Source organism: Ferrimonas sp. SCSIO 43195 (genome assembly GCF_023716685.1).
Classification (GTDB): Bacteria; Pseudomonadota; Gammaproteobacteria; order Enterobacterales; family Shewanellaceae; genus Ferrimonas; species Ferrimonas kyonanensis.
In genome coordinates, this window is sequence record NZ_CP072679.1 from 1,597,637 (window position 1) to 1,653,339 (window position 55,703).

The following is a 55,703-nucleotide window of genomic DNA, read 5'->3' on the forward strand; positions in this document are numbered from 1 at the left end:
AGCAGTTCGCTCTGCAACTGCTTGGCGTAGCGACGCAATTCCGCATCGGAAAATCCCTGGCCAGTGATCAGGTAATAGAGGCCGTAGACGTCGCCAAAGTCATCCACCACTACAGATTCGTAGGTGCCAGGGGGCAGGTCGGTTTGGGCATCGCGCACCTTGTTGCGCAGCTTGGTCCACACCAGACTCAGGGCGTCTTTGCTCTTGGAGAATTCATATTTGATGTTGACCTTGATCTCCGATACCCCGTCCGATGAGGTGGACTCCAGGTAGTCCACTTCCTGCATCTCCTGAATCGCCTGCTCCAGAGGATCGGTGACCTCTTCGGCCACCTCCTCGGGGCTGGCGCCGGGGTAAAGTGTGATCACCGGTGCTTCTCGAATGGTGAAGTCGGGGTCCTCCAGCCGGGGCATCTCCTGGTAGGCGTTCCAGCCTCCCATGCACACCAGGATAATCAGGATAACGCTGAAGACCTTGTTGCGAATGCTGAACTCTGCCAGGTTCAATCCTGCCATGGTTTCACCTCCATCCCCTCCGCCAGATAGGCGCCGCCGGCAGCAACTATGGTATCGCCGATGGCCAGTCCCGCACTGACTGGCACCAGGTCACCCACACCATCGGAGACCTGGATATCCCGGCGGATGACGGAGCCGCTCTGCTGCTGGTAGAGCCACACATAGGTTTGGGTTCCCTGCTGCTGAACCGCCTCCAGCGGGATGGCCAGAGTAGTGCTGCCAGCTCCGGGGGGCGAGGCTTCGACCGTGGCCAGCATGCCAGGCAGTATCAGTTTGCCCTTCGGTGGGGTGAACAGCCAGGTAACCGGATAGGTCTGGGAACTGGGGTCGGCAATCAGGCCAATTTCCTTGAATCGGGCGGTGTAGCGTCGCTCCGGGTCGGCATTGATGATCACCTCAACTTTGGGCGGCTGACCGGACTTAATCAGCCTGGAGGGAACATTGAAATTTACCTCAAGTTCCTGGGTGTCGATCAATTTAGCCACCAGCTCTCCGGCAGTGATGTTCTGTAGGTTGATCACCGGCACCTGGGCGATGGTGCCAGAGAAGGGCGCGTGCAGTACGCTGTCATCCAGGGCCTTCTGTGCGATCCCCAGGTTGGCTTTGGCTATGTCGCGGGCGGAGAGCTGCTTGGTGAGATCACTTTGGGAGATCAGTCCCTTGGAGGCCACTTGCTCCAGTCGTCGGTATTCCCGCTCGGCGTTGTCATACTCCGCCTGGGCCGACGCCAGCTTATTGAGGAAATCCCGCTGGTCCAGCTTGGCCAGCAGTTCACCTTCCTGAACCTGTTGAGCCTCGATGATGTTGAGCTCCTTGAGCAGGCCACTGACCTGAAAACTCAGAGCGGCGTCCCGGGAAGCGTCCACCACGGCAGGAAATTCATAGACTTGGTTGCGCTGGGCGTCGGTGATGGTGAACAGCTTTACCGGCCTGACGGCGGCGGCGCGTTGTGGTTGCGGTTCCGGGGAGCAGGCGAGCAGTAGCGGCAGGCTAAACAGCAGAGGCTTCAGGGAGTTCATCTGGGGCTCCGATGAAAAAAAGCGTTCTGTTTAGCCTAGACGAAGTTTTTAATGGAATGAGGAAAGAAAAACGCCACCTTAGTGGTGGCGTTGACGGCAGTGTGGCAGGTTAAAACTGCTCAATGAAGGCGTGCGCGCGGCCAATGTAGTTGGCCGGCGTCAACTGCTTCAGCTCCGCCTTGACGCCGTCCGGCAGTTGCAGGCCATCGATGAACTCGGCCATGATCTGCTGGTTGACCCGCTTACCCCGGGTCAGCTCCTTGAGCTTCTCGTACGGCTTTTCGATGCCGTAACGACGCATGACGGTCTGAATCGGCTCGGCCAATAACTCCCAGTTGCTGTTCAGCTCATCCAGCAGGCTCTGCTCGTTCACTTCCAGTTTGCTGATCCCCTTGAGGGTGGACTGGTAGGCGATCAGGCTGTAGCCGGCGCCGACACCCAGGTTACGCAACACGGTGGAGTCGGTCAGGTCGCGCTGCCAGCGGGACACCGGTAGCTTGGCGGCCAGATGGCTGAACAGGGCATTGGCCAGGCCCAGGTTGCCTTCGGAGTTTTCGAAGTCGATGGGGTTGACCTTGTGTGGCATGGTGGAGGAGCCAATTTCGCCGGCGACGGTTTTCTGCTTGAAGTGACCCAGGGCGATGTAGCCCCACAGGTCGCGGTCGAAGTCCAGCAGGATGGTGTTGAAACGGGCGAAAGCATCGAACAGCTCGGCGATGTAGTCGTGGGGTTCGATCTGAGTGGTCCAGGGGTTCCAGGTCAGGCCCAGACCAGACACAAAGCGCTCGGACAGGTGGTGCCAGTCCACATTCGGGTAGGCAGACAGGTGGGCGTTGTAGTTGCCTACGGCACCGTTCAGTTTACCGAGGATCTCTACCTCAGCGATTTGTTTTACCTGGCGCTCCAGACGAATGGCGACGTTGGCCATCTCCTTGCCCATGGTGGTGGGGGAGGCGGGTTGACCGTGGGTACGGGCCATCATCGGGATGGTGGCGTAACGACGGGCCAAATCCTTGATGGCGTCCACCAGTTGCTGACAATAAGGCAGCAGCACCTGATCCCGGGCTTCGGTCAGCATCAGGCCGTGGGACAGGTTGTTGATGTCTTCACTGGTGCAGGCAAAGTGGACGAATTCGTTAATGGCATGCAGTTCGGCGCAGTCGGCGATGCGCTCCTTGATGAAGTACTCTACCGCTTTGACGTCGTGGTTGGTGGTGCGCTCGATCTCTTTGACTCGGGCGGCATCCGCTTCGCTGAAGTTGGCGGTGATGGCATCCAGTGTCGCCAGAGCCTGTTCGGAGAAGCAGGGCACTTCGGCGATGTCCGGGCAGGCGGCCAGCAGTTTCAGCCAGCTGATCTCCACTTGAACCCGGTATTTTACCAGGCCGAATTCGCTGAAGATGGAACGAAGAGGGGCGGTTTTGCTTCCATAACGGCCATCAACGGGCGAGATGGCAGTAAGGCTGGACAGCTCCATGTAAATCTCCTTGGGTACAAAGTCAGAGAGTGTGACCATTGCTCGGGCAACGGTTCGTTATAATGAAGATGCGCCGAGGGAGCCCGGCGCATCTTATGAGTATTCTATTTAATCGCCTGCATGGCGGTCTTGACCATGGCGCTGCGGGCAAACATCAGCTGCCGCCGTTTTCCGCCCAGTTGTCGCCATAACACCGCCGCTCGAATCGCGCCGAGCAACAGGGCTCGAATGCGGTTCTGATTGACGGTCTGCTGCAGCTGCTCCGGGTTGCCGACCACCTGAATCTTGGCCCCCAGAGGGCTGATGACGTCACTGTAGATGGAAGACAGGTTGGCCAGCACCTGGGGATCGGTAATCTCAAAGTGGTGCAGCTGACGTTTTACCTGGGACAGGCGCTCGCTCAGCATGCTCAGGGCCGACGGATTCTTGGCCAGCTTGCGTTCCAGCGCCATGATGCCAACGATGTAGCGAGTCAAATCGACGTCTTTGCGATTGCCGTCGCCAATCTGATCCACCAGGGTGCGATAGCCGGCGTTGAGGCGGTCGCGATCGTACACGTCCTCCGGGTTGTCCGGATCGGTGATCAGGATGGCGTTCAGGCTCATGGCCATGGCGTCGTCGTCCACCCGGCCATAGCGGGACAGCTGTTGCACCTGCCAGATGGCCTGGGTCAGGGCGGCAAAAGCCATGGTGCGTGCTTGCAGGTTCTCTTGCATCTCAGTTTCCGTTAACGAATGACTGCGTCGATAATGCCACCGCCCAGGCACACGTCGCCGTCGTAGAACACGGCAGACTGGCCCGGAGTCACGGAGGAGACCGGCTCGTCAAACAGGACTTCAAGATCGCCATTATCCAATACCTTGATGGAACAAGGAATATCTTGTTGGCGATAACGGGTTTTAACGCTTAATTTGCTGCCGTCGGCGGGACCGAGGCGGTCGACCCAGTGCAGCTGGTTGGCCACCAGGCCGTTGGAGAACAGCCTTGGATGATCGGCACCTTGAGCCACCACCAACACGTTGCGTTTCAGGTCTTTGTCGACCACATACCAGGGCTCGGCGCCAGACTCTTTCATGCCGCCGATGCCCAGCCCTTTGCGTTGGCCCAGGGTGTGGTACATCAACCCCTGGTGGGTACCGATGCACTCGCCGTCCACGGTTTCGATGTCACCGGGCTGGGCGGGCAGGTACTGGGCCAGGAAGTCGGTGAATTTGCGCTCGCCAATAAAGCAGATGCCGGTGCTGTCTTTTTTACCGGCGGTGACCAGCCCTTGTTCTTCGGCGATGCGGCGCACTTCCGGTTTTTCGAGATCACCGACGGGGAACAGGGTTTGCCCGACCTGCTCGCTATTCAGGGTATACAGGAAGTAACTTTGATCTTTGTTGCCGTCCAGGCCCCGCAGCATTTCAAAGCGGCCGTCGGCGGCCTGCCGGCGGCGGACGTAGTGACCCATGGCGATGTAGTCGGCCCCCAGCGCCTCGGCAGAGAACTCCAGGAACGCCTTAAATTTGATCTCTTTGTTGCACATGATGTCTGGGTTGGGGGTACGACCCGCCTTGTACTCCTCGAGGAAGTACTCGAACACGTTGTCCCAGTATTCGGCAGCAAAGTTGATGCTGTGAAGAGTGATTCCCAGCTTGTCACACACCGCCTGGGCATCGGCCAGATCCTGGGCGGCGGCACAATACTCATCGGTATCGTCCTCTTCCCAGTTTTTCATAAACAGGCCTTCGACCTGATAGCCCTGCTGCATCAGCAGGTAGGCAGACACGGAGGAATCAACGCCGCCGGACATGCCGACGATCACCTTCTTGGAACGGTTATCTGACATAGACACGCTATTTCCGAATAGAGTAAGTGCAAAAAGAAAAATGCGCCCATTGGTGCGCGGGCGCAGATTTTACCATGAATTGGCCATATGGGGCTATTGGCGAATGGCTTCAAGGGGCCAATCAAAAAATGTCCGTTGGCGTCGAGTCGCTGTTGTTTAAACCTGGCGGTAGTCGCCGCTGTCGAGACCGTCCAGGGTCCAGTTGCCCATTCGATAGCGAATCAGCCTCAGAGTGGGGTGACCAATGTGGGCGGTCATGCGCCTTACCTGGCGGTTGCGTCCCTCGATAAGGGTGATGGCCAGCCAGCAGGTTGGAATCGATTTGCGCTCCCGAATGGGGGGAGTGCGGGGCCACAGCATGGCGGGCTCGTCGATGCGCTCCACTTTGGCCGGCAGGGTCGGACCGTCATTGAGGGTGACCCCCTGGCTCAGCTGGGTCAGGGCATCATCGCTGGGAATCCCTTCCACCTGGACCCAGTAAGTTTTACTGGTTTTTCTGCCCGGCTGGGTCAGTTTTGCCTGCAGCTGACCGTCGTTGGTCAGTACCAGCAGGCCTTCGCTGTCCCGGTCCAGGCGGCCGGCGGCGTACACCCCCTCGACGGGAATGTAATCTTTGAGGGTGGCTCGATTGGCGTCATCGGTAAATTGGGTCAAGACGTCGAAAGGTTTGTTGAACAGCAGAACCTGTCGGGGGCCACGAGGTCGTTTCGGTCGTGGCGCAGGTCGCTGTCCAGGCCGCTTGGCGGCTCTGACTGGGCGTTGTTTTTGCATGGGAACAGTGTACCGGGCTTTGCGTCCGGGGACTAGACCAAGGTGCAATGGAGTCGGACGCGGGGCTGATGAATACTGGCGGACAGTTCACCGGCTGGCCGTTTCTAAACCAAGCGGAATGTTTTATGATGACGGCGAATTGTGACAAAGCTCAAACTGCCGGTCGCCGAGTCGGCCGCACATCAAGCGCAAGGAAAAAGGAGAATAACATGGAGTCAAAGATTGTCGTTCCTGCCGAAGGTCAGAAGATCACGGTTACCGACAACGGTGCGCTGAACGTTCCCAATGAACCCATCATTCCATTTATCGAAGGTGACGGCATCGGTGTGGATGTGACCCCGCCAATGCGAAAAGTCCTGGATGCTGCCATCGAAAAAGCCTATGGCGGCGAGCGTAAGATCCACTGGATGGAGATCTACTGCGGCGAAAAATCCACTCAGGTGTACGGCGCCGATACCTGGCTGCCTGAGGAGACGCTGGCGGCGGTTAAGGACTACGCCGTGGCCATCAAGGGCCCGCTGACCACCCCGGTGGGCGGCGGAATCCGTTCCCTGAACGTGGCCCTGCGTCAGGAGCTGGATCTGTACGTGTGCCTGCGTCCGGTTCGCTATTACAGCGGCACCCCAAGCCCGCTGAAGCAGCCTGAGCTGACCGACATGGTGATCTTTCGCGAGAACAGTGAAGACATCTACGCCGGCGTCGAGTGGCAGGCGGGTACCGCCGATGCCAACAAGGTGATCAAGTTCCTGACCGAAGAGATGGGCGCCACCAAGATTCGTTTCGAAGACAACTGTGGCATTGGCATCAAGCCGATCTCCAAGGCCGGTACCGAGCGCCTGGTGCGAGCGGCCATTCAGTATACCATCGACAACGACCGCGATTCGCTGACCCTGGTGCACAAAGGCAACATCATGAAGTTCACCGAGGGGGCCTTCAAGGACTTCGGCTATGAGCTGGCCCAGCGCGAGTTTGGCGCCGAACTGCTTGATGGCGGCCCCTGGTGCAAGATGACCAACCCCAAGACCGGTAAAGAGATCATCATTAAAGACGTGATCGCCGATGCCTTCCTACAGCAAATTCTGTTGCGTCCGGCAGAGTACGACGTCATCGCCACCATGAACCTCAATGGCGATTACATCTCCGATGCCCTGGCGGCGCAAGTGGGTGGCATCGGCATCGCGCCTGGCGCCAACATCGGCGATGGTGTGGCACTGTTTGAAGCCACCCATGGTACCGCACCTAAGTACGCTGGTCAGGATAAGGTGAACCCGGGTTCTCTGATTCTGTCCGGTGAGATGATGTTGCGCCACATGGGCTGGATCGAAGCGGCGGATCTGATCGTCAACGGCATGGAAGGGGCGATTGCCGCCAAAACCGTGACCTATGACTTCGACCGCTTGATGGACGATGCCACGTTGCTGAGCTGTTCCGAGTTTGGCGATGCCATCATCGATAACATGTGATCGAGGCTGATAAACCCGCTTACATAAAAAAAGCAGACCCTCGGGTCTGCTTTTTTTCGGCCTCCGGCCAGGTGTTACTTGGCGGGAGTGATGTTTGAAGCGTGCATGCCTTTCGGACCCTGCTCCATTTCAAATTCCACAGTTTGGCCAGCTTTCAGCGTGCGATACCCTTCCATCTGGATGGTGGAGTAGTGCGCGAACACGTCCTCGCCGCCAGTCTCAGGGCAGATAAATCCGAATCCTTTGGCGTTGTTAAACCACTTAACCGTTCCGTTAGCCATACCTCGACTTCCTTCCATTGTCTTGAATCGTCTTGTAATCGTCTGGTTTCACCCATATAACAGAGATAGGAATGAAACATAGCGGCCAACTATGATGTTGACTCCCTATCTATTAACAAATGGATAACATCGGAGTCAAGACTTTATTACCGCATAATCTTCAACAAATCGACCCAGAGTGACTACGCTTTTACTATGAGCAGAGAGAGCCAAACGGATTTTGTTGTTGAAAAGGAATCTCAACAACAGGCGGTAGAGCCACCCCCTCAGTACAAAGTGATACTGAACAACGACGACTACACCCCCATGGATTTTGTGGTACTGGTCCTGCAGAAGTATTTTTCGAAAACAGTTGAACAAGCAACGGAAATAATGCTTGCGATCCACTATCAGGGAAAAGGCGTATGTGGTTTGTATACCCTGGACGTGGCCGAGACTAAGGCTGCCCAGGTGAATCGCTACGCTCGTGAAAACGACCACCCTCTGTTGTGCTCAACAGAGCGCGTCTAACAGGCATGTGCAACGTAACTCAGGGGAAATCTATATGTTGAACAAAGATCTCGAATTGACCTTGAATAACGCGTTTCAAAGGGCCAAAAGCAGCCGCCATGAGTTTATGACCGTGGAGCATCTGCTGCTTGCCCTGCTGGATAACCCGGCAGCCAAAGAAGCCCTGGAAGCCTGCGGCGCCAAGTTGGTGACCCTCAAGCAGGAGATAGAGGGCTTCATTGAGCAGACAACGCCACTGATCCCCGAGGACGACGAGGAGCGTGAGACTCAGCCTACGCTCGGTTTTCAGCGGGTGCTGCAGCGGGCGGTGTTCCACGTCCAGAGCAGCGGCCGCAATGAGGTGTCCGGTGCCAATGTATTGGTGGCCATTTTCAGCGAGCAGGAGTCCCAGGCGGTGTACCTGCTGCGCAAATCCGATGTGACCCGCCTCGATGTGGTCAATTTTATCGCCCATGGCGTGGTCAAAGGCGGCAGCGACGAACTCGATGCCAGCAATGACGGCCCTCAGGACGAGATTCAGGGCGAGGAGTCCGCCGAGGGCAGCGAGAAGCTGGAGAATTTTGCCACCAACCTGAATGAGCAGGCTCAGGCGGGCCTGATTGATCCGCTGATTGGCCGGGATTCTGAGCTGGAACGGGCGATTCAGGTGCTGTGTCGGCGCCGTAAAAACAACCCGTTGCTGGTGGGTGAGGCTGGCGTCGGTAAAACCGCCATTGCCGAAGGCATGGCCTATCGGATTGTGAATGAGCAGGTGCCGGAGGTGATGAAAGACTGCATCATCTTCAGCCTGGACATGGGCTCGCTGCTGGCGGGCACCAAGTACCGCGGCGACTTTGAGAAACGCTTCAAAGCGGTGCTGCGGCAACTGCAGCGGCGTAAAAACGCCATCCTGTTCATTGATGAGATTCACACCATCATCGGTGCCGGTGCTGCCAGCGGCGGCATGATGGATGCCTCCAACCTGCTGAAGCCACTGTTGTCCAGCGGCAAACTGCGCTGTGTTGGCTCCACCACCTATCAGGAGTTTCAGGGGATCTTTGAGAAAGATCGTGCCCTGGCACGCCGATTCCAGAAAATTGACGTGGTCGAACCCAGCGTGCCGGAGACCATTCGCATTCTGCAGGGCCTGAAAGAGCGCTATGAGCAGCACCATGGCGTACGTTACACCCAGTCGGCGTTGACCGCTGCCACCGAGTTGTCGGCCAAGCACATCAATGAGCGTCATCTGCCGGATAAGGCCATCGATGTCATTGACGAGGCCGGGGCCCGGATGGCGTTGTTGCCGCCGTCAAAGCGCAAGAAGACGGTGTCGGTGACCGACATCGAGACCATCATCGCCAAAATCGCCCGCATTCCCGAAAAATCGGTGTCGGCCTCGGACAAGGATTTGCTGGCCAACCTGGATCGTAACCTCAAGTTGGTGGTGTTCGGCCAGGATCAGGCCATCGATTCATTGACGGCCGCCATTCGACTGTCGCGCAGTGGTCTGGGCAACGAAGATCGGCCCGTGGGTAACTTCCTGCTGGCCGGACCGACCGGGGTGGGGAAAACGGAGATTACCGCCCAGCTGGCCCGATTGCTGGGGATTGAGTTGATTCGGTTTGATATGTCCGAATACATGGAACGCCACAGTGTCAGTCGTCTGGTGGGCGCGCCTCCTGGCTACGTCGGTTACGACCAGGGTGGACTGCTGACCGATGCGGTGCTCAAGCAACCCCACAGTGTGGTGTTGCTGGATGAGATTGAGAAAGCTCACCCGGATGTTTATAACCTGCTGTTGCAGGTGATGGATCACGGTACCCTGACCGACAACAACGGTCGCAAGGCAGACTTCCGCAATGTGATTCTGGTGATGACCACCAATGCCGGGGTGCAGGAGACGGTGCGCAAGTCCATCGGCTTCCGGCAGCAGGATCACAGCCTGGATGCCATGAGTGAAATCAATCGGGTGTTCACCCCTGAATTCCGCAATCGCCTCGATTCCATTGTCTGGTTCAATCACCTGGATATGCAGGTAATCGCCAAGGTGGTGGATAAGTTTCTGGTGGAGCTGCAGGCGCAACTGGACGACAAGGGCGTGACCTTGACCGTGGACGAGGACGCTCGGGTCTGGATGGCAGAGAAGGGCTACGATCAGAACATGGGGGCCCGCCCCATGAGCCGGTTGGTGCAGGAGCAACTGAAAAAGCCTTTGGCCAACGAGATTTTGTTTGGTCGACTGCAGCAGGGCGGCGAGGTCAGCGTCAGCGTTAAAGCGGACGAACTGTGCTTCGATTACTCCAGCGAGGACAGCGCCGTTACCGAAGCCTGATTGGCGTGCTGTTCCGACACGAAAAAGCCCAGCGTTGTGCTGGGCTTTTATTTTAATCGGTCGGTGGCGCGAGTGAATCGCGCAGTCGAAACGGACGATTAACGGGAGCGGAAGACGATGCGGCCCTTGGTCAGGTCGTAAGGAGTCAGAGCTACGGTAACGGTATCACCAGTCAGGATACGGATGTAGTTCTTACGCATTTTACCAGAGATGTGGGCGGTAACAACGTGACCATTTTCCAACTCAACACGGAACATAGTGTTAGGTAGGGTTTCCAAAATGGTCCCCTGCATCTCAATACTGTCTTCTTTTGCCATTAAATGGTTATCCTGTTACGAAACAAAAATCGGGCGTATCATGCCGTAAAAACCGGCCACTGTAAAGATATACCCATCAGTGGCGAAATGCGCGCTTCATCAGCCTCTTCAGCGGCTTTGGTCAGCAATGGTCAAACGCTTACACCTGCCCCAACTATACGCCACAACGCTAGCCTGTGCCCGGTTTGCCCCGATGGCGGGCACAGATTTTGGATGCAGCCCTGGAAAGTGGCACAGACACCGGTGATGATGTTTTATTAATCAATGGCTTGCCAGCCCCCTGTAACCAGCACCTGATAGGGGTGATAGTGGGTTTTATAGGCCATTTTTCGGCATTCATCGATCTGGTATCCCAGGTACAGGAAGGCTTTGTGCTGCTGCTGCGCCAGCTCCAGCTGTTTGAGGATGCCCAGTACCCCGAGGGAGCGCCGGGCCAGCTCGGGGGCAAAAAAGGTGTAGACCGCCGACAGGGCATGTTCCAGTTCATCGGTGACCGCCACCAGCACCAGCCTTCCGTCCAGTCGTGCTTCGAGGTAACGTTGTGGCAACCAGGGGCACGGCAGAAATCGGTTGAACTGCTCGTCGGTGGGCGGATACATGGGGCCGTCGTGGTGGCGCAGACGAATGTAGTCGTGATACAGGCGCCGCTGCTCTTCGGTGGGAGCGGCCACTTCAGTCCAGGTCAGATCACGGTTTCTGGCCAGAACCCGCTTTTGTGAACGACTGGGACGAAAGCGAGCCACATCGACCCTGACTGGCTGGCAGGAGCGGCATTCTGGGCAGTGAGGCCGATACACGTCGCTGCCACTGCGGCGAAACCCCAGTCGCATCAGTCCCTCGAAGTGGGCTGGCGTCATCTTGCTCTGGACAATGAGCAGTTGCTCCTTCTTCTCCGGTCGGTAGCTGCAGTCGAACGGCTGGCTGAGCCCCAGGGGCAGGCGGCTGACTTCAGACATCTAGCTCAATCTCCTGAGGTTGCCACTGACTGGCGTTGACCGGTTGATCCCGGTGTCTGGCCAACAGGTTGAGGAATCGATCCCGCGACAGGGTTTGGGCTCCCAGGTTAGCCAGGTGGGCGTTGGGAACCTGGGCGTCAATCCAGTGGATGCCACACTGGCGCAGGTGATGGTTCAGGGCCCAGAAGGCCACTTTGGAGGCGTCGGTCTGGCGGTGAAACATCGATTCGCCGCAAAACAGGCCGCCGACACGCAGGCCATACAGCCCGCCAGCCAGTGCGTCGCCATCCCAGACTTCGATGGAGTGGGCCACCCCCATCTGGTGCAGGGTCAGGTAGCTTTGACGCATGGCCGGGCTGATCCAGGTGCCGTCCTGTTTGGCCCTGGGGGCGGCGCAGCCATCGATGACGGCAGCAAAGTCCCGGTTGAGACTCATCCGCCATCCCGCCCGGCGCAGGCTCTTCTTGAGGCTTTTACCGGGGCTGTGATCCGCCACCCGGAATACCGCCCTGGGATCCGGCGACCACCATAAAATGGGTTCGTCGGGATTGAACCAGGGAAAGATGCCGCTGTGATAGGCCTGGATCAAACGCTCCGGTGACAGATCGCCGCCGATGGCCAGCAGGCCATTGGGGTCATTAAGGGCCTCCTGCGGAGTAGGAAACCAATGACTTTCAGTATTCAGGTAGCGGACAACTTTAACCATAAGGCGTACTATTAAACCGTGTATCTATTAAAGTTAGCGAAAAAATCATGTGGGTGAAACGAGGATTACTGGCTTTGGTGCTGTTGTTTACGGTTCAGGCCCAGGCTCAGGTTTACAATCGCAACCAGGCGGTGCCCGTTCAGAAGGTGGATTATGCCACAGTAGAGTCGGTACGCCAGGTGACGCAGGATGAATTGATCGAGGATCGCAATCGGGGCTGGAAGACCTTTGGCGGAGCCCTGGTGGGCGGCCTGATTGGCAACCAGTTTGGCGGAGGTTCGGGCAAGGACGTGGCAACCGTGGTCGGCGCGCTGCTGGGGGCCGGTATGGTACACAACAACAACCCGGCCTATCAGGTGCGGCAGGTTCGGCTGGTGGAGTTGATGGTTAAGACCGAGGCCGGTGACCAACTGATGGTGCTGCAGGACCGGGATCCCAGCATGTTGTTCCAGGCTGGGGACGAGGTGCGACTGGTGTACCTTCAAGGGGGCAGCGTCCGGGTGGATAAGGCGATGTAATCCGCCGCAAAAGCGAAGGGCGCCTGCCGGCGCCCTCGTTGTTTCTTCTTCAGGGCCGAAGTTGCCCTTGCTCCATGTTCAGTATCCGATCCATCTGCGCCAGTCCCGCCTGTTTATGGGTGACGTAGATGACGCTGCGTTCTCCTTGCAACAACTGTTTGAGCACCTCGGCCTCGGTGGCATCGTCCAGGCCTTCGGTAGGCTCATCCATCAACAACACCTGAGCCGGATGCAGCAGTGCGCGGGCCAGACCGATGCGCCGGGCTTCACCACCGGAAAGTTGACGGCCACCCTCTCCCAGCCACTGATTCAGGCCATCTCCGTCCAACAGCGCAGTCAGTCCGACCTGGCTCAGCGCTTGAATCAGCCGGGCATCGTCGGCTCCGGGGCTGGCCAGTAGCAGGTTGTCTCTCAGGCTGCCATTAAAGACGTGCACCCGCTGCTCCACCACGCAGAGTTGTTGCCTCAGGGCGGTTTCGGACAGCGATTCCCACGGGGTGTCATTGAGGCGAATCTGACCGGACTGGGGTTGCCATTCGCGGCTAAGCAGGCTGAGCAGGGTGGATTTGCCGCAGCCGGTTTTGCCCACCAGGGCAATCTTTTCGCCTGGAGCCAGGGTCAGCGACACGCCATTTAGGGCTGGGTTGGGGCTGTTTGGGTAGCTGAAATGGAGATTGTCCAGAGTGATGCTACCTTGCTGCCAGGGGGCATCGCCGAAGCGGACGCTGGAGCGCTGCTCCAGTACCGGTTTCAGTCGCTGGGCGGCATTGACGGTGTGGCTCAGGTGCTGAAAGGCGCCGGCGACGGGAATCAGGGCTTCAAAGCTGGCCAGGGTCACAAAGGCGATCAGCGCCAGCAGCGGCCCCGGAGGCGCGGCGCTGCCCACTTGATCGGCGGCCAGGTACAGCATCAGCACCAGAGTCCAGCCGTTGAGCAGTTGCAACAGGGCCTGGGACAGGGCCGTCACCCGGGTCAGACGGGCCTGGGCACCAATCAACTGGTTTTCGGCGCAGAGAATCTTTCGCCGCTGGTTGGTGGTGGCGGCGTAGACACTGAGTTCGGTCTGAGCGCTGATCAGATCCACCAATTGCTGCCGCAGCAGGCGGGTGCTGTCACCGAGTTGCTGGCCGGGACGGCGGCCCAGGCGGTAGAACAACAGCGGCAGCAGTACCAGCAGGCTCAACAGCACGGCGCCAAGAGTCAGCGCCAACCGTGGATCAAAGCTGGCCACCAGCAAGCACACCAGTGCAATGGCTGCCAGGGCGGCAATCAGGGGGGAGATCAGCCTCAGGTACAGGTGGTCCAGGGTATCAACGTCGGCCACCATGCGGTTGAGCAGGTCGCCATCGCGCAGATCGCTGCGGTCCGCCGGGGTCAGGGGAGCCAGAACCCGGAAGAACCGGTCGCGAAGATCCGTTAGCAGCCGAAAGGTGGCGTCGTGGCTGACGACCCGTTCGGCCCAGCGGGCGGCGGTACGCAGAATGGACAGGCCTCGAACGCCGCCGGAAGGGTACATGTAGTTGAACTGGCCCCGGGTGGCAACCACCAGGCCGGCACTGGCCGAGGCGGCCAGGAACCACCCCGACAGCGACAGCAGGCCGATGCTGGCACACAGGGTAACAATGGCCAGAAACACGCCCAGCAGCATCGGTTTCCAATGCGGGCGGAACAGGGCCACGAACGGCAGCAAATCACGCATCGGTGCGCTCCTTAGGCATCAGGGTGACCACGGTGTCCATCTCATTGAGGCTGTCATTGCGGTGACTGATCATCACCACGCTCTTATCGGCCCAGTGTTGTCTCAACCCGTCCATGACCAGTTGTTCACTGCGCTGATCCAGACTGGCGGTGGGCTCATCCAGCAGCAGCAAGGGCGCATCCTTGAGCAGGGCGCGGGTCAGAGCGATGCGCTGGGCCTGGCCAACAGACAGGCCGCTGTTGCGATCGCCGACCCTGTGCTCCAGGCCTTGATCAAACTGCGCCAGCGCCTGATCCAGGTGGGCCCGTTTACAGGCTTGCTGCAGGCGGGCGTCATCGATGTCGCTGCGCCCCATCAACAGGTTGTCGCGGACGCTGCCGTGCACCAGGGCCGGATTTTGGCCCAACCAGCTGTAGTGACCCATCCAGGGGTCGCGGTCGAGGTCCCGAACTTCAATACCGTCGACGGTGAGGCTGCCCTGGTAGGGCAGCAGCCCCATCAGGGCTTTCAATACCGAGCTTTTTCCGGCCCCGGAAGGGCCGACCAGCGCCAGCTTGTGTCCCGGGGCGAGCTCAAAGTCCAGCGGCTGAGTGAGTGGCGTATGATCATGGGCACAGACCACCAACTGTGACGCGCGGACGTGCAGTGGCGAGCCGGCCTTCAGGTCGCGGTCACCCTGATTGACCTCGGACTGATGGTCCAGGAAGGCAACGATGGACTCGGCGGCTCCCAGTGCCTGAGCCTTAGCGTGATAAAACGCCCCCAGATCCCGCAGCGGCTGGTAAAACTCCGGTGCCAGCAGTAACACCAGGAAGCCGGTAAACAGGGTGATGCCGGCGCCATAATGACCAAAATCCAGATGGCCCAGATAGCTGAAACCAAAATAGACCGCGATCAGGGCGATGGAGATGGCGGCAAAAAACTCCAGCACCGCCGATGACAGAAATGCCATCCTCAGCACCTCCATGGTGCGTTGGCGGAATTCGTCGGAGGCATCACGTAGGGTGTCGGCCTGAGACTGGGCGGCGGCAAACTGACGGATGGTACTCATGCCGCGCAACCGGTCTAGGAAGGTGCCGGACAGGCGTGCCAGGGCCTGGAAGTTGCGTTTGTTGGCGTCGGCGGCACCCATGCCGATGATGGCCATAAACAGTACCGTCAATGGCGCGGTACCCAGCAGAATCAGGCCGGCGATCCAGTTGATGGGAAACAGCAGCACCAGAATCATCAGTGGAATCAGTCCGGCCAGCATCATCTGTGGCAGGTACTTGGAGAAGAAGTCCTGCATCTGCTCGGTCTGTTCCAGCAACATGGTGGTCCAGGCGCCGCCACTTTTGCTGGCGGTAAAGGCTGGGCCGAGACGGTCGAGTTTGTCCAGAATCGCCTGGCGGGTGTTGTGGCGGACCAGCGATCCGATGCGGAAACTGGCCACTTCCCGGCCGGCCAGGGCCAGGGATTTGGCGGCGATCAGTGCCGCCAGCAGCAGGAACTCGGGAATGAGTGTGGTTTTGTCGACCTGCTCAATCACCAGTTGGTGCAGCAAGTTGGCCAGTACCCAGGCCTGACCGATGATGCAAAGGCCGGCCAGCATGCCGAAACCGATGGTAAGCAGCAGCCAGCTGCGGGCGGGCCGGGCGGCTCCACGCAGCCAGCCGCTTAGTTGGCGCTGTAACGCTTTGTCCATAGAATCTTCTTTGACAAACAACAAGAGGGAGACCGGCTCCCTCTTGATTCAGGTGGAAAGGGGCGGCCTTATTGATCCGCCAGGGCATCCAGGTAGCGCTCGGCATCCAGGGCGGCCATGCAGCCGGTGCCGGCGGAGGTGATCGCCTGTCGATAGCTGTGATCCATCACGTCACCGGCGGCAAAGACACCGGCCACGGAGGTGGCAGTGGCATTGCCTTCCAGGCCGCTCTGTACCAGGATGTAGCCGTCTTTCATCGCCAGTTGACCGTCGAAGATGCCGGTATTGGGCTGGTGACCGATGGCCACAAACACGCCATCCACGCTCAGCTCTTCGGTGGCCTCGGAGCGAGTGTCTTTGATGCGGGCGCCAGTGACACCCATCTCATCACCCAGGACTTCATCCAGGGTGCGATCGGTGTGCAGGACAATGTTGCCGTTCTCGACCTTGTCCATCAGCCGTTTCATCAGAATCTTCTCGGCCCGGAAGCCCTCGCGGCGATGCACCAGGTGCACTTCCGAGGCGATGTTAGACAGGTACAGTGCCTCTTCGACAGCGGTGTTGCCGCCGCCGATCACCGCCACCGGTTTATTGCGGTAGAAGAAGCCGTCGCAGGTGGCACAGGCAGACACGCCGCGGCCCTTAAATGCCTCTTCCGAGTCCAGACCCAGGTATTTGGCGGAGGCACCGGTAGAGATGATCAGGGCATCGCAGGTGTACTCGGCGCTGTCGCCCTTGAGGCGGAACGGTCGATTGCTCAGGTCCACCTCGTTGATGTGGTCGAACAGGATCTCGGTATCAAATTTCTCCGCGTGCTGTTGCATCCGTTGCATCAGTGCCGGACCGGTCAGGTCGCTGGCGTCACCAGGCCAGTTCTCCACCTCGGTGGTGGTGGTCAGCTGTCCGCCTTGCTGCATGCCGGTGATCAGCACCGGGTTCAGGTTGGCACGGGCGGCGTACACCGCAGCGGTGTAGCCGGCGGGGCCGGAACCTAGAATTAAAAGGCCACAGTGTTTTACCTGGCTCATTAGGGTCTCCATCCTTTTATACGGAATTGTCCGGATTTTATGGGGCTGACGGGCAAAAGAAAAGGGGGCCTTTGCCCCCTTTTTTCGATTGCCCTGTCAGGTTTTTTATCCAGTCAGTTCGCTGCGGGGGTCGAAGAACTCAAAGTTCAGCGCTTCGGCGACCTCTTCGCAGGTGATCTTACCGTTGATGACATTGAGGCCGTTCAGCAAGTGCTCGTCGTCCAGCAGCGCTTGCTTATAGCCTTTTTCTGCCAGCGCAATGATGTAAGGCAGGGTGGCGTTGTTCAGGGCAAAGGTGGAGGTGCGGGGCACGGCGCCAGGCATGTTGGCCACACAGTAATGCACCACATCGTCGACGATGAACACCGGATCCTGGTGGGTGGTGGCCTTGGAGGTCTCGACACAGCCGCCCTGATCGATGGCCACATCGACAATGGCAGCACCGGGTTTCATCTTGCTGATGTGGTCACGGGTCACCAGTTTTGGTGCCGCCGCGCCTGGAATCAGGACCCCGCCAATCACCAGGTCTGCATCCAGCACGTGCTTTTCCAGTGCTTCGGCGGTGGAGTAGATCACCTTGGCGCGGTTTTCGAATTGATGGTTGAGATCCCGAAGTACGTTGACGTTACGATCCAGTATGGTGACGTCGGCACCCAGGCCGACGGCCATCAGGGCCGCGTTGCGGCCGACCATGCCGCCGCCGATGACCACTACTTTGGCGGGCTCGACACCGGGCACGCCGCCCAGCAACATGCCACGTCCCATGTTGGATTTCTCCAGTGCCTGGGCACCGGCCTGAATCGACATGCGACCGGCCACTTCCGACATCGGCGCCAGCAGAGGCAGGCCGCCTTTATTGTCGGTAACGGTTTCATAGGCGATGCAGACGGCACCGCTGTTCACCAGATCCTGGGTTTGCGGCAGATCCGGTGCCAGGTGGAGGTAGGTAAACAGAATCTGACCTGGACGCAGCATAGCGCGTTCCACTGCCTGAGGCTCTTTTACCTTTACAATCATCTCCGCGCTGGCGAAGACGGCAGCGGCGCTGTCAAGGATCTCGGCGCCGGCGTTGATGTAGTCTTGATCGTCGAAGCCGATACCGCTACCCGCCTGGGTTTGCACCAGTACTTTATGGCCGCGACGGGTCAGTTCCCGCACACTGGCCGGTACCATGCCGACGCGATATTCGTGGTTCTTAATCTCCTTTGGCACACCGATGATCATATTTTCCCCTTTTGTTGTTTTATACTAATCCATAGGCGTATGTAGTGAATTTATGCGCCTGAATATGATTTTTTCGTGGCTATCGGGTGCGAATCAGTATATTATTCAGTCGGAAGTTTTTCTTCCGATATATTTGGGCATTATTAGGATAAAATCCCAACCAAGAAGGGAAAAGGAAGCACATAATGGCATATAATAAGAAAAAGCCACTCAAAGAGTTGGATAGAATCGACCGCAACATCCTGAATGAACTGCAAAAGGATGGTCGTATCTCCAATGTTGAACTCTCCAAGCGCGTTGGCCTTAGCCCAACACCCTGCCTGGAACGGGTGAAACGTCTTGAGCGTCAAGGCTTTATCCAGGGCTACACCGCACTGGTAAATCCTCATTATCTTGGCGCCTCTTTGTTGGTTTATGTCGAAATCACCCTGAACCGCGATTCCCCAGAAGTGTTCGATAAATTCAACCATTCCGTGATGGCGCTGGATGACATCCAAGAGTGTCACCTGGTCTCCGGTGACTTCGATTACCTTCTGAAGACTCGTGTTAGCGACATGTCCGCCTATCGTCAGCTGTTGTCGGAAACGCTGTTGAAACTGCCCGGTGTAAAAGACACTCGCACCTACGTGGTGATGGAAGAGGTAAAACAGACCAGCCGGGTACTTATTGCCCAGCACAGCGTGCCAGCCTAAGCCTGGTCCCGCTCTGGTTTACCCAAAAAGTGCCTCTTTATGAGGCATTTTTTCGTTTTAGCCGTTCGAGTTTTGCCGGTGGGACGGCCGGCATCGCCGCCCCCAGATAACTGTATAGATAACCATGCATCAGCGACCGTTGTCTGATATGGTATTCTTTATCGTAATTTAGTTAAGTGCATAAAAGGTAACGAGCTTGAGTGACCAAGCGATTCAGCCCCGTACCCTCAATGGGATTCAGCGGTTGCTGGAAGGCGGGCTGATAGTCTGTTGCGCCCTGGCCCTGTATCTGTTGGCCGCCTTGGGCAGCTTCCATCCGGCGGATCCCGGCTGGAGTCAAACCGCCTGGGACGGGCAGATACATAACCTCATGGGACGGGTGGGCGCCTGGCTTGCCGATCTGCTGTACTTCTCTTTTGGCCTCAGCGCCTGGTCCGTGCCGCTGCTGACCGCGGTAACCGGCTGGCTGATGTTTCGCCGCAGCTACCGCATCGACGAGATCGATTACTTCTCGGTGGCCCTTCGAATAGTTGGTTTATTGTTGATGTTACTGGGGTTTTCTACCCTGGCGTCGATGAATGCCGATGACATTTACTACTTTTCTGCCGGCGGCGTCATTGGTGATGTGATTCGCGATGCCATGTTGCCCTATTTCAACCTGCTGGGCACCACCCTGCTGCTGCTGTGCTTTGTCGGCGCCGGCTTTACCCTGTTTACCGGCTTAAGTTGGGCAACCGTGGTGGAAGCAGTCGGCTTCGGGGTGATTACCGCAGTGACCTGGTTGTGGCGACTGCCGTCGAGGTTGATGAACCGAGACCGCAATGATGACGGTGATGCCGATGAGCTGCTGCAGGTGGCCGAGTCTCATAAGCAGCGCACGTCATCTCAGCCTAAGCCGGGCCGAGCCGGGCCGGTATTGGCCGAAGAGGCACCGGAGCCGGCGGCGACCGACGACGAGCTCTCCGACTGGCTGGATAAGGTGCCGCTGCTGCATCGTTTTGCCTGGTTTAAACGCTTTGTCGAATGGTACGACGAACGGGTGTACGGCCCCCAAGAGGAGCAGGACGAAGCGCTGACGGCCACCGATGAGTCGGTGCCCTTGCCCGAAGCGTTGAAACAGGCGATGGACGGCCCTAGGGCCGAACCAAAGCTAAGCCCGCTGGAACCCTTGCTGCCCGAGACCCTGACTGAACCCTTCCCGGACGAGGCCCCGGCACTGTCGCCTGAGCCGCAGGCCGGGGCGGTGGAACCGGCGCCGAAACCCGCACCGGCACCGAAAGCGGCGTCAGCAGACCAGCAAGCGCTAACGCCGGCGCAGATGGAAGCGCAGACCCTGATGCCGACGCTGGAACTGTTGGACCGGCCCCATAAGGCGCAGAATCCCATCTCCCAGGAGGAGCTGGATCAGATTGCCCGTTTGGTGGAGCTGAAACTGGCCGATTTCAATGTGGTGGCCAAGGTGGTGGATGTTCACCCCGGCCCGGTGATCACCCGGTTTGAACTGGATCTGGCTCCCGGTGTCAAAGTGTCTAAAATCACCAACCTGGCTAAGGACCTGGCGCGGGCGTTGTCCGCGGTGAGCGTACGGGTGGTGGAGGTGATTCCCGGCAAGTCGGTGATCGGCCTGGAGCTGCCCAACAAGAGCCGTGAAACCGTGTTTATGCGAGACGTGCTCGGCTGCGAACAGTTTGAGCAGTCCAAGTCGAACCTGGCCATGGTGCTGGGGCAGGACATCTCCGGTTATCCGGTGGTGGTCGATCTGGGCAAGATGCCGCACTTGCTGGTGGCGGGTACCACCGGCTCGGGTAAGTCGGTGGGCGTGAACGCGATGATCGTCAGCCTGCTGTACAAGTCGACTCCGGAAGACGTGCGCCTGATCATGATCGATCCCAAGATGCTGGAGTTGTCGGTGTACGAAGGCATTCCACACCTGTTGTGCGAAGTGGTGACCGACATGAAAGAGGCGGCCAATGCCCTGCGCTGGTGTGTAGGGGAGATGGAGCGTCGGTATAAATTGATGTCGGCCATGGGGGTGCGAAACCTCAAGGGCTACAACGCCAAGATTCTGGAAGCCCAGCAGCAGGGGCAGCCGTTGACGGATCCGTTCTGGCAACCCACCGACAGCATGGACCTGCAACCGCCGGAGTTGGAGAAGTTGCCGTCGATTGTGGTGGTGGTGGATGAGTTTGCCGACATGATGATGATCGTCGGCAAGAAGGTGGAAGAGCTGATTGCTCGAATCGCCCAGAAGGCCCGGGCTGCCGGGATTCACTTGATTCTGGCGACCCAGCGTCCGTCGGTGGATGTGATTACCGGCCTGATTAAGGCCAACATTCCGACTCGGATCGCCTTCCAGGTGTCCAGCCGGGTCGACTCACGGACCATTTTGGATCAGCAGGGTGCCGAGCAGTTGCTGGGCCAGGGTGACATGCTGTACCTGCCGCCCGGTACCGGTGTGCCGGTGCGGGTTCACGGCGCCTTTGTGGATGATCACGAAGTGCATCGGGTGGTGGCAGATTGGTGCGCCCGGGGCAAGCCCAATTACATCGAAGAGATTCTGGCCGGAGAAAGCGGCGGTGAACAGGTGCTGCTGCCGGGAGAGAGTTCCGATTCCGAGGCTGAGAAAGACGCACTTTACGACGAGGCGGTGGCTTTTGTGATTGAGTCACGCCGGGCGTCCATCTCCAGTGTTCAGCGCAAGCTGAAGATTGGCTATAACCGCGCTGCCAGAATGGTGGAGGAGATGGAGCAAAGTGGCCTGGTGAGCGCGCCGGGGCACAACGGAAACCGAGAAGTGCTGGTACCAGCACGACAGTGAGAGGTTGAATGAAACGAATTGCAATCGCGGTGGCATTGTTGCCACTGCTGGCCCACGCCGATGCTCAGCAGAACCTGAAGCAGAAACTGGATAACCTGAGTCAGTTTCAGGCCGAATTTCAGCAGCAGGTCTTCGACGAAGACAGTAACCTGATTCAAACCGGCCAGGGCAAATTGGCGCTGCGGGCGCCGGACCGGTTTTTGTGGCAGTTGACCGCACCGGAAGAGAGCCTGTTGGTGGCCGACGGCGAGGCGGTGTGGGTGTATGAGCCGCTGATGGAATCGGTGTCGGTGTACCGTCAGGACGACGCCATTGCCCAGACCCCGTTGACCATATTGACCCGTACCGATGAGCAAGCCTGGCAACGCTACCAGTTTAGCCAGCGTGGCGATTGTTTCGATGCCGAGCCCAAGGACGAGGACAGTCATGTGCGCAAGATGTCGGTGTGTTTTGCCGGTGAGACCATCACCTCGTTGGCCATGACCGACAGCCAGGCGGTGCGCAGTGAGTTTGCACTGACCAACTTCTCTACTGCCCCTCTGGCGGATACGATGTTTGTTTTTGACGCCCCCGAGGGGACCGAGATCGACGATCAGCGCGGGCAATGAGTACTCTGAATCTGGACTTCAGCCCCGATTTTCGGCCACTGGCGGCGCGGATGCGTCCCAGCAAGCTGGAGCATTACATCGGTCAGGAGCACCTGTTTGCCAAGGGAAAGCCGCTGCGACAGGCACTGGAGGCCGGCAAGGCTCACTCGATGATTCTATGGGGCCCGCCAGGCACCGGCAAGACCACCCTGGCCGAGTTGGTGGCCGAGTACAGCAACGCGCACGTCGAGCGCATCTCGGCGGTAACCTCCGGGGTGAAAGAGATCCGCGACGCCATTGCCAAAGCCAAGGACATCGCTCAGGCCCATGGCCGCCGAACCTTGCTGTTTGTGGACGAAGTGCATCGCTTCAACAAGAGCCAACAGGACGCCTTCCTGCCCTTTATCGAAGACGGCACGGTGATCTTCGTTGGTGCCACCACCGAGAACCCGTCGTTTGAGGTCAACAGTGCACTGTTGTCGCGAGCCCGGGTGTACGTGATTAAAAAGCTCTCCACCGACGCCATTAAGCGCATTGTCTGTGAGGCGGTGGCGGATGAAGAACGCGGGCTGGGTAAGCAACAGGTGGTGCTGCCACAACAGGTGGCTCAGGCGTTGGCCGAACTGGTGGATGGCGATGCCCGCCGAGCGCTGAATCTGCTGGAACTGATGGTGGACATGAGCGACGGTGCGCCGCTGACCCTGTCGCATTTGGCGGACGTGGCCGGTGAACCCATCGCCCGCTACGACAATAAGGGCGATCAGTATTACGACTTGATTTCGGCGGTGCACAAATCCGTACGGGGCAGCAATCCCGATGGCGCCTTGTATTGGTTCTGCCGCATCCTGGAGGGGGGCGGTGATCCGCTGTACGTGGCTCGACGTTTGCTGGCCATCGCCTCAGAAGACGTGGGTAATGCCGATCCTCGCGCCATGGAGATCGCCTTAAACGCCTGGGATTGTTTCCATCGGGTGGGGCCGGCCGAAGGGGAGCGGGCCATCGCCCAGGCGATCGTCTATCTGGCCGCCGCACCTAAGAGCAATGCCGTCTATACCGCCTTCAAAGCTGCGCGGGTGGCCGCCAGGGAAACTGGGCATCTGGACGTGCCGGTGCACCTGAGAAACGCCCCGACCAAGTTGATGGCGAATCTGGGCTATGGTGCCGAGTACCGTTATGCCCACGATGAACCCGGAGCCTATGCCGCCGGCGAGGCCTACCTGCCGCCGGAACTGGCGCAGCAACAATTTTATCAGCCAACGGATCGTGGGCTGGAGAGGAAAATTAAGGAAAAACTGGCTCATTTGGCGGATTTAGACCGTCTAAGCGAGAACAAACGCTATGAATAACCTGATCGCTGTGGCTTTTGGTGGCGCAGTGGGAGCGAGCGCACGTTATGGCATATCACTAATGGCCATAAAGCTATTCGGAACTGGCTTTCCCTTTGGTACACTGATGGTAAATTGCATCGGCTCTCTGATCATGGGGGCGCTTTATGCGTGGGGCGACGTTTCCGATCTGCCTCCGGCCTTGAAAGCCTTCATTGGGGTTGGCATGTTAGGTGCGTTAACCACCTTCTCGACCTTCTCCAATGAGTCCATTCTGTTAATGCAGGAAGGATTCTGGATTAAAGCCATGTTGAATGTGTTGCTGAACGTCGGCCTCTGTCTGTTGATGGTGCTGTGCGGTCAGCAACTGGTTTATGCACGAATTTAAAATAAGAGCGATATGTTAGACAGCAAATACCTACGTGCCGACCTCGAGCAAACCGCCGAGCGTCTGGCAACTCGTGGCTACATCCTGGATGTGGCTCGTTTGACCAAACTGGATGAACAGCGTAAAGCGCTGCAGGTCGAAACTCAGGAACTGCAAGCTGAACGTAACAGTCGCTCGAAGTCGATCGGACAGGCCAAGGCCCGCGGTGAAGACATCGAGCCATTGCTGGCCGAAGTGGCTTCCATGGGCGATAAGCTGGCCGCCACCAAGGCGGAACAAGACAAACTGCTGGAGGAGTGGGACAGCATCGTTGCTGGCATTCCTAACCTGCCGGACGCCTCTTGCCCCATCGGTGCCGATGAAGATGAAAACGTCGAAGTCAGCCGCTGGGGCGAGCCGCGCCAGTTTGATTTTGACATTAAGGATCATGTCGATGTCGGTGAAGGCGTCAACGGCCTGGACTTTGGGGCCGCCGCCAAGTTGTCTGGTGCCCGTTTTATCGTGATGAAAGGGCAGGTGGCCCGCATGCATCGCGCCCTGGCCCAGTACATGCTGGATCTGCATACCCAGGAGCACGGTTACACCGAGATGTACGTCCCGCTGTTGGTGAACCCGGACAGCCTGCGCGGCACCGGTCAGTTGCCAAAGTTTGGTGAAGACCTGTTCCATACCGAGCAGCTGGAAGAGGACACCGATCGTCGCCTGAGCCTGATCCCAACCGCCGAGGTGCCACTGACCAACATGGCTCGCGATGAGATCATCGAAGCCAAAGATATGCCGGTCAAACTGACGGCTCATACACCTTGCTTCCGCAGTGAAGCCGGTGCGTCCGGTCGTGATACCCGCGGCCTGATCCGCCAGCACCAGTTCGACAAGGTTGAGCTGGTTCAGTTGAGCAAGCCGTCCGAATCGATGGCCGCCCTGGAACAGCTGACCGGTCATGCCGAGCAGATCCTGAAGAATCTGAACCTGCCTTACCGTAAGGTGGTGCTGTGCACCGGTGACATGGGCTTTGGCTCCACCAAAACCTACGATCTGGAAGTGTGGGTACCCAGCCAGGACAAGTACCGTGAGATCTCCTCCTGTTCCAACATGGGCGATTTCCAGGCTCGTCGCATGAAGGCGCGCTGGCGTAACCCGGACACCGGTAAGCCAGAGCTGCTGCACACCCTGAATGGCTCAGGCCTGGCGGTGGGACGCACCCTGGTGGCCATCCTGGAAAACAACCAGCAGGCTGACGGTCGCATTGAGATTCCAGAAGTATTGCGCCCTTACATGGGCGGTTTGACCCACATCGGTTAAACGGCAGCGAGTTGCCTGTCAAAAGCCCGGCATCGAGCCGGGCTTTTTGCATTGTGGCGCCCGTGTCGAGGCGTCTGGTGACGCGTCCGCTTACAACTCAGGGCTGTTGCCGATCTGCCGCTAATGGTATAAGTCGTCTACTATTTTAAGAACTTTTTAGCCTGATTATGTGTGCATGCCTGTGCCGATGACCCGACTCCCCATTAGGGCGGTCGCCCTGTTGCTGCTGCTGTGGACAGTCAGCCTGTCGATGCTGGCCAGCCAGGGGCTGGAGGAGTCGCTGCACCATCATGAGGCCGGCGTGCCTTGTGCCCATGCGCTGCTGATCGATCACTGGTTTCAGGCTGCGGCAACGCCGTCTTGCCACTGGCCGGCCCTGCCAATGGTGGCGACAGTCACCGCGAATGAGTCTTGGCCAACCCTGCACCTGTTTCAGTGCAACAGCGGTAATCGCGACCCTCCTGCCACTCCGTCCTGATTGAACCTAATCTTCAAATCCCAAGACGGAGTTATTTATGCAAACCCAAGTTGTATTCGGCCGTATGGCCCTGGTGCTGTGCCTGGCCCCCATGTCGCTGTCCAGTTGGGCATCGGAGCATGAGCACCACCACCATGAGCACCACCATGATTTCGAATCCCATCAGGCCCATGTTCATGGCGCAGGCTTATTAACCCTGGTTCAGGATCAGCAATTGCTGCAGCTGAGCCTGGAGGTGGACACCCACTCGCTGTGGGGCTTTGAACACGCCCCGACCAATGCTGACGAGCAGCAGAGAGTCGCTCAGGCGCTGTCGAACCTGGAGGCGGGACACCGGCTGTTTAGCCTGTCCCCGGACGCCCAGTGCCAGCCTGATGGCGTGTCTGTCGAGCGCCCCCAGGGCCTGGATGAGCCATCGGCGCAGGATCATATGGAACTGCAGGTGCAATGGCAGTGGCGCTGTGCTTCCCCGGCGGCGTTGACCCAGGTGACGGTGCGGCTGTTTGACCAGTTTCCCGAGCTGAGTCAGTTGACGGTGCAACGGTTGACGCCAACGGGCAGTGGTGGCGGGCAGTTGGATCGCCAGCATGTCACTCTCGACTGGTAGGGGGGGGCATGACTCGATTGGTCATTGAAGGACTCAGTTACCGCTGGGCCGGTAGCGAGCGCAGCCTGAAGGTGGCGCAGATGTCACTGCAGCCGGGAGAGCGGGTGTTGCTGCAGGGGGCCTCAGGCAGTGGCAAGTCCACCCTGCTCAATCTGGTGAGCGGGGTGCTGCCCGGCTACCAGGGGCGACTGGATGTGGACGGCACCTCGCTTGGGTCGTTGTCGGCCGTTGCCCGGGATCGGTTGCGGGCCGAATCCATGGGCATTATTTTTCAACAATTTAACCTGTTGCCTTACCTGAGTGTGGCAGAAAATGTGTTGCTGCCATTGCGATTTTCTAAGCCGCGGCGTCACCGCGCCGGTAATGCCGAAGGGGAGACGGCGCGACTGCTGCAGGCGATGGAGCTGGATAAATCACTGCTGTCACAGCCAGTGACCCGGTTGTCGGTGGGGCAGCAACAGCGGGTGGCCGCCGCCCGCGCGCTGATCGGTGCGCCAGGACTGATTCTGGCGGATGAGCCGACGTCGGCCCTGGATCCGACCGCCAGGGATCGATTCCTGGCGCTGCTGACCGAGCAATGCGCGCTTTGCGGCTCGGCGCTGTTGCTGGTCAGTCATGACCCGGCCGTAAGCCGAGTGGTCGACCGAAGTTATCGGCTTGTCGAGGGTGCCCAGGGCACAGAGGTACTGCCATGCTGACCTTGATGGCTCGTAGCCTGTCCAACCGACGCACCAGTGTCGGCCTGACTTTGCTGGTGATCACCTTGTCTGTGGCCCTGTTCATTGGCGTAGAGATGGTCCGCACTCAGGCCAGACAGAGCTTTGCCAACACCATCTCCGGGACCGATCTGGTGGTTGGTGCCCGCAGCGGCAGTATTAACCTGTTGCTCTATTCTGTGTTTCGTCTTGGGGATGCCACCAACAACATTGGTTATGACACCTATCGGCGCCTGGCTTCCACCAAAGGGATCGCCTGGACCATTCCCTTGTCCCTGGGAGACTCACACCGAGGCTACCGGGTGGTGGGGACGAACCTGGACTATTTCCGTTACTACCGCTTTGGCCAGGGGCAATCGTTGAGCCTGGCAAAGGGAGCGCCTTTCAGCGGCTTGTTCGAGGTGGTGCTGGGGTCTGAAGTGGCCGCTAAACTCGGCTATCAGCTCGAAGATGAGCTGGTGTTGGCCCACGGCGCTGGCGGATCGGTCAGTTTTTCCAAACACGACGAGATGCCATTTCGTGTCGTCGGCGTGCTGGCGCCGACGGGCACACCGGTGGACCGCAGCCTGCATGTTTCCCTGGAGGCGATTGAGGCGATTCACCTTGGTTGGCAGGGGGGCAGTCGCCGCTATGCGGTGAGTGGCGAACAAGCGGCTGAGTACGATTTGACCCCCAAAACCCTGACGGCATTTCTGGTCGGACTGGACAGCAAACTGCAACTGCTTGGCGTACAACGTGCCATCAACACCAATCGCAGCGAGCCGCTGTCGGCGATTTTGCCGGGACTGGCGCTGTCGCAACTGTGGGCGCTGTTATCACAAGGGGAGCGGGCGCTGGCGATTGTTTCCGGCTTTGTGGTGGCGGTGGGGCTGATTGGCATGCTGACCACACTGCTGGCCAGCCTGGGTGAGCGGCGGCGAGAAATGGCGATTCTGCGGGCGATGGGCGCCGGGCCCAGGCACATTTTCCTGTTGTTGTGGGGCGAGGCGGCCTTGCTTAGTCTGGTGGGTACGCTATTGGGCTACCTGCTGGCTCAGCTCGGGGTGTTGGCCCTGTCGCCGTGGGCTCGGTCCAATTACGGGTTGGAGTTAAGTTTGGGTCTGCCTGCAAACTCTGTCCTGTGGATGATGGTGGCGGTGCAGATAGCAGGCAGCCTGGCAGGGGTGTTGCCCGCCTGGCGGGCGTATCGTCAAACCCTGAATGATGGCCTGACTCAAAGGTTGTAAGGAGAGTAGATGAAAGCACGATATCTGGCAGTGGCTTTTTTGGCCTTGCTGAGCCAGCTGGCTCAGGCGGAACCCCGAGTACTGGAGTGGGACGCATTGATTCCTCAGGAGGAGCGAGACAATCCGCCGCCGCCGCCCTCGGCGGCCATTCATCCGATGTTTGCTGATGAGTCGGCACCCATCGATTGGGTTCAGACCTACGGCAAGGTGGTTAGCGAACTCAATGGCAAAGAGGTACGCCTGGCAGGGTTTGTGGTGCCCCTGGAAGGGGACGGTGAACTGGTGACTGAGTTCTTGCTGGTGCCCTACTACGGCGCCTGCATTCATGTGCCGCCACCGCCCACCAACCAGATCGTCTACGTCAGTTACCCGCAGGGGTTGCCTCAGGACATCGTCTGGGATGCCATCTGGGTAACCGGGACTCTCAGTGCCGTGACTTACGACATGGAGACGTTTGCCGCTGGCTACTCGCTTAAGGCCAGCATGGCCAACCCCTATGACGAGGGCTAGCCGTTGACGTTGGCGCAGTCGTCCGGCGACTGCCCCTGCCTTTGCTTTAGAGGCAGGGGTTACCCCAGCCTGTGGTTGTAAAGCCTTTGAAATCGTGAGAGAAAGAGAGGTCTTAAACCCAAAGAGATGCGCCAATTGAGGAACGCTGCATGCTGATTCGAGCCCCCAGACCCGCCGATGCCGCCGACATCGCCCAGGCCATGTCGGCCCCCAGTTGCTATGGCAATACTCTGCAGCTGCCTTACCCAACCGAGGAGATGTGGCAAAAGCGAATCACGGATTCGCCGGAGCATGTGCACTTTCTGGTGGTGGAGCTGGATGGCCGGGTGATAGCCAGCGGTGCGCTGGAGCAGTGCACCGCACCGCGGCGGCGCCATGTGGCCAACCTGGGGATGTCGGTGGCGCCGGAGGTGCAAGGGCAGGGGATAGGCACCGCGCTGTTGATGGCCCTGCTGGATCTGGCCGACAACTGGCTGGCCTTGCGGCGCATCGAGCTGGAGGTGTATGCGGACAATCCCGTGGCGCAGGCACTGTATCGCAAACAGGGATTTGAGCTGGAGGGCCGTGCCCGGGATTACGCCTTCAGGGACGGCCACTACGTGGATGCGCTGATAATGGCCCGGGTTCGCACTCCGGGCCAATGATCATTGCAGATTCAGGCGCAGGGTGGCCGCCGGTTGGCGGCGATCCAGTTGCCATGTCTGCAGCGAATTCTGCCCCTGCAGTGTCAGGGTGTTGACCTGAGAGGGCTCCAGTTCGAACAGCAGGGTGACGCCGACGCGAACCCCCTGGCTGAACTGCGCGCGCAACCGGTCGGTGAGCGGCAGCTCCTGATAGAGCCACAGATCCCGAACGTCCGACTCCTGACCAACCCACTGAGGGGCAATGACCTGATCATCGCCGTCGAGCAGCACGTAGTGCTGTTTCAGGTAGGCCTGCAGCCGAGCCTCGTTGCCCTCGAACTCCTCATCGGCCTGCAGAGCCAGCGCCGCACTCATGTCATTGGCACTGTATCGGTGGACGATCTCCAGGCTGGCACCATCGGCACTCAGAGTCATCTGGGTCATGCCGAAGTGGTAGCGGTGGCTCCAGCAGGGCAGAGCCAGCATCGCCAGCAACAGTGTTGCCACAAGCCGTCTCATGAGTGGCCTTTATCTTCAGTGGCACCCTTTAAGGCTTCCCGATGTTTCTGCATCATGTTTTTCTTTTTCTTCTCCTTAAACAGCTGCAATCGAGATGGCTGAATTTGGCGCGGAAAGTGGTTGTTGCTGGTATCCACATCGGCGGTTTGCCAATGGGGATCCACCACCACCTGAGTCAGTTGTTTGTCCTTGGGGCGAATCAGCATACTGGTGACCTGGCTGGCATTCTTTACCCAGATCTCGGCGGGCAGGGTCAGATGTTCGCGGCTGCCATCGTCGTAGCTGAGCTCAAGCAGGATCGGCATCACCAGCCCGCCTCGGTTGCTGAAATCCAGCAGGTACACGGTGTGATCGTCTTTCAGCAACTCGCGCTCAAAAGGCTCCAGCTTGTCGAGATCTTCGCGATAGGTGTTGCGATCCGCATTGGTGGCGGTGAACTTGTCGTGCTCGTTGTAGAAGTCGAACAGTTCCGGTTTGCCGTCAGTAAAGCGGCTCATGCCCTGATTGCGGCGATCGGTGATGGTTTCCGGCTTGTCCTGTTCCTGTTGACGTTGCCACTGAGACTCGATGTCGGGATCCTGAGTGTTGACGCTGAACTGGCGTACGTCGTCGATGCTGATGTCGACGTGATCCGTGGTGTAGAACCAGCCGCGCCAGAACCAGTCCAGATCCACGCCGGAGGCGTCTTCCATGGTGCGGAAGAAGTCCGCCGGCATGGGGCGTTTGAATTTCCAGCGTTCGGCATACTCGCGAAACGCGAAGTCAAACAAGTCTCGGCCGAGGATGGTTTCGCGTAAAATGTTGAGGGCGGTGGCCGGCTTGGAGTAGGCATTATTGCCAAACTGCAGAATCGATTCTGAGTTGGACATGATCGGTACCTGGCCGTCGCTCTTCATGTAGCCGGTGATGTGGCGGGGTTCGCCGCCTTTGGAAGGGTAGTCGGCCTCCCAGCTTTGTTCCGCCAGATACTGGACAAAGGTGTTGATGCCTTCATCCATCCAGGTCCACTGACGCTCGTCGGAGTTGACGATCATCGGGAAGTAATTGTGGCCGACTTCGTGAATGATCACCGTGATCAGGCCGTACTTGGTGCGCCTGGACCAGGTACGGTCGCTGCGATCCTCTTTATTGATCTCCGGTCTGGGGCCGTTAAAGGAGATCATCGGGTATTCCATGCCACCCACCGGGCCGTTAACCGAGATGGCGACCGGATAGGGGTAGTCGAAGCTGTAGCGGTTGTAGACCCCAAGCGTGTGGATGATGGCAGCGGTGGAATACTGGTCCCATAAAGGGGTCGCTTCCTCGGGGTAGAACGACATCGCCAGGGTATCGGTGCCACCCTGTTTGAAACCCTGTGCATCCCAGAGGAACTTGCGTGATGAGGCCCAGGCGAAATCGCGCACGTTCTCGGCCTTGAAACGCCAGGTTTTATTGGCGGTTGCCCGGCGCTTTTCATTGGCCAGTGCTTCATCCAGCGTAATGATCTTGATCGGTTTGTCGGCTGTTTTTGCCCGCTGTAACCGCTGCCGTTGAGTCTCGGTCAATACCTGCTGTGGGTTGGTAAGCTGGCCGGTGGCGCTGACGATGTGGTCGGCTGGTACGGTAATGCTGACGTCGTAGTTGCCAAACTCCAGGGTAAACTCTCCGTGACGCAGGAACGGCTTGTTATGCCAGCCATGGGCATCGCTGTACACCGCCATGCGGGGGAACCACTGGGCCACTTCGTACAGGTAGTTGTCGTCCCGCTCAAAATATTCGTAGCCCGAGCGACCCCCGAGGGCCTTTTGCTCATGAATCTGATATTGCCAGTGGATGGTGAGGTCGGTGCTCTGACCCGGTTCCAGCGGCGCGGCGAGATCGACCCGCATCATGGTATCGACCACGGTATAAGGCAATGGCTGGCCCTGGCCATCGGCCACCAGGGACAGGGTCACACCGGCCGGGTGAGTCTGGGTCTTCAGGGCACGGCGGTAACTGCCCATGTCGATGCGATTGGCTTGGTCGCCTTCGCGGGCAACATCGACCGTTCGCATGCGGTTGGCCAGAGAATCCTGGCGGAATTTATTTTGATCCAGTGCAACCCACAGGTAGCGCAATCGGTCCGGGGAGTGGTTTTGATAGTGGATGGTCTCTTTACCCGACAACGACTGGTTGGCATCGTCCAGAGTGACCTGAATGCGGTAGTCGGCCTGCTGTTGCCAGTACTGGTGGCCGGGCTGGCCGGATGCGGTTCGATAGACCGTCGGGGTGGGCAGCAGTTCATCCAGTTGACGGAAAGGGTCGGAGGCAACCGACAATGGATCGGCCGCCATGGCGACTGAACCGACCAGAGACAGCCCTAGCAAAAGAGATCGAAATGACACGCGGTGTTCCTGTTGTAATTTATTGTTGCGGATAGACGCAGGGGAGCGGCAAAAATACCACAGCTTGTTTACGGTTTCTAAACCGGTTTGCGACAGAGGGCGTATCCATGATGGCCTGAACTGGGTTCGACACCAGACCCTGCTGTTCAGTGGCCAGGGAAAAGCGACTGGCGCTGTAAAAGCGAAGGCCAGGCAACGGATAAAACTGTGTAAGTGATTGTTTGCGAGGGCCACTCAGGTACACTTTGGGGACAATAACATTGGCGAGGTGGGCTATGCAGATACGAGTTGAACACAGGGGCGACAGCGAGGCCATCGGCCGCATTACCTATGAGGCATTTGTCGACCATCCGCATCACCAACCGGGCGAGAAACCGACTGAGCACCTGATCGTGGAAAAGCTGCGCCAGCAGGGGGCGTTGGTGTTGTCCTTGGTGGCAGTGGAGCAGGAACGAGTGGTCGGGCATATCGCCGTGTCGCCGGTGACCATTGATGGTGAGAACCTGGGTTGGGTGGGATTGGCGCCGGTGTCGGTGACGCCAGACAGCCAGGGCCAGGGTATTGGCTCGGCGCTGGTCAATGAGGCGATTTTGCGGCTTAGCACTCAAGGCGTCAACGGCGTGGTGCTGGTGGGCGATCCGGCCTATTACGGCCGCTTTGGCTTCGTGGCGGAATCGTCGCTGACCTACCCAGGGGTTCCGCCCGAGTACTTTATGGCTCGAAGCCTGAAGGGAAGCGTCCCAACGGGTGAGGTTGCCTATCACCCGGCCTTTGGTTGAGGCGGCTCTTTAACTGAGCCACTCCCGGTTCAGTTGCTCGCTGTCCCCCAGGTAGTCCAGGACCCAGGCCAGCAACGCGTTGCTGTCGTCGTTGCGCCAGGCCAGGCAGCAGGCGCTGGGTCGGCGCGGATCCGGCAGCGAGCGTTCCACCAGCAACCCCCGGTTGATAAGGGGGTCGGCATAGTGGCTGGGCATGCAGCCCAGCCCCAGCCCTTCGATGAAACAGGCAATGGCGTTGGGCCAGTCCGGTACCATCAGTCGGCGCTGGTTATCCAGTTGCCAGTTACTGCGTTTGGGTAGGGTGCGGGCGCTGTCTTCCAGGCAGATCACCGGGTAGCGCTCCAGCTGCTGATGGGTCAACACCGCCTCCTGGGCGCATGGGTGGTGGGGGGCCATGACAAAGCGCCAGTGTAGCTCTCCCATGTCCCGAAAACCAAAGTCGCCGCCGACAGGAATGGCCGACGTGGCACCAATGGCGATGTCGGCTCGACCGTCTGCCAGGGCATCCCATACGCCGTTAAACACTTCCATGCTGATCACCAGTTCTGCATCGTCAAATTGACGGTAGAAATCGCGCACCAGCGCGGTGATTCGCAGTGGCTTGACCACATTATCCAGCGCCAGCCGAAGCGTATGTTGCCAGCCATTGGCGACTCGCTGAGTCTGTTGCCGAAGCTCCTCCATCTGCCTCAGCATCACGCGGGCTTCTGCCATGAAGTGATGGCCCGCCTCCGTGAGCTCGACTCGACGGGGAAGTCGCTGAAACAGGGTGACGCCAAGGTCCTGCTCAACCTGCTTGACGTTATAACTGATGGCGGACGGCACTTTGTGCAACTGCTGGGCGGCCTGGGTAAAGCTCCCTAGCCGGGCGACGGTGTCCAGCATCACCAAGGTGTGTTTGGAAAACATACGATTCAAATTTTTTGAACGATAGTGGTGGATTATATCGTTTAATTTTCTTCATTACGAACTCTACAATCGCAGCCCTTGATATGTATGGGGTAGGCGCCGCCCCATTGATTAATAATTTTGATTGGAAATGTTATGAAGATGGCTCGATTGGAAATGATATACCTGGCAGCCTTGTCGATGCTGGGATTTGTGGCCACCGATATGTACCTGCCTGCCTTTGAGCGGATGCAGGATTATTTTGGTAGCGGCGCCGAAGCGGTGGCACTGAGCCTGTCGGTGTTTCTGGCCGGACTGGCGTTGGGGCAGCTGCTGTGGGGCGTGATCTCCGACCGCTTCGGTCGCCGCAATGCCTTGTTGTTGGGCTTAGGTCTGTTTGTGCTGTCGTCGCTGGCGGTTCTGGTGGTGGACAGCATTTGGCAACTGCTGTTGCTGCGGGCGTTACAGGCCTTGGGCGTGTCGGCGGCAGCGGTGATTTGGCAGGCGATGGTGATCGCGGAGAAAAGCGAGCCCGATGCCCAGCGGTTGTTTGCCACCATCATGCCACTGGTGGCGTTGACACCGGCATTGGCGCCCCAACTTGGTGTGGTGCTGATGCATGGCTTTGATTGGCAAGCCATTTTTGTTGCCCTGGCGGTTATGGGGGCGCTCTGTTTTGGCGTAACTCTGATGCGCCCTGCGGATCGGCCTCAGCCGGTCAGCACCGGCATCGCCGCCGATTTCGGTTTGTTGCTGCGCCGGCCTAATTATTTAGGCAATGTGCTGATCTACAGTGCTGGATCGGCGGCTTTCTTTGCGTTTCTGACCGGCCTGCCTAAGGTGATGACTTCCCTGGGCTACGGTGCCGGTGACATTGCCGGGGTATTCATTCCCCAGACACTGGCCTTTATGGCCGGCGGTTATCTGGGCAAGCGGGCGGTCGAGAAGTGTGGTGATGCCTGGGTGCTGAAACAGCTGTTGTTGGTGTTTGCTCTGGCGTCGTTGATTCTGCTGGTGGTGTCTCAGTTGTCGATTCCGGTGATCTGGCCTTTGATTGCGCCGTTCTGCTTGCTGGCCGCCGCCAACGGCGCCCTGTACCCCATCGTGGTCAACCGAGCCCTGCGTTGCGCCAAAGAGTGTCCGGCGACCGCCGCAGGGTTACAAAACAGCATTCAAATTAGCATCAGTTTCGCAGCCAGTGCGGCGGTGGCCCTGTTTGCCAGCCGGGCTCTGGAAGCGGTGGGCATCGCCATCGGCCTGAGTTGCATCGGTGTCATGTTGGGTTATGTGATCTCCGAACCCGGCCAGCGGCGCCAATGGGTGGCGCCGGATCCGGCTCGCGTGGCCGTGGATGAGCGTGAATAGCCAGCGCGAACCGAGATAAGGCCAGCCCATCGACGCAGATCTGGGCGCGCTTGATACCGGTGGCAGCATCAGGCTCATCTTAAAAGGTGCTGCAATGCCCGCCTCGATGAGGCGGCAGAGTCCCGGATATCACGCGGATCAGTCTGAAAACATGAGAATAGTGTCGTAAGCCAATCATGTTAACCTGAATAAGATGAAAAAAAGCGCGGCTAATGGCTGCGCTTTTTATTTCTTATTTTTGGCAGGATATTTAGGTTGAGCGATACTTTTTAGACTTAATCTGCATATTTAGCATCAGTTCCCGCAGCATTATTTAGCCTGGGAACTACTAAAAGAGTCATTCCCCATTGACGTCGAATTATCCGATGTTGTTCGTGTGGGTTCGCTTGATTTCGATTCGGAGTCGGCGAAAAGATCGGTATTGCCCATATTAAGCCGAAACAGTAATTGCTGTTGATAGCCAGGGTAGTCGTTGGTAAAGCCTCTGGCGTGCTGGCAATTTTCCAGTAACCACCACTGCTTATTGGTATGCAGAGAGTCATAGAGCCCAGTGGCCCGCTGGTAAGGGATGAGGCGGTCGTCGCGGCAGTGGGAGATGATGACCGGCAGTTGCTTGAGTTGGATGGCGGTATGAACGGGTGACGCGCGGTCATCCACAAACCAGGGAATCAGGTGGCGCCAAAGTCGGCCTCCTGGGTAGTCAGCCACCACATCCCGGGCGAGCAGTGAGTAAAGATCAAACGAGCTGTCCACCAGAAGTTGATTAAAGTGGTTTTCCAGCCCGGTTAAGGCTAACCCCTCCAGGGCGATGGCGCTGCCCATGGAGGTAGCAATGATGGTGATCTCTTTGTGACGGGTCATGGGATTGCGGCTGACAAAGCGCAGCAGCGTTTCGGCATCCTGCGCCAACGCTTCTGAGGTCGCTCGGCCAGTGGAATGGCCATAACCGGAGTAGTCGAACATCAGCACGTCGAACCCGTGCTCGAGCAACCACAGCACCTTTTCTCCGGTTTCACTGAGATTGCCTGCATTGCCATGAAAATGGATCACTAACCGATCGCTGCGAGTGTCGGCAAAGTGGTATTGAAGATGAAGCCGGTTGCCGGACTGCGACGATAGCCAGTGATCCTGGTAGCCTGGATCTTGTGAGGCCAGAAGCGGTGATTCCTGGGTCTTAGGCGAGTAAAAATACAGGTTATTACAACCGCTGAGGAGCAGCAGCAGACAATAAAAAAACAACGTCGGCATGGGTATGGCGCCCTCATCGAAGTGGGATGCGTCCGAGCAGAATTGAATTTTTTACTTTGTTATCAAACTAGTACAGAGAGCTGGTGTCGACAAGTCCGGCGCGGTGATCAAAGCGGCAGACAACTTGGGACGGGGTGACCAGCAGTGGCCACTGGCATTGAGAACGGCAAAGGGGGACGGCGACAACTCGGTGTCCGCAATCAGTTCCTGTAGCGGACGCGGCCCAGCCAGCCCCGCTTTGTAGGCCGCTTCGTACAGGCACCAGCGATGGAAAAACTGTGGCTTGGGCCAGTTCAGGTAGTGGGCCAGTTGTGATTGACGCCGGCGGCCATGGGTTTGCAAATCAATACCCAGGGGGCCGTGGCTGGCCACGGCCAGGGCGACGAAGTGATCGCTGTGACTGATGGACAATTGCCAGGAGTGATCACGAAAGTAGGGTTTGCCATTGATATCTTTTGACCAGCTATCGGGGAATTTTCCGTCAATATTGAGTTGGTTATATAGATTTAACACCGCGACCCGCTGAGCTTGTTTTAATTGCTTTCGATTTGGACTGCCGAAAAATTCCCCGATAATAATTCGCAGCTGTTGATCGTTATATGAAAATAATGAATGAATCTGAGTAGGAAGCGTCATTTCTGGCTCGGTTTGTTTACTCATTCTTGTGTGGGTAGACGAAAAACGATATTGTAGCGCTCGCGTAAATCAGAATAACGACTTTAATCATAATTACAACGAGATATGAAACATACTTTCCCTGTTCTGGGTTGGCAGGGGTGGACATCGACAACCCGGAATTCTGCCAACGAACTGCCCATTTATCCCGGTGCTGATGATGAATCAACTCCGGCATTGCCGTTTGTACCGGCGATGAAGCGTCGTCGCCTGACCCGACTGGCAAAGATGGCGCTGTATGTGGCAGAGCCGCTGAACGGGGAGGAGTCATTGCCGACGGTGTTTGCGTCCCAGCATGGTGAAGTCGGCCAGACCGTTGGCATGCTCGATGGTCTGCTGGCCGGTGAGGCGGTATCGCCAACTCGCTTTAGTCAGTCGGTGCATAACTTTGCCTCTGGCAGTTATGGCATCCATTTTTCCAATACCCAGCCATCCACCTCCATTGCCGCAGGCAGCGATACTCTGCTGATGGCCCTGATTGAGGGCCAGAGTCAGTTAAGTGCCGACCGCGACGTGTTGGTGGTGTATGTGGATGAACCGGTACCGGACCGATTCCTGACGGCGTCCGAACCGCAACAACCCGCCATGGCCCTGTCGCTGCGCTTGTCACTGTCTGCCTCGATGCGGTTGCAGGCCGAGGTCACCGACGACCCGGCCGATCACCCGCGACTGACCTCGGTGCCCTGGCAAGTGCTGAGACTGCTCAGTGGTGCCGATGGTGGTGCGGTTATGCAACAGGAGCGTCTGCGTTACCGTTGGAGCCTGCTGCGGTGATACGGGCCCTCTATCACGGCTATCGAATACTCGCCACCGGCTTGAGTTTTGCCGTGTTTGGCTTGGGTGGGCTTATCGCCGGCATCGGTCTGTTTCCGCTGCTGTCGCTGCTGCCAGGTGCCCCGGCGCAGAAGCAACGGCGTGCTCAGCGCTGTGTCCATTGGTTGTTTCGTTTCTTCGTGCGGTTTATGGAGTTGCTGTGGGTGACTCGGGTGGTCATAGACCAGCCGCAACGGCTTCAGCAAGCCAAAGGAATGGTGATCATCGCCAACCATCCCTGCTTGCTGGATGTGGTGGTGTTGATTTCGGCGATTCCCCATACCAACTGCATCGTCAAGCAATCGTTATTGCGAAACCCGTTTATGCGATGGGTGATCAAAGCCGCGGGTTATATCGCCAATGATTGTCCGGATGACGTGGTAAGATTGAGCCGGCAGAAGTTGCAGCAGGGCGACAATATTATTGTGTTTCCCGAAGGCACCAGAACCACCCCAGGCGCCCCCATCAAGATGCAGCGAGGCGCTGCCCGAATTGTATTAGGGAGCCGGGCAACGGTATTGCCCATCACCCTGCGTTGTACCCCGACGACCCTGACCAAGGGCACGCCTTGGTATAGGGTCTCGCCATCGAGGTTCGTGATCAGCATGAACGTCGGTGACCCGATCGACTGCCCCGCGGATGAGGGGGCGCCTGAGTCGTTGCAAGTCAGGCGACTGACCCGCGAGATGGAACAAAGATTTAATACGGAGTTAGAAAAAGAATGAACCCATTAATTACCGAGTTAAAGCAGCTGATCATTGACGCGCTGGAGCTGGAAGAGATTACGGTAGATGACATTGAAACCGAAGCCCCGTTGTTTATTGAAGGGCTGGGTCTGGATTCCATCGACGCCCTGGAACTGGGGGTGGCCATCAAGAAACGCTATGGGGTGAAACTGGATCCCAATGCCGAAGACACCCGTTCGCATTTTGCCAGTGTTGAGGCCCTGGCGGGTTTTATTCGCAGCCAAACTGAACAAGGGGAGCAGTCATGAGCCGTCGTGAAGAGCTGTTTGCCGAACTGTCGGCCATTCTGGTCGAAGAGTTTGAAATTGAAGCCGCTGATATCACCGCAGAGGCCAGCCTGTATGAAGACCTGGATCTGGACAGCATCGATGCGGTTGATCTGGTGATCAAGCTGCAGCAAACCACAGGGGTAAAGATTCAGCCTGAGGAGTTTAAGGCCGTTCGCAGTGTCAATGACGTTCTGGATGCACTGGAAAAATTGATTCCCGCCTGATGAAGCCCCTGTTTGCCATCACGGTGACGCTGCTGTTGGTGGCGTACCCGGGATTAGTGTATGTGTCGGTCCAGCAACAATTGGGGCCGACTTTTGCTTTTCTACTATTGGCACTGCTGTTGATCCGTGCCGCCATGGTTCCCCGCTCAAGCCGGGCGATCCCCATGGTGGGCGCAGGCCTGGTTGGTTTGTACCTGCTTACCCGGGATGAAAGGGTGCTGCTGTGGTATCCGGTGCTGGTCAACGGCCTGATGTTGCTTGCCTTTGGCTGGTCGTTGCGGCGCCCACCGTCGATGGTGGAGCAGTTTGCTCGCCTTCGGCACCCGAATCTGCCGGCGCAGGCGCAGCCCTATCTGCGCCGGGTCACCTTGGCCTGGTGCGTGTTTTTTGTGGTCAATGGCAGCATTGCAACGGCCACGGTGATCTACGGGGATATGGAGTGTTGGACACTTTACAACGGCCTGATCTCTTACGGGCTGATGGGGCTGATGGTGGTTGCAGAGTTGCTGATTCGGCCAAAGTACCAGGAGGCGGCATGACCCTGTCGCTGACGGCGCGACTGTTTGCCGATGACTCCGTGGTCTGTCGCGGCGCCGAGGACGGCCAGATCCTGCTGAGCGATGTGCGCCGGCAGGTGGCCAGGGTGCAGGCCAGTCTCGGTACCGAGCCTCCGGCGTCGGTGCTGCTGTTCAGCGACAATGCCCAGACTTTCCTGATCCGCCTATTGGCGCTGTTGGGGCTGGGCGTTGAGGTGATACTGCCTGCCAACGGCCAGGCATCGACCTTGCAGCGCTTGGAGGACCACCACCAGTTGCAGATGGACGACCACTGGCAGGCCGCAGACTGCGATTTCGAGGAGGTCGTATGGCGCCCTGGCGGCCGCTTGCGCTTGTTTACTTCCGGCAGCAGCGGTGAAGCCAAAGCGGTGGACAAGTCCCTGTCGCAGCTGGAAGCCGAAATCAATGAGCTGGAGCAACAGTTCGGTGAGGCCTTGGCGCGATCGACGATGGTGGCCAGTGTGTCCCATCAGCACATCTACGGATTGCTGTTTCGGCTGTTGTGGCCATTTTGCGCCGGGCGTCCCTTTGTTATTGAGACCCTGCTGTACCCGGAAACGCTGACTGCGGCGCTGGCCCACCACGCCCCTGCCGCCCTGGTCGCCAGCCCGTCACTGCTGCAACATTGGCAGTTGCAGGAGGGGACGGCGCCGGTGATGGCGTTCAGTTCTGGCGGCCCCCTGCGTCGCGATGCGGCGCTGGAGCGCTGCCGGCATTGGCAACAAGGGGTGGTGGAGATCTATGGCAGCACCGAAACCGGCGGTATTGCCCATCGCCGGGCCAGCGAACAGCATCCGGACCCGCTGTGGCAGCCGTTTGACTGTGTCCAGGTCAAGAGTGAGCAGCAACGGTTGTGGATTCGTTCCCCCTACCTCGACGGTGATCGCTGGTATCGCACCGACGACCGGGTCAGCCTCAGTGCCGACGGGATGCAGCTGCTTGGGCGTGCCGATCGCACCGTCAAAATCGCCGAAAAGCGGGTCTGCCTGGTGAGCATGGAAAAGGAGCTTGAGCGCCATCCATGGATCGCCCAGGTGGCCTTGGTGTTGCTGCCCTCGGCGCGTGCGCAAATTGGCGCTGTGATGCAGTTAACCGAGGCCGGCTTGGTGGCCCGTGCCAATCTCGGTGGCAGGCAGTTGGCACTTTGCTGGAAAGATCACCTGCTTGGGCATTTTGAACGGGTGACTTTGCCCAGACGCTGGCGCTATCCTGAGCGCCTGCCATTTAACCATCAAGGTAAGCTGACGAGGGCGGCTTTGCTGGAGTTATTCCATGATGACCAAGATTGACCCTGTGTGGCTGCAACAGCGCCAGGTCGACGGTGTGACGCGATTCACGCTGATGATTCCTGAAGACCTGGATTATTTTAACGGCCACTTTAATGGTGCGCCGGTATTGCCAGGGGTGGTTCAGTTGCAGTGGGCCATCACTCAGGCTCAGGCCTGCTACGGCATGCCTGAGCGCTGTGCCCGACTCGAGGTGGTGAAGTTTCAGCAGCTTCAGCGACCCGGGCAACAGCTGACCCTGGAGTTGGAACGGCTCGACGAGGGTCGGGTTCGGTTTGCTTTCTTCTGCACGGAAAAGCGTTATTCCAGTGGTCGGATCGTGTTTGAGCCGGAGTCGGTATGACCGCCTGCTTGCTGATTCCTCACTACAACCATGGCCAGCAGTTGGCGCCGGTGCTTGAACGGCTTGCGGCCATGGCGTTGCCCTGTGTGGTGGTGGACGATGGCTCCAGTGCTGAAGAGCTGGCGGCGGTAGAGGCGCTGGCCGCGCGTCACGACTGGGTGACTCTGGTTCGGCGTCCGGTCAACGGCGGTAAAGGGGCGGCGGTGAAGACCGGCATCCTGTGGGCGCGTCAGCAGGGATTCAGCCATGCGGTTCAAGTCGATGCCGATGGTCAGCATGATCTCGATGATCTGCCGCAGTTGTTGTCATTGTCGAAACGGCAGCCCGACGCCGTGGTTACCGGCATTCCCCGCTACGACGAGTCGGTGCCCCGGCACCGCTACCTGGCGCGCTACCTGACCCATGTCTGGGTATGGGTGGAAACCCTGAGTCTGGAACTGAAAGACACCATGTGCGGTTTTCGGGTCTACCCGGTTGCCGCGGTGGCCAACGTCATCGAACAGCAGCGGGTCGGTGACCGCATGGACTTCGACCCGGAGATACTGGTGCGATTGTTCTGGCAGGGGACGCCGATCATCCAGCAGCCAACGTCGGTGATCTACCCCGAACAGGGACGGTCTCATTTTCGAGCCCTGGAAGACAACTGGCTAATCAGTTGCATGCACACCCGTCTGGTCTTTGGCATGTTGTGGCGTCTGCCGTCACTGCTGTTCAGAAAGCGCCGTCGTAAGCACTGGAGCACGGTGTCAGAGCGCGGTGCCATGTGGGGACTGAAAACCCTGCTGTGGCTCTACCGCCATGGTGGCCGCTGGCTTTGCCGGGCGGTGCTGCCGTTCATCATCGGCTATTTCTTTGTGACCGGCACAGAGGCCAGACAGGCATCCAAAGCCTACCTGACCCGGGCCAACGCGGCCCGTGAGGCCCAGGGCTTGCCGAGCATCGGCTCGGGCAACTGGGCCAGTTACCGCCACTTCCTGACATTTGGTCAGGCTGCCTTGACCAAACTGGATGCCTGGAGTGGCAAACTGAATGTCGGCCCGGCCCAGTTCCCCAACCGGCAGTTGATGGTCGATCTGTTTGAGCGGGGGCAGGGAGCGATGATCCTGACCGCGCATTTTGGCAATATAGAGATTTTCAGGGCCGCCGCTGAGTCCGAGTTTCGCAAGCGCATCAATGTACTGGCCCTGACCCGTCATGCGGCGAAGTTCAATGCCATATTGGCTGAATTGAACCCCCGCTCTCAGGTCGAGTTGCTGCAGGTGGATGAGCTGGGACCGGAAACCGCCATTGTCCTGCAGGAGCGGGTGGCGGCTGGCGAACTGGTGATCATTGCCGGTGACCGCACTTCGGCCACCAATTTCGGTCGGGTGCATTACAGCGATTTTCTCGGTCAAGCGGCGGCTTTTTCCATCGGTCCTTACGTGTTGGCATCGGTGCTCGATTGCCCGCTGTATCTAATGCTGGGCTTACCCGGCGATCCGACCCCGGAGCTGCACTTTGAAAAACTGGCGGCTCCCCTCAGCGGGCCGCGCAAAACCCGCCACCAGCGTATTGGCGAATGCATCGACCATTATGCCCGTAAGCTGGAGCAACAGGTGATACGACACCCGTTGCACTGGTTCAACTTTTATGATTTTTGGCTGCGTGATGATGGCCAGTTAGTAGATAAGGAATAACAGATGGAATCGCAGTTAAGCCAACTGTCCCAGTCCGCCCCGATTGAATTTGGTGCGGGCCCGTTGACCATCAATCAGGTTAACGCCATCGCTGCAGGAGCCCGGGTCAGTCTCAGCGACAGTCCCGAGGTGCGGCAACGGTTGCAGCGCAGTGCCGATCTGCTTGACACCCTGTTGCAGCAAGATGGTGAGATCTACGGGGTCACCACAGGCTATGGCGACTCCTGCACGGTTACCATCCCAGACGAGCTGGTTCAGGAGTTGCCGCTGCACCTGACCCGCTTCCATGGTTGTGGCATGGGGCGCTGTTTCGATGAGACTCAGGGCCGGGCGATTCTGGCTGCGCGTCTGGCTTCCTTGTGCATCGGTCGTTCCGGCGTCAGCATTGCGCTGCTGGAACGGATGGTGGAGATGCTCAATCAGGGCGTGATTCCGCGCATTCCCGAAGAGGGGTCGGTCGGCGCCAGTGGCGATCTGACGCCATTGTCCTACATCGCCGCGGCGCTGGTTGGCGAACGACAGGTCTATTACCAGGGCCAGGTTCGAGAGACTCAGGATGTCTACGCCGAACTGGGATGGCAACCTCTGGTACTCCGACCCAAAGAGGGGCTGGCATTGATGAATGGCACCGCGGTGATGACGGCGGTGGCCTGCGAAGCCTATTCCCGCGCCGACTACCTGGCCCGTCTTTGCGCCCGGTTGACCGCCCTGTGCTCTCTGGCCCTGAAGGGGAACCCTTACCATTTCGACCCGCTGCTGTTTGAAGCCAAACCGCATCCCGGTCAGGCTCAGGTTGCCGATTGGATCTATCAGGATCTCGGGGGCAATGACGGTAATCCCAACCCGCCGCGCTTGCAGGACCGTTATTCGCTGCGCTGTGCCCCTCATGTTATCGGCGTGTTGGCCGATGCACTGCCGTTTTTCCGTCAGACCATCGAGACAGAACTCAACAGCGCCAACGACAACCCCATTATCGATGGCGACGCCGGCCGTATCCTTCATGGCGGCCACTTCTATGGCGGGCACATCGCCTTCGCCATGGACAGCCTCAAAAATGCGGTGGCCAACCTGGCTGACTTGATGGACAGGCAGCTTGCGCACCTGGTCGACACCAAGTTTAACAACGGTCTGCCGAGAAACCTGTCGGCGTCGACCGGAGAGCGCGCGGCGATCAACCATGGATTCAAGGCGGTTCAGATTGGGGCCTCGGCCTGGACCGCCGAAGCGCTGAAACAGACCATGCCCGCGTCGGTCTTCAGCCGCTCCACCGAGTGTCATAACCAGGACAAGGTCAGCATGGGAACCATCTCTGCCCGTGACGCTCTGCGGGTGCTGACCCTGACCGAGCAGGTGGCGTCGGCGTTGTTACTGGCGTCCTATCAGGCTCTGACATTGAGACAACGCCAGGAGGGCGGCCTTCCCCTGACGACCGGCATTGCCGAATTGACCACTCAGGTGGCGTCCGAGTTCGACCTGGTGATCGAAGACCGGCCGCTGGAGCAGTCGTTGCGTCAGACAATGGCGGACATTCAGCGACGTCGTTGGGAGGTACCACAATGGCCGTAATCGTCTCTGCCAGAGTCGAGGTAAAGGTGCCGTTTCACGATTGCGATCCCATGGGCATTACCTGGCATGGCAACTATCTGCGCTACTTTGAGTTGGCACGGTGTGAGTTGCTGGACAAGCTGGATTACAACTATCGACAGATGGAAGCATCCGGCTACCGTTGGCCGATCATCGACGTTAAGATTCGTTACCCACAGCCGACCGAATTTGAGCAACAGCTGCACGTTTACGCCGAGCTTATCGAGTGGGAACAGCGGCTGCGGATTCGTTATCGAGTATGCGATGCCGCCAGCGGCCGCCGTCTGGTCAAAGGCGAGACGGTTCAGGTCGCAGTTAACGGCGCCACTGGCGAGATGTGCCTGGCGTCGCCGCCGGTATTGAAACAGAGGTTGTTGCCATGGCTCGATGCCTAATCCTGCTGCTCACCGCGCTGGCGTTTTCCTGTCAGGCCCTGGACCTGACGATCCTGGCGCAGGCGCTGGGGCAACCTGAGCCGGTGCGGGGCAGTTTCAGCCAGAGTAAAACCCTGCCGTTTTTGAGTGCGCCGATGCTTAGTGAAGGCGAGTACCTGATCGCGCCGGATCACGGCGTGGTGTGGAAACAGCACACGCCCTGGCCTCAGACCATGGTAATCAGTCAGGGCGAGCTGGTGTTGGACGGTGAGCGCTTGCAGCAGCCGGGAATGGCGTCAATGCTGCCGGTGATGACCGCCCTGATGCGGGGCGATATCGATGCCCTGGCGCGCCATTTCGAGATGCACGCCAGCGGCGACCTGGACGCCTGGCAACTGCACCTGACCCCGACGGACAGCCTGTTATCCACCTTGTTCCGGCAGATCGAACTGACCGGTGAACATCAGGCCATCGGCACCTTGACCCTGACGGATTCTGCTGGCCAGCCAACGGTGATCCGGTTCGGCGATCGCCAGGATGGGCCCCTGCTGGAGAGCGAGCTTGCCCAATTCTGATTCGGTTCGCCGCTGGACACCGGCGCAAGGGATAGCTGGCTGGTTGGCAGTGTTGCTGTTGCTGCTGCTGGTTACCGCCGTTCGGTTGGGGTTTTCCTGGCCGGCCATGAGTACTGACATCACCACGTTGCTGCCCTCGGATCAGGATGAGGCGGCCTCGGAAGTGGTGAATCGGTTTGCCAGTGTCGGCGGACAGACGTTCTTTCTGTTGCTGGATGCCCCGGACAGTGACATGGCTGCGGCCATGGCGGACAGCCTCGGCCAACGACTGAGCCACAGTGGTGCGGTGTTGCAATCGGCGTCTGAGTCCGGAATGGCATCGTTGGGGCAGTTTCTTTATCCTTACCGGTTTGGATTGTTGACGGCGGACCAGCAGCGTGAGCTGCAACAACAGGAACCACAACAGTGGCTTAGTCGCCTGTATCGCGCCTTGTCGACGCCGGGAGTGACCCCGGCCGCCGGCTTGATTGCGGGCGACCCTTTGCTGCTGTTCCCCGACTACCTGCAATCCCTGGCACAGGGGATTGAGGGTTGGCAGCCCGAGGCGCGAGGGTTGAGCCGCAGTTGGAAGCAGCGACAACTGCTGCTGACTCAATGGCAACTGCAGCAGTCCGCGTTTGAACCCGGGGCACAGCAGCGGTTACTGCAGGCCATCGAGGGTGAGGCCGAACAGTGGCCCGAGGTGACTCTGACTCGGGCGGGGGTGGTGTTTCACGCCGCCGAAGCCACGACTCAGGCCAAGCGGGAGATGACCTGGCTTGGCTCCGCTTCGCTGCTGTTGGTGGTGCTGTTTACCCTGGTGGTGTTCCGGCGCCTGGCACCGCTGGGTTGGCTGTTGCTGGTGATTGGCAGTGCCTTACTGGTGGGGGCTTCGGCCTGTTTGCTGGTGCTGGGGCAACTTCATGCCATCACCTTGGTGTTTGGTACCACCTTGGTGGGCGTGGCGGTGGACTATACCTTGCACCTCAGTTGCCAGCCTGGTGACAGTGCTCGCCGGTCGGCTCGTGCCCTGAGGTTGCCGATGCTGCTGGCGCTGCTGAGTTCCTGCCTGGCGTATCTGGTGATGATTTTTATGCCGTTTCCCGGGCTTAAGCAGATGGCGGTGTTTTCCATTGCCGGATTGCTGTGGGCGTTCTTGACCGTGCAGTGGATGCCAGTCATGGGGTTTATCAAGCCTTCGGCCGATCCTTACTGTGTCAGAGTCGCCGCTCGCGGGTCACAGCTGGGCGCTCGCTTAACCCGTTCGCCCTGGCTGTGGTTGTTGCTCACACTGGTGACCCTGTTCGGCTTAGGGCGCTTGAGCTTCGACGATGACGTGCGTCATTTCCAGCAAAGCTCGGAATCGCTGCTGCAACAGCAGCGTCACCTGAATCAGTTGTTGCCACTGCCGGAGCAGCACCGAATGTTGTTGCTGAGCGCCGACAGTGAGCAACACTTGTTGCAACTGGAAGAGTCGTTGCGAGCGCCGCTACAGGCCTTGATCGCCTCGCAGCAGTTGCAGGGCGCATCGTTGCTGACCGATACCCTGCCATCGCTGGCCCGGCAACAGGCCAGCCGTCAGGTGCTGGCCCGGGCTTACGCTTCACCGTCACTGGCCCAGGGGCTGCAGCAACTCGGTTTCGCGGCCGGGTTCATGCCGGGCCTGAGTCAGCAATTGGCCGAGGCGCCGGTGCTGACGCCGGCGCAATGGCTGGCCCAGCCTGGAAACTCGCCGCTGAAACTGCAGTGGCTGGGCGAAGGCCCGTCGGGGTGGCGCAGCGTGGTGCTCCTGATCGGAGTGCAGAATGTGGCACCGCTTAAGGCGCTGGCGCAGAGGGAGGGCGTTCGTTACCTGGATCGCGTTGAAGATCTCGGGCGGGTCATGGCCCATTATCGACTGGCTTTGATGGCGATCACCCTGCTGATTCTGGTTATGGCGCTGCTGCTGATCTCTCGTGTGCATCCATGGAAACTGGCGCTGTTGGTGGTGTTACCACCGGTGGCGGCCATGCTGCTGGTGGCGGCCGTTTGGGGGCTGGCCGGCATCCCCATGACTCTGTTTCATATGCTGGGATTGTTATTGATGCTGGGCATTGCATTGGATCAGACTCTGTTCCTGGCTTCGACCCCGAAATCGGAGTGGGGGCATTGCAGCCTGGCTATCTTGCTCAGTGTGCTGTCGACGGTGGCTGCCTTTGGCATGCTGGGGTTGTCGAGCACCCCGCCTCTGGCTGCCTTTGGCCAGAGCCTGAGTATGGGGTTATTAACGGCAGCGGTGTTGGCACCGGTTGTCGAACGACAAATTAGAAAGGAATCAAAATGACAGAACAAGAAAGCCGCACCGTTGTGATTATCGGGGCTGGTCCCTCCGGTGCGGTCGCCAGTGCCTTGTTGCAGCGCAAGGGCCATCAGGTGTTGGTGCTGGAACGGGCGCATTTTCCGCGTTTTTCCATCGGCGAAAGCCTGTTGCCCCAGTGCATGGAGTACCTGCAGCAGGCTGGGCTTGCCGAGGCGGTGGAGCAGGCGGGGTTTCAGTTTAAAAATGGTGCCGCTTTTTGTCGTGGTCAACGTTATGCGGAGTTTGATTTTACCGATAAATTCTCTCCGGGCCCTGGTACCACCTATCAGGTGCAACGGGGCAGGTTTGATCAACTGCTGGCGGACGGGGCCGCCGCTCAGGGCGTGGAGATTCGTTACGGCCACTCACTGACATCGGTGCAGATGCAGGAGCACGGAGCCGTGCTGGAGGTGGAGACCGACGACGGTGGTCATTACCGAATCGATTGTCAGTTTGTGCTGGATGCGTCCGGGTTTGCCCGAGTGTTGCCCAGATTGTTATCACTGGAGTCGCCGTCGGATTTTCCCAACCGCAAGGCGCTGTTTACCCATATCGAAGATCGTGCCCAGGGCGGTTTCGATCGCAACAAAATTCTGATCACCGTCCATCCGGACTATGAAGATGTGTGGTTTTGGCTGATCCCCTTTTCCGATGGCAGGGCGTCGTTAGGAGTGGTGGCATCGGCAGAGTATTTTGACGGGCAGGAGGATCAGGACTGCGCCGAGACGCTGAAGCGCTGGGTCGCCGATACTCCCAGCCTGGCGGCGGTGTTGGCTGATGCCCGTTTCGATCAGCCGGTCAATCAGTTGCAAGGCTATTCTGCCAACGTCAGTCGTCTGGCGGGGCCTCGCTTTGCCCTGCTGGGCAACGCCGGCGAGTTTCTCGATCCGGTGTTTTCCTCCGGCGTCACCATTGCCATGAAATCGGCGGTGCTGGCTGCCGACGTCTTGCATCGGCAACTTCAGGGGCAAGCGGTGGACTGGCAACAGGAGTACAGCCGCCCGCTTCAGGAGGGGGTGGACACCTTTAAAACTTACGTCAAAGCCTGGTACGACGGCCGCTTTCAGAGCGTGGTGTTCCATGAAAACGCCAACCCTAAGATTCGGCAGATGGTGTGCTCAATCCTGGCTGGTTACGCCTGGGACCGAGATAACCCCTTTGTGAAGGACAGTGCCCGGCGGTTGACGGCCCTGGTAGAGGTATGCCAGTGATGCGGTGGTTGAGTCTGGTGTTGCTGTTGGCGTTATCCGGGTGTGCGATGCGATTACCGGGCGGCGAGTGTGCCCGCTTGAGTCCGTCGGTGTCTTACTGCCTGTTGCCGGCGGCAACCGACATCGCCCCGACGCGGGTTGTGCAGCGGGTGCAGTTGGCGTTTGACGATCCAACGCTGCCGGCATTGGCGTTGCAGGGCGTGGATGAGCGTCTGCCTGGCCGGCGAGTGCTGGCCGCCACCGGTGGGCTGGGGCAGATCAGTCTGGTGATTCAGTGGAGTGACAACCAGCTTGAGTCCGAGGTTCACGGGTTGCCTGGAGGGTTAGATCCGGCCTGGTTGCTGGCGATGGTGCAACTGTCGGAGCGGCCACTGGCCGAGTTGGCATCGCGCCTGAATGGACCGGCTCAATTGACGTCGCAGTGCGACGGCCTGAATTGCCGCCAACTCAGCAGCGAAGGCGTGCCGCTGGTGACCATCACCGGGCCGGCGGATAAGCGCCGGTTTGAACACCATCTGTACGGGGTTAGCATGACCCTTAGCACCCTGATCCAGGAGTCATTATGAACGGGGTAAAACTGGGGCAACCGGGGGTATTCAGCCCTTTGGGCAATACTCCCGAGCAGTTGTTGCGGGGAATCCTTGCCGCCGAGGCCGGTGCCATGGCCAGCAGCGACGCCTTCCATCTGAACCGTGCTACCGTCGTGGGGCAGGCCGCTGCCCTAAGCCAGCCGTTGCCGGAATCGCTGGCTCATTGGGATTGTCGCAACAACCGAATGTTGGCCAATTGCTGTGAGCAGATCGATGGCCAGGTTCAGGAGGCCGTCAACCGCTATGGCCGTGATCGGCTGGCGGTGATTCTGGGCACCTCAACGTCGGGCATCGAGGCCTATGAGAACACGTTGTGGGCCGATGATGACCGGGCGCCCGAGGCGCGTAGTTATGACTATCGTAAACAGGAGATGGGGACCTGTGCCCTGTTTGTGGCCGAGCGGTTTAACCTGCCAGGCATTGCCTACACCATTTCAACGGCGTGCTCCTCGGCGGCCAAAGCGCTGGCGGCGGCCGCCAGACTGCTGCAGCAAGGCAAGGTGGACGCGGTGATCTGTGGTGGCAGTGACAGCCTGTGCAGGCTGACCATCAATGGCTTCGATGCCCTAGAGTCTTACTCAAAGGGGCAGGGGGCCCCCCTGACCCAGGGGCGTGATGGCATCAATATCGGCGAGGCGTCGGTATTGTTTGTGATGACTCGGGAAGCCGGTGGTGTGCGCCTGTGCGGCGCGGGTGAGAGCAGCGATGCGCATCATGTGTCGGCCCCCCACCCACAGGGACACGGCGCCGAAGCGGCGATGCGCGCTGCGCTGGCCATGGCACGGATCTCTCCGCAGGCCATCAGCTACATCAACCTTCATGGTACCGGCACGCCGCTCAATGATGCCATGGAGTGCGATGCGGTGTTTCGAATATTTGGTGATCGGGTGCCAGTCAGCAGCACCAAAGGGATGACCGGTCATACACTGGGTGCCGCCGGCGCATTGGAGGCCGCCATGTGCTGGGCGTTGCTCAGTGACAGCAATAGCGAACTCAAACTGCCTCCGCAGCGACTGTGGGGGGAGTGGGACAGTGCCCTGGCTCCGGTGTCGCTGGCCCAGGAATCTCACCGGTTGCCGCGCTCTGGTGCCTATTTGTTGAGCAACTCTTTTGCGTTTGGCGGCAGTAACATCGCCCTGATTTTTTCTTGTGAGAGGTAATTGATGAGTCACCCTCTGGCGGCGTACCTGCCGCATGATGAGCCGATGATCCTTATTGATGAACTGGTGTGTCATCAGGACAACCGGCTGTGTTGCCAGTTGCAACTGAGTGAGACATCGCCATTCTATGATGCCAAACTGCAACGGGTCCCAGAGTGGGTCGGGATGGAGTACATGGCTCAGACGGTGGCGGCGCTGGCCGGCATCGAGGCGCATCAACAAGGTCGGCCAGTGCGCATCGGTTTTCTGCTGGGCACCCGTCGTTACACGGTTCACAATCCCGCTTTTGAGTTGGGAAAACCCTATCGAATTACGGTAGAAAGGCTGTATCAGGACTCGGACGGCATGGCGTCGTTTCAGTGTGACATCCACCAGGATGAGATCGCCATAGCCAGTGCGAAAATCAATGTCTTTCAACCCAATAACGTTAATGAATTTTTAGGAACACCCTGATGACACGACGCATACTCATTACCGGTGCCAGCCGGGGGATCGGCCGCGCCATTGCCGAGCGCCTGGCCAATGATGGCGTGGAGCTGGTGCTTCATTATCACAGCAACCAGGCGGCGGCCGAGTCGGTGGCTGAGGCCTGTCGCCAAAAGGGGGCCGAGTGCCGTTTGGTGCAATTTGACCTGGCCGATGGCGAGGCTTGTCGAAGCGTACTCGAGGCCGATATTGAAAGCCATGGTGCCTATTATGGCGTGGTATGTAACGCCGGCATCAGTGATGACAGTGCCTTCCCGGCGATGACCGAAGCCAGTTGGGACAAGGTGCTGCGCACTAACCTGGACGGGTTTTACCATGTGGTTCACCCCTGTGTGATGCCGATGGTGCAAGCGCGCAAAGGGGGGCGGATTGTGACCCTGTCGTCCCTGTCCGGCGTGGCGGGCAATCGCGGCCAGGTCAATTACAGCGCCGCCAAAGCGGGCATCATTGGCGCCACTAAGGCGCTGGCGCTGGAGTTGGCAAAACGCAAAATCACCGTTAACTGCGTGGCCCCCGGGTTGATCGAGACCGACATGACCGACGACTTGCCCCAGGCTCAGTTGAAAGAGATGGTGCCGGTGCGTCGCTTCGGTCAGCCCGAAGAGGTGGCCGCCGCCGTCGATTTCCTGATGAGCGACGATGCCAGCTACATTACCCGGCAGGTGCTGTCGGTCAACGGAGGCATGCTGTGAAGCGGGTCGTGGTCACCGGTATGGCCGGTATTTCGCCTTTGGGGCAGGATTGGGCCAGCGTTCAGGCGCGTCTGCGTGCCGGTAAGAATGCCGTCGTTTATCAGGCGGACTGGGATCGGGTGGCACAGATGAATACCCGTCTGGCGGCGCCGGTCATGGACTTTGAAAAACCGGCGCATTACAAACGTAAGATGGTGCGCTCCATGGGGCGGGTGTCGCTGATGGCCACTCGAGCCACCGAGCTGGCGCTGGAAGATGCCGGGCTGGCGAACGATCCCGTGGTGCAAAGCGGCGCCATGGGCGTGGCCTACGGCTCCTCCACAGGGTCTACCGACCCCATTATCCCTTTCGGGCGGATGCTGGAAACCGGCGAGATGAACGGGGTGACGGCCACCAGCTACATCCAGATGATGGCCCACACCACCGCGGTGAACGTGGGGGTGTTCTTCGGCATTAAGGGCCGGGTCCATACCACCTCCAGCGCCTGCACCTCCGGCAGCCAGGCCATTGGCTATGCTTTTGAGGCGATTCGGGCTGGCCGCCAGACGCTGATGGTGGCCGGAGGCGCCGAGGAGTTGTGCGTCTCTGAAGCGGCGGTGTTTGATACCCTGTTTGCCACCAGTACCCGCAATGACGCCCCCGAGCGCACCCCTCGACCGTTTGACCGCGATCGGGATGGTCTGGTGATTGGTGAGGGCGCCGGCACCTTGATTCTGGAGGAGCGTGAGCATGCCCTGGCCAGGGGCGCCACCATCTATGCCGAAGTGGTGGGCTTTGGCACCAACTCCGACGGCATGCACGTTACCCAGCCAAATCGTGACACCATGGCCATCGCCATGCAACAGGCCCTGGATGACGCCGGCATGAGTGCCGCCGACATCGGATACGTGTGCGCCCACGGTACCGCCACCGATCGCGGCGATGTGGCCGAGACTCAGGCCACCGCGGCGGTGATGGGCCGAGCGGCCATCAGCTCCCTGAAAAGCTACGTCGGCCATACCCTGGGTGCCTGTGGTGCGTTGGAGGCCTGGTGGAGCATTGAGATGATGCGTGATGGCTGGTTCGCTCCCACCATCAACCTGGAGCAACTGGATCCCGAATGTGGTGATCTGGATTACATCACCGGCAGCGGCCGTGACATTCAGTGCCAGGCGGTGATGTCTAATAATTTTGCCTTCGGTGGCATCAATACGTCTCTGATATTCAAACGCCCCTGACCCACCTTTTTCCGGGGGCTATGCCCCCGGTTTTGCCCACCATTTAGGGATTTTGTTGTGCCCCATCTGCTTCTGGTATCCGCCAATCGATTTACCAACCCTTACCCTGTCTACCCCCTGGGGCTGAGTTATCTGAAAAGCTATCTCAACCGAGAGTGGCCCGAGTTGACTGTTACCCTGCTGGACATGAACCAGCTCAATGAAGCCGAGCTGCAGCAGCGCGTGGCGGCGCTGGCACCGGATTATGTGGCGGTATCACTGCGTAATGTCGATGATGTGGACCTGACACAGCAGCGCAGTTTCATCGACGGCTACGCTCAGGTGGTCGCCGCCATTCGCGGTGGAACCCGGGCACCGGTGATTCTGGGCGGGGCGGGCTATTCGCTGTTTCCCGAGCGGATTCTCAAGGCCCTTGGGGCCGACTACGGCATTGTTGGCGAAGGAGAGCAGACCCTGTTGCAACTGCTGCAAGGGCTGGAGCGGGGCGGTGCGGTGTCCGGCATCGGCGGGCTGGTGATCCCTGAAGGGCAAGGTTGTCGCCTGACGCCGCGCCAGCATCACATCGACGATCCTACTCTGGAGTTTGAGCCGGATCTGGTGGCGCATTATTGGCGTTACAGTGGCATGCTGAACATTCAGACTAAGCGGGGCTGCCCCCATCGCTGCGTCTATTGCAGCTATCCGATCATCGATGGCCGCCGGGTTCGTACTCTGAAGGTGGAGCAGATCGTATCGACACTGCGCCAGGCCTGGGAGCAGCATGGTATCGATTATGTGTTCTTTACCGATTCGGTGTTCAATCTCGAACCGCAGTTTAACGAGGCTCTGGCCCGTGCCCTGATTAAAGAGGGGCTGCCGACCCGTTGGGGGGCCTACTTTGCCCCCCATCGTCTCAGTCGGCAACAACTGGCGTTGTATCAGCAGGCGGGGTTGACCCACCTGGAGTTTGGCACCGAGGCGATGTCGGATCAGACCCTGGCCAGCTACGGCAAGCCGTTTCGGTTTAAACAGGTATTGAAGACCGCCGAAGTGGCCGCAGATCTGGGCATTCACCAGGCTCATTTTCTGATTCTGGGAGGCTGGGGCGAGACTCGGCAGACATTGAGTGACACCATCGCCAACGCCGAGCGATTGCCGTCGACGGTGCTGTTTCCCTTCTATGGCATGCGGGTGTATCCGGATACCCTGTTGCAGCAACAGATGCTGGCGGCGGGAGAGCTTAAGCCCGGGGACGACCTACTGCATCCGCGCTACTATTTGAGCCCGGAGTTTGATGAATCGGTGTTGCAGCAACAACTGCATGGGGTGAAACAGCGCTGGGTGCTGCCGGATGAAGATCAAAGTGACAGCATTTCGATGTTGCGCGCCGCCGGCAAACGCGGGCCGCTGTGGGAATACATCTTGTAGGCAAAGCGGGCACCGTTCGGCGCCCGCCGGGCGTGTTACAGTTTGACCACGTCACCCACTAAGGTGACTCCGGCCATAATGGTGCCGGCACCACACTGAAACTCGGTGGCGGAGCGGAAGTCATTTTTCTTGTAGTAGGAGCGGATGTTGATCACCGCATTGCCACCGCTTTTGACGGCTCGCTCCTGCAGGGATTTCACCGCCGACAAAAATGCCCAGTTGCAGGCGGTCTGATCCGACTTGGCAAAGGCATTGGTCTTCTTATTGGAGGTGAATTCGCCGAACTCCTGCACCGGAGTCAGTTGGTGCTCCTCACCAAACACCATCTTGATGCTGTCATTGAGTACCTGCTTTTCTTTGCCATGTTCCATGGCGGTCTGAATATCAAACTGAACCAGGTCATCGCGGGCCATGGTGGCCGGAGCCACCAGTACAGTGGAGGCCAGCAGGGCAGCGGTGCAGAGCGTGTTCTTCATTGTTGGGTCCTTTGATTAAAGAGTGAGACCAACCGACAGCATGAACGGAACATCCAGTCCGTCATTGGGTTGGTTAAGGTTAGCGTTGGAATAGTGCCGATAGGCAATGGCGACGGCGTGTTGTTGCCGTGTGCCGAAATGGATTCCGGCGAGAATCTGGGCCTGAAAGGCGAAGTGGTTGGCCTGATGGCGACTGCCCAGAGAGGTGTCGGACAGGTAGGTGGGCCCCAGGGCCCGAACCTGGAAAAATGCCTGCTGATTGCCCCATAGAGGACCGTTCA

The 55,703-nt window shown here is 58.8% G+C and carries 58 protein-coding genes (2 of these 58 running past the window's edge); 37 read left to right on the plus strand and 21 right to left on the minus strand.

The features are described from left to right. The 6 genes from J8Z22_RS07635 to rluE form a co-directional block, all read right to left on the minus strand. Positions 1-515, minus strand: the start of a protein-coding gene (locus J8Z22_RS07635; protein ID WP_252009885.1) for an efflux RND transporter permease subunit. 2,545 nt of this gene lie to the left of the window's left edge; only the first 515 of its 3,060 coding nucleotides appear in the window; the start codon lies at positions 513-515; the stop codon falls past the left edge of the window. Further along, positions 503-1,534 carry an efflux RND transporter periplasmic adaptor subunit gene (locus J8Z22_RS07640; protein ID WP_028113566.1) on the minus strand — a complete coding sequence of 344 codons (1,032 nt, stop codon included), beginning with the start codon at positions 1,532-1,534 and terminating at the stop codon, positions 503-505. Before J8Z22_RS07640 ends, J8Z22_RS07635 begins: the two co-directional genes overlap by 13 nt. 109 nt (positions 1,535-1,643) lie before the next feature. Then, positions 1,644-3,011 carry an adenylosuccinate lyase gene (purB, locus tag J8Z22_RS07645; RefSeq protein ID WP_252009887.1) on the minus strand — a complete coding sequence of 456 codons (1,368 nt, stop codon included), beginning with the start codon at positions 3,009-3,011 and terminating at the stop codon, positions 1,644-1,646. A gap of 104 nt (positions 3,012-3,115) precedes the next feature. Further along, a complete protein-coding gene (gene hflD, locus J8Z22_RS07650) occupies positions 3,116-3,727 on the minus strand; it encodes a high frequency lysogenization protein HflD (protein ID WP_028113564.1) in 612 nt (203 codons plus the stop codon). Between the two features lie 11 nt (positions 3,728-3,738). Beyond that, a complete protein-coding gene (mnmA, locus tag J8Z22_RS07655) occupies positions 3,739-4,842 on the minus strand; it encodes a tRNA 2-thiouridine(34) synthase MnmA (RefSeq protein ID WP_252009889.1) in 1,104 nt (367 codons plus the stop codon). 156 nt (positions 4,843-4,998) lie between these two features. Further along, positions 4,999-5,613 carry a 23S rRNA pseudouridine(2457) synthase RluE gene (rluE, locus tag J8Z22_RS07660; protein WP_028113562.1) on the minus strand — a complete coding sequence of 205 codons (615 nt, stop codon included), beginning with the start codon at positions 5,611-5,613 and terminating at the stop codon, positions 4,999-5,001. Positions 5,614-5,822: 209 nt separating this feature from the next. On the opposite strand from rluE, the gene icd reads away from it, so the two are divergent. Then, the gene (gene icd, locus J8Z22_RS07665; RefSeq protein WP_028113561.1) at positions 5,823-7,076 is read left to right on the plus strand and encodes an NADP-dependent isocitrate dehydrogenase; all 1,254 of its coding nucleotides are present in this window, start codon (positions 5,823-5,825) and stop codon (positions 7,074-7,076) included. A 74-nt stretch (positions 7,077-7,150) separates the two neighbouring features. Here the strand turns inward: icd and cspD are convergent, their stop codons facing one another. Further along, positions 7,151-7,357: a cold shock domain-containing protein CspD gene (gene cspD / locus J8Z22_RS07670; protein WP_028113560.1), complete on the minus strand. Its 207-nt coding sequence runs from the start codon at positions 7,355-7,357 to the stop codon at positions 7,151-7,153. Positions 7,358-7,552: 195 nt separating this feature from the next. Between cspD and clpS the strand changes: the two genes are divergently transcribed. Beyond that, on the plus strand, positions 7,553-7,867 hold the full coding sequence (gene clpS, locus J8Z22_RS07675; RefSeq protein WP_028113559.1) for an ATP-dependent Clp protease adapter ClpS: 315 nt from the start codon (positions 7,553-7,555) through the stop codon (positions 7,865-7,867). A gap of 34 nt (positions 7,868-7,901) precedes the next feature. After that, positions 7,902-10,178, plus strand: a complete 2,277-nt coding sequence (clpA, locus tag J8Z22_RS07680; protein ID WP_028113558.1) for an ATP-dependent Clp protease ATP-binding subunit ClpA — start codon at positions 7,902-7,904, stop codon at positions 10,176-10,178. A gap of 98 nt (positions 10,179-10,276) precedes the next feature. On the opposite strand, the gene infA is transcribed toward clpA, so the two are convergent. The 3 genes from infA to aat all read right to left on the minus strand — a co-directional run bounded on the left by infA (position 10,277) and on the right by aat (position 12,157). Then, the gene (infA, locus tag J8Z22_RS07685; protein ID WP_028113557.1) at positions 10,277-10,495 is read right to left on the minus strand and encodes a translation initiation factor IF-1; all 219 of its coding nucleotides are present in this window, start codon (positions 10,493-10,495) and stop codon (positions 10,277-10,279) included. A gap of 257 nt (positions 10,496-10,752) precedes the next feature. Next, positions 10,753-11,451: an arginyltransferase gene (locus tag J8Z22_RS07690; protein ID WP_252009891.1), complete on the minus strand. Its 699-nt coding sequence runs from the start codon at positions 11,449-11,451 to the stop codon at positions 10,753-10,755. Further along, entirely contained in the window at positions 11,444-12,157 is a 714-nt protein-coding gene (gene aat / locus J8Z22_RS07695; protein WP_252009892.1) for a leucyl/phenylalanyl-tRNA--protein transferase, read from the minus strand. Before aat ends, J8Z22_RS07690 begins: the two co-directional genes overlap by 8 nt. 47 nt (positions 12,158-12,204) lie before the next feature. Between aat and J8Z22_RS07700 the strand changes: the two genes are divergently transcribed. After that, on the plus strand, positions 12,205-12,675 hold the full coding sequence (locus tag J8Z22_RS07700; protein WP_028113554.1) for a glycine zipper 2TM domain-containing protein: 471 nt from the start codon (positions 12,205-12,207) through the stop codon (positions 12,673-12,675). Positions 12,676-12,724: 49 nt separating this feature from the next. On the opposite strand, the gene cydC is transcribed toward J8Z22_RS07700, so the two are convergent. From cydC to ald, 4 genes are all read right to left on the minus strand, one after another. Continuing rightward, positions 12,725-14,374 (minus strand): cysteine/glutathione ABC transporter ATP-binding protein/permease CydC, encoded by a 1,650-nt coding sequence (cydC, locus tag J8Z22_RS07705; RefSeq protein WP_252009894.1) that lies wholly within the window; start codon positions 14,372-14,374, stop codon positions 12,725-12,727. Continuing rightward, positions 14,367-16,058 (minus strand): cysteine/glutathione ABC transporter permease/ATP-binding protein CydD, encoded by a 1,692-nt coding sequence (gene cydD / locus J8Z22_RS07710; protein ID WP_252009897.1) that lies wholly within the window; start codon positions 16,056-16,058, stop codon positions 14,367-14,369. Before cydD ends, cydC begins: the two co-directional genes overlap by 8 nt. A 68-nt stretch (positions 16,059-16,126) precedes the next feature. After that, positions 16,127-17,086, minus strand: a complete 960-nt coding sequence (trxB, locus tag J8Z22_RS07715; RefSeq protein ID WP_028113553.1) for a thioredoxin-disulfide reductase — start codon at positions 17,084-17,086, stop codon at positions 16,127-16,129. A 105-nt stretch (positions 17,087-17,191) separates the two neighbouring features. Further along, on the minus strand, positions 17,192-18,310 hold the full coding sequence (gene ald / locus J8Z22_RS07720) for an alanine dehydrogenase (protein ID WP_252009898.1): 1,119 nt from the start codon (positions 18,308-18,310) through the stop codon (positions 17,192-17,194). Between the two features lie 185 nt (positions 18,311-18,495). Here ald and lrp point away from each other — a divergent pair, with 185 nt between their 5' ends. The 12 genes from lrp to J8Z22_RS07780 all read left to right on the plus strand — a co-directional run bounded on the left by lrp (position 18,496) and on the right by J8Z22_RS07780 (position 29,603). Continuing rightward, positions 18,496-19,002 (plus strand): leucine-responsive transcriptional regulator Lrp, encoded by a 507-nt coding sequence (lrp, locus tag J8Z22_RS07725; protein WP_028113551.1) that lies wholly within the window; start codon positions 18,496-18,498, stop codon positions 19,000-19,002. Between the two features lie 196 nt (positions 19,003-19,198). Beyond that, positions 19,199-21,820: a DNA translocase FtsK gene (locus J8Z22_RS07730; RefSeq protein ID WP_252009900.1), complete on the plus strand. Its 2,622-nt coding sequence runs from the start codon at positions 19,199-19,201 to the stop codon at positions 21,818-21,820. Between the two features lie 8 nt (positions 21,821-21,828). Further along, complete coding sequence (gene lolA, locus J8Z22_RS07735) at positions 21,829-22,428, plus strand: outer membrane lipoprotein chaperone LolA (RefSeq protein WP_028113549.1); 600 nt, start codon at positions 21,829-21,831, stop codon at positions 22,426-22,428. Next, positions 22,425-23,753, plus strand: a complete 1,329-nt coding sequence (locus tag J8Z22_RS07740; protein ID WP_252009901.1) for a replication-associated recombination protein A — start codon at positions 22,425-22,427, stop codon at positions 23,751-23,753. Before lolA ends, J8Z22_RS07740 begins: the two co-directional genes overlap by 4 nt. Beyond that, positions 23,746-24,120 (plus strand): fluoride efflux transporter CrcB, encoded by a 375-nt coding sequence (crcB, locus tag J8Z22_RS07745; protein WP_028113547.1) that lies wholly within the window; start codon positions 23,746-23,748, stop codon positions 24,118-24,120. Before J8Z22_RS07740 ends, crcB begins: the two co-directional genes overlap by 8 nt. Before the next feature lie 12 nt (positions 24,121-24,132). Further along, complete coding sequence (gene serS, locus J8Z22_RS07750) at positions 24,133-25,422, plus strand: serine--tRNA ligase (RefSeq protein WP_028113546.1); 1,290 nt, start codon at positions 24,133-24,135, stop codon at positions 25,420-25,422. Between the two features lie 187 nt (positions 25,423-25,609). Then, complete coding sequence (locus J8Z22_RS07755; RefSeq protein ID WP_156897056.1) at positions 25,610-25,900, plus strand: hypothetical protein; 291 nt, start codon at positions 25,610-25,612, stop codon at positions 25,898-25,900. Between the two features lie 37 nt (positions 25,901-25,937). Beyond that, a complete protein-coding gene (locus J8Z22_RS07760) occupies positions 25,938-26,507 on the plus strand; it encodes a DUF2796 domain-containing protein (RefSeq protein WP_252009903.1) in 570 nt (189 codons plus the stop codon). Positions 26,508-26,515: 8 nt separating this feature from the next. After that, positions 26,516-27,205 carry an ATP-binding cassette domain-containing protein gene (locus tag J8Z22_RS07765; RefSeq protein ID WP_252009905.1) on the plus strand — a complete coding sequence of 230 codons (690 nt, stop codon included), beginning with the start codon at positions 26,516-26,518 and terminating at the stop codon, positions 27,203-27,205. Then, the gene (locus tag J8Z22_RS07770) at positions 27,199-28,449 is read left to right on the plus strand and encodes an ABC transporter permease (protein WP_252009907.1); all 1,251 of its coding nucleotides are present in this window, start codon (positions 27,199-27,201) and stop codon (positions 28,447-28,449) included. Before J8Z22_RS07765 ends, J8Z22_RS07770 begins: the two co-directional genes overlap by 7 nt. Before the next feature lie 9 nt (positions 28,450-28,458). Next, a complete protein-coding gene (locus tag J8Z22_RS07775; RefSeq protein WP_028113541.1) occupies positions 28,459-28,959 on the plus strand; it encodes a DUF3299 domain-containing protein in 501 nt (166 codons plus the stop codon). 149 nt (positions 28,960-29,108) lie between these two features. Beyond that, entirely contained in the window at positions 29,109-29,603 is a 495-nt protein-coding gene (locus J8Z22_RS07780) for a GNAT family N-acetyltransferase (protein ID WP_252009909.1), read from the plus strand. Here the strand turns inward: J8Z22_RS07780 and J8Z22_RS07785 are convergent, their stop codons facing one another. Further along, positions 29,604-30,089 (minus strand): DUF6702 family protein, encoded by a 486-nt coding sequence (locus tag J8Z22_RS07785; protein WP_252009911.1) that lies wholly within the window; start codon positions 30,087-30,089, stop codon positions 29,604-29,606. It lies immediately after the preceding gene. A gap of 8 nt (positions 30,090-30,097) precedes the next feature. Beyond that, on the minus strand, positions 30,098-32,413 hold the full coding sequence (locus J8Z22_RS07790) for a M1 family metallopeptidase (protein WP_371878128.1): 2,316 nt from the start codon (positions 32,411-32,413) through the stop codon (positions 30,098-30,100). Between the two features lie 326 nt (positions 32,414-32,739). On the opposite strand from J8Z22_RS07790, the gene J8Z22_RS07795 reads away from it, so the two are divergent. After that, the gene (locus tag J8Z22_RS07795) at positions 32,740-33,243 is read left to right on the plus strand and encodes a GNAT family N-acetyltransferase (RefSeq protein ID WP_028113537.1); all 504 of its coding nucleotides are present in this window, start codon (positions 32,740-32,742) and stop codon (positions 33,241-33,243) included. 9 nt (positions 33,244-33,252) lie between these two features. On the opposite strand, the gene punR is transcribed toward J8Z22_RS07795, so the two are convergent. Next, entirely contained in the window at positions 33,253-34,152 is a 900-nt protein-coding gene (punR, locus tag J8Z22_RS07800) for a DNA-binding transcriptional activator PunR (RefSeq protein ID WP_028113536.1), read from the minus strand. Between the two features lie 141 nt (positions 34,153-34,293). Between punR and punC the strand changes: the two genes are divergently transcribed. Then, positions 34,294-35,496 (plus strand): purine nucleoside transporter PunC, encoded by a 1,203-nt coding sequence (gene punC, locus J8Z22_RS07805; RefSeq protein WP_252009916.1) that lies wholly within the window; start codon positions 34,294-34,296, stop codon positions 35,494-35,496. Positions 35,497-35,805: 309 nt separating this feature from the next. On the opposite strand, the gene J8Z22_RS07810 is transcribed toward punC, so the two are convergent. Both J8Z22_RS07810 and J8Z22_RS07815 read right to left on the minus strand, forming a co-directional pair. Further along, entirely contained in the window at positions 35,806-36,744 is a 939-nt protein-coding gene (locus J8Z22_RS07810) for an alpha/beta hydrolase (protein WP_252009918.1), read from the minus strand. Between the two features lie 51 nt (positions 36,745-36,795). Further along, a complete protein-coding gene (locus tag J8Z22_RS07815) occupies positions 36,796-37,404 on the minus strand; it encodes a 4'-phosphopantetheinyl transferase superfamily protein (protein ID WP_252009921.1) in 609 nt (202 codons plus the stop codon). A 210-nt stretch (positions 37,405-37,614) separates the two neighbouring features. Here J8Z22_RS07815 and J8Z22_RS07820 point away from each other — a divergent pair, with 210 nt between their 5' ends. From J8Z22_RS07820 to J8Z22_RS07910, 19 genes are read left to right on the plus strand one after another with little or no spacing between them, the layout of a single operon-like run. After that, entirely contained in the window at positions 37,615-38,193 is a 579-nt protein-coding gene (locus J8Z22_RS07820) for a beta-ketoacyl synthase chain length factor (RefSeq protein ID WP_051252730.1), read from the plus strand. Then, on the plus strand, positions 38,190-38,957 hold the full coding sequence (locus J8Z22_RS07825) for a 1-acyl-sn-glycerol-3-phosphate acyltransferase (protein ID WP_028113532.1): 768 nt from the start codon (positions 38,190-38,192) through the stop codon (positions 38,955-38,957). Before J8Z22_RS07820 ends, J8Z22_RS07825 begins: the two co-directional genes overlap by 4 nt. Continuing rightward, positions 38,954-39,226 carry a phosphopantetheine-binding protein gene (locus J8Z22_RS07830; protein ID WP_028113531.1) on the plus strand — a complete coding sequence of 91 codons (273 nt, stop codon included), beginning with the start codon at positions 38,954-38,956 and terminating at the stop codon, positions 39,224-39,226. The genes J8Z22_RS07825 and J8Z22_RS07830 overlap by 4 nt, the downstream gene beginning before the upstream one ends. Then, a complete protein-coding gene (locus J8Z22_RS07835; RefSeq protein WP_028113530.1) occupies positions 39,223-39,471 on the plus strand; it encodes an acyl carrier protein in 249 nt (82 codons plus the stop codon). The genes J8Z22_RS07830 and J8Z22_RS07835 overlap by 4 nt, the downstream gene beginning before the upstream one ends. Continuing rightward, positions 39,471-40,010 carry a hypothetical protein gene (locus J8Z22_RS07840; RefSeq protein ID WP_252009923.1) on the plus strand — a complete coding sequence of 180 codons (540 nt, stop codon included), beginning with the start codon at positions 39,471-39,473 and terminating at the stop codon, positions 40,008-40,010. The genes J8Z22_RS07835 and J8Z22_RS07840 overlap by 1 nt, the downstream gene beginning before the upstream one ends. Then, positions 40,007-41,317, plus strand: a complete 1,311-nt coding sequence (locus J8Z22_RS07845) for an AMP-binding protein (RefSeq protein WP_252009925.1) — start codon at positions 40,007-40,009, stop codon at positions 41,315-41,317. The genes J8Z22_RS07840 and J8Z22_RS07845 overlap by 4 nt, the downstream gene beginning before the upstream one ends. Further along, complete coding sequence (locus J8Z22_RS07850; protein WP_028113528.1) at positions 41,301-41,657, plus strand: hypothetical protein; 357 nt, start codon at positions 41,301-41,303, stop codon at positions 41,655-41,657. The genes J8Z22_RS07845 and J8Z22_RS07850 overlap by 17 nt, the downstream gene beginning before the upstream one ends. Beyond that, positions 41,654-43,333 (plus strand): glycosyltransferase, encoded by a 1,680-nt coding sequence (locus tag J8Z22_RS07855; protein WP_252009926.1) that lies wholly within the window; start codon positions 41,654-41,656, stop codon positions 43,331-43,333. Before J8Z22_RS07850 ends, J8Z22_RS07855 begins: the two co-directional genes overlap by 4 nt. 3 nt (positions 43,334-43,336) lie before the next feature. Continuing rightward, positions 43,337-44,899: a histidine ammonia-lyase gene (gene hutH, locus J8Z22_RS07860; protein ID WP_252009928.1), complete on the plus strand. Its 1,563-nt coding sequence runs from the start codon at positions 43,337-43,339 to the stop codon at positions 44,897-44,899. After that, positions 44,890-45,312: a thioesterase family protein gene (locus tag J8Z22_RS07865; protein ID WP_252009930.1), complete on the plus strand. Its 423-nt coding sequence runs from the start codon at positions 44,890-44,892 to the stop codon at positions 45,310-45,312. Before hutH ends, J8Z22_RS07865 begins: the two co-directional genes overlap by 10 nt. Continuing rightward, positions 45,297-45,866 (plus strand): outer membrane lipoprotein carrier protein LolA, encoded by a 570-nt coding sequence (locus J8Z22_RS07870; protein WP_028113524.1) that lies wholly within the window; start codon positions 45,297-45,299, stop codon positions 45,864-45,866. Before J8Z22_RS07865 ends, J8Z22_RS07870 begins: the two co-directional genes overlap by 16 nt. After that, positions 45,853-48,168 (plus strand): MMPL family transporter, encoded by a 2,316-nt coding sequence (locus J8Z22_RS07875; RefSeq protein ID WP_252009932.1) that lies wholly within the window; start codon positions 45,853-45,855, stop codon positions 48,166-48,168. Before J8Z22_RS07870 ends, J8Z22_RS07875 begins: the two co-directional genes overlap by 14 nt. Next, positions 48,165-49,394, plus strand: a complete 1,230-nt coding sequence (locus J8Z22_RS07880; RefSeq protein WP_252009934.1) for an NAD(P)/FAD-dependent oxidoreductase — start codon at positions 48,165-48,167, stop codon at positions 49,392-49,394. The genes J8Z22_RS07875 and J8Z22_RS07880 overlap by 4 nt, the downstream gene beginning before the upstream one ends. Next, the gene (locus J8Z22_RS07885; protein WP_252009936.1) at positions 49,394-49,960 is read left to right on the plus strand and encodes a DUF3261 domain-containing protein; all 567 of its coding nucleotides are present in this window, start codon (positions 49,394-49,396) and stop codon (positions 49,958-49,960) included. The genes J8Z22_RS07880 and J8Z22_RS07885 overlap by 1 nt, the downstream gene beginning before the upstream one ends. After that, positions 49,957-51,144: a beta-ketoacyl-ACP synthase gene (locus tag J8Z22_RS07890; protein ID WP_252009937.1), complete on the plus strand. Its 1,188-nt coding sequence runs from the start codon at positions 49,957-49,959 to the stop codon at positions 51,142-51,144. The genes J8Z22_RS07885 and J8Z22_RS07890 overlap by 4 nt, the downstream gene beginning before the upstream one ends. Positions 51,145-51,147: 3 nt before the next feature. After that, the gene (locus J8Z22_RS07895) at positions 51,148-51,597 is read left to right on the plus strand and encodes a hotdog family protein (protein WP_051252728.1); all 450 of its coding nucleotides are present in this window, start codon (positions 51,148-51,150) and stop codon (positions 51,595-51,597) included. Further along, a complete protein-coding gene (locus tag J8Z22_RS07900; protein ID WP_252009939.1) occupies positions 51,597-52,322 on the plus strand; it encodes a 3-ketoacyl-ACP reductase FabG2 in 726 nt (241 codons plus the stop codon). Before J8Z22_RS07895 ends, J8Z22_RS07900 begins: the two co-directional genes overlap by 1 nt. 20 nt (positions 52,323-52,342) lie before the next feature. Further along, positions 52,343-53,539, plus strand: coding sequence for a beta-ketoacyl-ACP synthase (locus J8Z22_RS07905; RefSeq protein ID WP_252010462.1), 1,197 nt, complete (start codon positions 52,343-52,345; stop codon positions 53,537-53,539). Between the two features lie 57 nt (positions 53,540-53,596). Next, the gene (locus J8Z22_RS07910; protein ID WP_028113516.1) at positions 53,597-54,946 is read left to right on the plus strand and encodes a lipid biosynthesis B12-binding/radical SAM protein; all 1,350 of its coding nucleotides are present in this window, start codon (positions 53,597-53,599) and stop codon (positions 54,944-54,946) included. 35 nt (positions 54,947-54,981) lie between these two features. Here the strand turns inward: J8Z22_RS07910 and J8Z22_RS07915 are convergent, their stop codons facing one another. Then, positions 54,982-55,422, minus strand: a complete 441-nt coding sequence (locus tag J8Z22_RS07915) for an excinuclease ABC subunit A (RefSeq protein ID WP_252009941.1) — start codon at positions 55,420-55,422, stop codon at positions 54,982-54,984. Between the two features lie 15 nt (positions 55,423-55,437). Beyond that, positions 55,438-55,703, minus strand: the 3' portion of a protein-coding gene (locus J8Z22_RS07920; RefSeq protein WP_252009943.1) for an acyloxyacyl hydrolase. 262 nt of this gene lie beyond the right edge of the window; the window shows 266 of its 528 coding nt (coding positions 263-528); its start codon lies beyond the right edge, outside the window; it ends in the stop codon at positions 55,438-55,440.

Excerpts from the sequence above, each read along its gene's own strand:
- aat (WP_252009892.1), bottom strand. The coding sequence starts at position 12,157 with ATGGTTAAAGTTGTCCGCTACCTGAATACTGAAAGTCATTGGTTTCCT.
- crcB (WP_028113547.1), top strand. The coding sequence starts at position 23,746 with ATGAATAACCTGATCGCTGTGGCTTTTGGTGGCGCAGTGGGAGCGAGC.
- J8Z22_RS07870 (WP_028113524.1), top strand. The coding sequence starts at position 45,297 with ATGGCTCGATGCCTAATCCTGCTGCTCACCGCGCTGGCGTTTTCCTGT.
- cspD (WP_028113560.1), bottom strand. The coding sequence starts at position 7,357 with ATGGCTAACGGAACGGTTAAGTGGTTTAACAACGCCAAAGGATTCGGA.
- J8Z22_RS07700 (WP_028113554.1), top strand. The coding sequence starts at position 12,205 with ATGTGGGTGAAACGAGGATTACTGGCTTTGGTGCTGTTGTTTACGGTT.
- cydC (WP_252009894.1), bottom strand. The coding sequence starts at position 14,374 with ATGCGTGATTTGCTGCCGTTCGTGGCCCTGTTCCGCCCGCATTGGAAA.
- J8Z22_RS07900 (WP_252009939.1), top strand. The coding sequence starts at position 51,597 with ATGACACGACGCATACTCATTACCGGTGCCAGCCGGGGGATCGGCCGC.
- J8Z22_RS07855 (WP_252009926.1), top strand. The coding sequence starts at position 41,654 with ATGACCGCCTGCTTGCTGATTCCTCACTACAACCATGGCCAGCAGTTG.
- J8Z22_RS07845 (WP_252009925.1), top strand. The coding sequence starts at position 40,007 with ATGACCCTGTCGCTGACGGCGCGACTGTTTGCCGATGACTCCGTGGTC.
- J8Z22_RS07640 (WP_028113566.1), bottom strand. The coding sequence starts at position 1,534 with ATGAACTCCCTGAAGCCTCTGCTGTTTAGCCTGCCGCTACTGCTCGCC.
- J8Z22_RS07740 (WP_252009901.1), top strand. The coding sequence starts at position 22,425 with ATGAGTACTCTGAATCTGGACTTCAGCCCCGATTTTCGGCCACTGGCG.
- lolA (WP_028113549.1), top strand. The coding sequence starts at position 21,829 with ATGAAACGAATTGCAATCGCGGTGGCATTGTTGCCACTGCTGGCCCAC.
- hutH (WP_252009928.1), top strand. The coding sequence starts at position 43,337 with ATGGAATCGCAGTTAAGCCAACTGTCCCAGTCCGCCCCGATTGAATTT.
- punR (WP_028113536.1), bottom strand. The coding sequence starts at position 34,152 with ATGTTTTCCAAACACACCTTGGTGATGCTGGACACCGTCGCCCGGCTA.
- J8Z22_RS07755 (WP_156897056.1), top strand. The coding sequence starts at position 25,610 with ATGACCCGACTCCCCATTAGGGCGGTCGCCCTGTTGCTGCTGCTGTGG.
- rluE (WP_028113562.1), bottom strand. The coding sequence starts at position 5,613 with ATGCAAAAACAACGCCCAGTCAGAGCCGCCAAGCGGCCTGGACAGCGA.
- J8Z22_RS07915 (WP_252009941.1), bottom strand. The coding sequence starts at position 55,422 with ATGAAGAACACGCTCTGCACCGCTGCCCTGCTGGCCTCCACTGTACTG.
- punC (WP_252009916.1), top strand. The coding sequence starts at position 34,294 with ATGGCTCGATTGGAAATGATATACCTGGCAGCCTTGTCGATGCTGGGA.
- trxB (WP_028113553.1), bottom strand. The coding sequence starts at position 17,086 with ATGAGCCAGGTAAAACACTGTGGCCTTTTAATTCTAGGTTCCGGCCCC.
- J8Z22_RS07835 (WP_028113530.1), top strand. The coding sequence starts at position 39,223 with ATGAGCCGTCGTGAAGAGCTGTTTGCCGAACTGTCGGCCATTCTGGTC.
- J8Z22_RS07760 (WP_252009903.1), top strand. The coding sequence starts at position 25,938 with ATGCAAACCCAAGTTGTATTCGGCCGTATGGCCCTGGTGCTGTGCCTG.
- J8Z22_RS07815 (WP_252009921.1), bottom strand. The coding sequence starts at position 37,404 with ATGAGTAAACAAACCGAGCCAGAAATGACGCTTCCTACTCAGATTCAT.
- lrp (WP_028113551.1), top strand. The coding sequence starts at position 18,496 with ATGGCATATAATAAGAAAAAGCCACTCAAAGAGTTGGATAGAATCGAC.
- J8Z22_RS07895 (WP_051252728.1), top strand. The coding sequence starts at position 51,148 with ATGAGTCACCCTCTGGCGGCGTACCTGCCGCATGATGAGCCGATGATC.
- J8Z22_RS07765 (WP_252009905.1), top strand. The coding sequence starts at position 26,516 with ATGACTCGATTGGTCATTGAAGGACTCAGTTACCGCTGGGCCGGTAGC.
- hflD (WP_028113564.1), bottom strand. The coding sequence starts at position 3,727 with ATGCAAGAGAACCTGCAAGCACGCACCATGGCTTTTGCCGCCCTGACC.
- J8Z22_RS07840 (WP_252009923.1), top strand. The coding sequence starts at position 39,471 with ATGAAGCCCCTGTTTGCCATCACGGTGACGCTGCTGTTGGTGGCGTAC.
- J8Z22_RS07830 (WP_028113531.1), top strand. The coding sequence starts at position 38,954 with ATGAACCCATTAATTACCGAGTTAAAGCAGCTGATCATTGACGCGCTG.
- J8Z22_RS07820 (WP_051252730.1), top strand. The coding sequence starts at position 37,615 with ATGAAGCGTCGTCGCCTGACCCGACTGGCAAAGATGGCGCTGTATGTG.
- J8Z22_RS07905 (WP_252010462.1), top strand. The coding sequence starts at position 52,343 with ATGGCCGGTATTTCGCCTTTGGGGCAGGATTGGGCCAGCGTTCAGGCG.
- J8Z22_RS07810 (WP_252009918.1), bottom strand. The coding sequence starts at position 36,744 with ATGCCGACGTTGTTTTTTTATTGTCTGCTGCTGCTCCTCAGCGGTTGT.
- J8Z22_RS07770 (WP_252009907.1), top strand. The coding sequence starts at position 27,199 with ATGCTGACCTTGATGGCTCGTAGCCTGTCCAACCGACGCACCAGTGTC.
- cydD (WP_252009897.1), bottom strand. The coding sequence starts at position 16,058 with ATGGACAAAGCGTTACAGCGCCAACTAAGCGGCTGGCTGCGTGGAGCC.
- clpS (WP_028113559.1), top strand. The coding sequence starts at position 7,553 with ATGAGCAGAGAGAGCCAAACGGATTTTGTTGTTGAAAAGGAATCTCAA.
- J8Z22_RS07690 (WP_252009891.1), bottom strand. The coding sequence starts at position 11,451 with ATGTCTGAAGTCAGCCGCCTGCCCCTGGGGCTCAGCCAGCCGTTCGAC.
- purB (WP_252009887.1), bottom strand. The coding sequence starts at position 3,011 with ATGGAGCTGTCCAGCCTTACTGCCATCTCGCCCGTTGATGGCCGTTAT.
- J8Z22_RS07780 (WP_252009909.1), top strand. The coding sequence starts at position 29,109 with ATGCTGATTCGAGCCCCCAGACCCGCCGATGCCGCCGACATCGCCCAG.
- J8Z22_RS07880 (WP_252009934.1), top strand. The coding sequence starts at position 48,165 with ATGACAGAACAAGAAAGCCGCACCGTTGTGATTATCGGGGCTGGTCCC.
- mnmA (WP_252009889.1), bottom strand. The coding sequence starts at position 4,842 with ATGTCAGATAACCGTTCCAAGAAGGTGATCGTCGGCATGTCCGGCGGC.
- serS (WP_028113546.1), top strand. The coding sequence starts at position 24,133 with ATGTTAGACAGCAAATACCTACGTGCCGACCTCGAGCAAACCGCCGAG.
- J8Z22_RS07795 (WP_028113537.1), top strand. The coding sequence starts at position 32,740 with ATGCAGATACGAGTTGAACACAGGGGCGACAGCGAGGCCATCGGCCGC.
- clpA (WP_028113558.1), top strand. The coding sequence starts at position 7,902 with ATGTTGAACAAAGATCTCGAATTGACCTTGAATAACGCGTTTCAAAGG.
- ald (WP_252009898.1), bottom strand. The coding sequence starts at position 18,310 with ATGATCATCGGTGTGCCAAAGGAGATTAAGAACCACGAATATCGCGTC.
- J8Z22_RS07890 (WP_252009937.1), top strand. The coding sequence starts at position 49,957 with ATGAACGGGGTAAAACTGGGGCAACCGGGGGTATTCAGCCCTTTGGGC.
- J8Z22_RS07885 (WP_252009936.1), top strand. The coding sequence starts at position 49,394 with ATGCGGTGGTTGAGTCTGGTGTTGCTGTTGGCGTTATCCGGGTGTGCG.
- infA (WP_028113557.1), bottom strand. The coding sequence starts at position 10,495 with ATGGCAAAAGAAGACAGTATTGAGATGCAGGGGACCATTTTGGAAACC.
- J8Z22_RS07850 (WP_028113528.1), top strand. The coding sequence starts at position 41,301 with ATGATGACCAAGATTGACCCTGTGTGGCTGCAACAGCGCCAGGTCGAC.
- J8Z22_RS07865 (WP_252009930.1), top strand. The coding sequence starts at position 44,890 with ATGGCCGTAATCGTCTCTGCCAGAGTCGAGGTAAAGGTGCCGTTTCAC.
- J8Z22_RS07790 (WP_371878128.1), bottom strand. The coding sequence starts at position 32,413 with ATGGCGGCCGATCCATTGTCGGTTGCCTCCGACCCTTTCCGTCAACTG.
- icd (WP_028113561.1), top strand. The coding sequence starts at position 5,823 with ATGGAGTCAAAGATTGTCGTTCCTGCCGAAGGTCAGAAGATCACGGTT.
- J8Z22_RS07775 (WP_028113541.1), top strand. The coding sequence starts at position 28,459 with ATGAAAGCACGATATCTGGCAGTGGCTTTTTTGGCCTTGCTGAGCCAG.